The 56,760-nt window shown below is 67.2% G+C and carries 54 protein-coding genes, 1 tRNA gene and 2 pseudogenes (2 of these 57 running past the window's edge); 29 read left to right on the top strand and 28 right to left on the bottom strand.

Going from position 1 to position 56,760, the window contains the following annotated elements; all coding sequences use genetic code 11:
• Positions 1-960: the 3' end of a translocation/assembly module TamB domain-containing protein gene (locus tag WDM94_02820; GenBank protein MEJ0011557.1), read on the top strand. Its footprint begins 3,300 nt before the window's first position; only the last 960 of its 4,260 coding nucleotides appear in the window; its start codon lies beyond the left edge, outside the window; it ends in the stop codon at positions 958-960.
• A 90-nt stretch (positions 961-1,050) separates the two neighbouring features.
• Positions 1,051-1,881: a GGDEF domain-containing protein gene (locus WDM94_02815; protein MEJ0011556.1), complete on the top strand. Its 831-nt coding sequence runs from the start codon at positions 1,051-1,053 to the stop codon at positions 1,879-1,881.
• On the opposite strand, the gene WDM94_02810 is transcribed toward WDM94_02815, so the two are convergent.
• On the bottom strand, positions 1,878-2,309 hold the full coding sequence (locus WDM94_02810) for a DUF6855 family protein (GenBank protein ID MEJ0011555.1): 432 nt from the start codon (positions 2,307-2,309) through the stop codon (positions 1,878-1,880). The two genes, WDM94_02815 and WDM94_02810, sit on opposite strands and share 4 nt — an antisense overlap.
• Positions 2,310-2,628: 319 nt before the next feature.
• Between WDM94_02810 and WDM94_02805 the strand changes: the two genes are divergently transcribed.
• Positions 2,629-4,641: a ferritin-like domain-containing protein gene (locus tag WDM94_02805; protein ID MEJ0011554.1), complete on the top strand. Its 2,013-nt coding sequence runs from the start codon at positions 2,629-2,631 to the stop codon at positions 4,639-4,641.
• 1 nt (position 4,642) lies between these two features.
• Here WDM94_02805 and WDM94_02800 read toward each other — a convergent pair whose 3' ends face one another.
• The 3 genes from WDM94_02800 to epmA all read right to left on the bottom strand — a co-directional run bounded on the left by WDM94_02800 (position 4,643) and on the right by epmA (position 7,479).
• On the bottom strand, positions 4,643-5,152 hold the full coding sequence (locus WDM94_02800; GenBank protein ID MEJ0011553.1) for an arsenate reductase ArsC: 510 nt from the start codon (positions 5,150-5,152) through the stop codon (positions 4,643-4,645).
• Positions 5,153-5,266: 114 nt separating this feature from the next.
• A complete protein-coding gene (locus WDM94_02795) occupies positions 5,267-6,298 on the bottom strand; it encodes a lysine-2,3-aminomutase-like protein (GenBank protein ID MEJ0011552.1) in 1,032 nt (343 codons plus the stop codon).
• 164 nt (positions 6,299-6,462) lie between these two features.
• A complete protein-coding gene (gene epmA / locus WDM94_02790; GenBank protein MEJ0011551.1) occupies positions 6,463-7,479 on the bottom strand; it encodes an EF-P lysine aminoacylase EpmA in 1,017 nt (338 codons plus the stop codon).
• Between the two features lie 101 nt (positions 7,480-7,580).
• Between epmA and efp the strand changes: the two genes are divergently transcribed.
• Entirely contained in the window at positions 7,581-8,147 is a 567-nt protein-coding gene (gene efp, locus WDM94_02785) for an elongation factor P (protein MEJ0011550.1), read from the top strand.
• Positions 8,148-8,150: 3 nt separating this feature from the next.
• Here efp and WDM94_02780 read toward each other — a convergent pair whose 3' ends face one another.
• Both WDM94_02780 and WDM94_02775 read right to left on the bottom strand, forming a co-directional pair.
• Positions 8,151-9,230, bottom strand: a complete 1,080-nt coding sequence (locus tag WDM94_02780; GenBank protein MEJ0011549.1) for an acyltransferase family protein — start codon at positions 9,228-9,230, stop codon at positions 8,151-8,153.
• Between the two features lie 91 nt (positions 9,231-9,321).
• Positions 9,322-10,089, bottom strand: a complete 768-nt coding sequence (locus WDM94_02775; protein ID MEJ0011548.1) for an IclR family transcriptional regulator — start codon at positions 10,087-10,089, stop codon at positions 9,322-9,324.
• A 194-nt stretch (positions 10,090-10,283) separates the two neighbouring features.
• On the opposite strand from WDM94_02775, the gene WDM94_02770 reads away from it, so the two are divergent.
• From WDM94_02770 to WDM94_02760, 3 genes are all read left to right on the top strand, one after another.
• Positions 10,284-11,780, top strand: coding sequence for a sugar ABC transporter ATP-binding protein (locus WDM94_02770; GenBank protein MEJ0011547.1), 1,497 nt, complete (start codon positions 10,284-10,286; stop codon positions 11,778-11,780).
• A gap of 1 nt (position 11,781) precedes the next feature.
• Complete coding sequence (locus tag WDM94_02765) at positions 11,782-12,786, top strand: ABC transporter permease (GenBank protein MEJ0011546.1); 1,005 nt, start codon at positions 11,782-11,784, stop codon at positions 12,784-12,786.
• Positions 12,787-12,888: 102 nt separating this feature from the next.
• Entirely contained in the window at positions 12,889-13,833 is a 945-nt protein-coding gene (locus tag WDM94_02760; GenBank protein MEJ0011545.1) for an ABC transporter substrate-binding protein, read from the top strand.
• A gap of 101 nt (positions 13,834-13,934) precedes the next feature.
• Here the strand turns inward: WDM94_02760 and WDM94_02755 are convergent, their stop codons facing one another.
• Complete coding sequence (locus WDM94_02755; GenBank protein MEJ0011544.1) at positions 13,935-14,630, bottom strand: GntR family transcriptional regulator; 696 nt, start codon at positions 14,628-14,630, stop codon at positions 13,935-13,937.
• 682 nt (positions 14,631-15,312) lie between these two features.
• Positions 15,313-16,239, bottom strand: coding sequence for an aldo/keto reductase (locus WDM94_02750; GenBank protein ID MEJ0011543.1), 927 nt, complete (start codon positions 16,237-16,239; stop codon positions 15,313-15,315).
• A gap of 122 nt (positions 16,240-16,361) precedes the next feature.
• Here WDM94_02750 and WDM94_02745 point away from each other — a divergent pair, with 122 nt between their 5' ends.
• Both WDM94_02745 and WDM94_02740 read left to right on the top strand, forming a co-directional pair.
• Positions 16,362-16,787 (top strand): RbsD/FucU domain-containing protein, encoded by a 426-nt coding sequence (locus tag WDM94_02745; GenBank protein ID MEJ0011542.1) that lies wholly within the window; start codon positions 16,362-16,364, stop codon positions 16,785-16,787.
• A gap of 27 nt (positions 16,788-16,814) precedes the next feature.
• Positions 16,815-17,729 carry an SMP-30/gluconolactonase/LRE family protein gene (locus WDM94_02740; protein MEJ0011541.1) on the top strand — a complete coding sequence of 305 codons (915 nt, stop codon included), beginning with the start codon at positions 16,815-16,817 and terminating at the stop codon, positions 17,727-17,729.
• Here WDM94_02740 and WDM94_02735 read toward each other — a convergent pair.
• On the bottom strand, positions 17,726-18,676 hold the full coding sequence (locus WDM94_02735) for a heparan-alpha-glucosaminide N-acetyltransferase (GenBank protein ID MEJ0011540.1): 951 nt from the start codon (positions 18,674-18,676) through the stop codon (positions 17,726-17,728). The genes WDM94_02740 and WDM94_02735 overlap by 4 nt on opposite strands.
• A 228-nt stretch (positions 18,677-18,904) precedes the next feature.
• Here WDM94_02735 and WDM94_02730 point away from each other — a divergent pair, with 228 nt between their 5' ends.
• From WDM94_02730 to WDM94_02705, 6 genes are all read left to right on the top strand, one after another.
• Positions 18,905-19,189 (top strand): acyl carrier protein, encoded by a 285-nt coding sequence (locus WDM94_02730; protein MEJ0011539.1) that lies wholly within the window; start codon positions 18,905-18,907, stop codon positions 19,187-19,189.
• A 19-nt stretch (positions 19,190-19,208) separates the two neighbouring features.
• A complete protein-coding gene (locus WDM94_02725) occupies positions 19,209-19,676 on the top strand; it encodes a 3-hydroxyacyl-ACP dehydratase FabZ family protein (protein ID MEJ0011538.1) in 468 nt (155 codons plus the stop codon).
• A 12-nt stretch (positions 19,677-19,688) separates the two neighbouring features.
• Positions 19,689-20,894 carry a beta-ketoacyl-ACP synthase gene (locus WDM94_02720; GenBank protein ID MEJ0011537.1) on the top strand — a complete coding sequence of 402 codons (1,206 nt, stop codon included), beginning with the start codon at positions 19,689-19,691 and terminating at the stop codon, positions 20,892-20,894.
• A 10-nt stretch (positions 20,895-20,904) separates the two neighbouring features.
• A complete protein-coding gene (locus WDM94_02715) occupies positions 20,905-22,176 on the top strand; it encodes a beta-ketoacyl-ACP synthase (protein ID MEJ0011536.1) in 1,272 nt (423 codons plus the stop codon).
• Positions 22,177-22,334: 158 nt separating this feature from the next.
• The gene (locus WDM94_02710; GenBank protein MEJ0011535.1) at positions 22,335-23,357 is read left to right on the top strand and encodes a zinc-binding dehydrogenase; all 1,023 of its coding nucleotides are present in this window, start codon (positions 22,335-22,337) and stop codon (positions 23,355-23,357) included.
• Positions 23,354-24,325, top strand: coding sequence for a lipid A biosynthesis lauroyl acyltransferase (locus WDM94_02705; protein MEJ0011534.1), 972 nt, complete (start codon positions 23,354-23,356; stop codon positions 24,323-24,325). Before WDM94_02710 ends, WDM94_02705 begins: the two co-directional genes overlap by 4 nt.
• Before the next feature lie 3 nt (positions 24,326-24,328).
• Here the strand turns inward: WDM94_02705 and WDM94_02700 are convergent, their stop codons facing one another.
• The gene (locus tag WDM94_02700) at positions 24,329-24,952 is read right to left on the bottom strand and encodes a LysE family transporter (protein ID MEJ0011533.1); all 624 of its coding nucleotides are present in this window, start codon (positions 24,950-24,952) and stop codon (positions 24,329-24,331) included.
• A gap of 315 nt (positions 24,953-25,267) precedes the next feature.
• On the opposite strand from WDM94_02700, the gene WDM94_02695 reads away from it, so the two are divergent.
• A complete protein-coding gene (locus WDM94_02695; GenBank protein ID MEJ0011532.1) occupies positions 25,268-25,744 on the top strand; it encodes an MmcB family DNA repair protein in 477 nt (158 codons plus the stop codon).
• A 213-nt stretch (positions 25,745-25,957) separates the two neighbouring features.
• On the opposite strand, the pseudogene WDM94_02690 reads toward WDM94_02695, so the two are convergent.
• From WDM94_02690 to WDM94_02680, 3 genes and pseudogenes are all read right to left on the bottom strand, one after another.
• Positions 25,958-26,492, bottom strand: a pseudogene (locus WDM94_02690) (ActR/PrrA/RegA family redox response regulator transcription factor).
• Between the two features lie 72 nt (positions 26,493-26,564).
• Positions 26,565-27,950: an ActS/PrrB/RegB family redox-sensitive histidine kinase gene (locus WDM94_02685; protein MEJ0011531.1), complete on the bottom strand. Its 1,386-nt coding sequence runs from the start codon at positions 27,948-27,950 to the stop codon at positions 26,565-26,567.
• A gap of 176 nt (positions 27,951-28,126) precedes the next feature.
• A complete protein-coding gene (locus tag WDM94_02680) occupies positions 28,127-28,900 on the bottom strand; it encodes an alpha/beta fold hydrolase (protein ID MEJ0011530.1) in 774 nt (257 codons plus the stop codon).
• Positions 28,901-28,996: 96 nt separating this feature from the next.
• On the opposite strand from WDM94_02680, the gene infC reads away from it, so the two are divergent.
• From infC to WDM94_02625, 11 genes are all read left to right on the top strand, one after another.
• Positions 28,997-29,533: a translation initiation factor IF-3 gene (infC, locus tag WDM94_02675; GenBank protein MEJ0011529.1), complete on the top strand. Its 537-nt coding sequence runs from the start codon at positions 28,997-28,999 to the stop codon at positions 29,531-29,533.
• A 69-nt stretch (positions 29,534-29,602) separates the two neighbouring features.
• On the top strand, positions 29,603-30,508 hold the full coding sequence (locus WDM94_02670; protein MEJ0011528.1) for a diacylglycerol kinase family protein: 906 nt from the start codon (positions 29,603-29,605) through the stop codon (positions 30,506-30,508).
• On the top strand, positions 30,505-31,320 hold the full coding sequence (locus WDM94_02665) for a methyltransferase domain-containing protein (GenBank protein MEJ0011527.1): 816 nt from the start codon (positions 30,505-30,507) through the stop codon (positions 31,318-31,320). Before WDM94_02670 ends, WDM94_02665 begins: the two co-directional genes overlap by 4 nt.
• Positions 31,321-31,487: 167 nt before the next feature.
• A complete protein-coding gene (gene rpmI, locus WDM94_02660) occupies positions 31,488-31,688 on the top strand; it encodes a 50S ribosomal protein L35 (GenBank protein MEJ0011526.1) in 201 nt (66 codons plus the stop codon).
• Positions 31,689-31,731: 43 nt separating this feature from the next.
• Entirely contained in the window at positions 31,732-32,091 is a 360-nt protein-coding gene (rplT, locus tag WDM94_02655) for a 50S ribosomal protein L20 (GenBank protein MEJ0011525.1), read from the top strand.
• Positions 32,092-32,177: 86 nt separating this feature from the next.
• Positions 32,178-33,233 carry an aromatic ring-hydroxylating dioxygenase subunit alpha gene (locus tag WDM94_02650; GenBank protein MEJ0011524.1) on the top strand — a complete coding sequence of 352 codons (1,056 nt, stop codon included), beginning with the start codon at positions 32,178-32,180 and terminating at the stop codon, positions 33,231-33,233.
• Between the two features lie 3 nt (positions 33,234-33,236).
• Positions 33,237-34,334, top strand: coding sequence for a phenylalanine--tRNA ligase subunit alpha (gene pheS, locus WDM94_02645; GenBank protein ID MEJ0011523.1), 1,098 nt, complete (start codon positions 33,237-33,239; stop codon positions 34,332-34,334).
• Positions 34,331-36,754 carry a phenylalanine--tRNA ligase subunit beta gene (pheT, locus tag WDM94_02640; GenBank protein ID MEJ0011522.1) on the top strand — a complete coding sequence of 808 codons (2,424 nt, stop codon included), beginning with the start codon at positions 34,331-34,333 and terminating at the stop codon, positions 36,752-36,754. The genes pheS and pheT overlap by 4 nt, the downstream gene beginning before the upstream one ends.
• Positions 36,751-37,317: a hypothetical protein gene (locus tag WDM94_02635; GenBank protein ID MEJ0011521.1), complete on the top strand. Its 567-nt coding sequence runs from the start codon at positions 36,751-36,753 to the stop codon at positions 37,315-37,317. The genes pheT and WDM94_02635 overlap by 4 nt, the downstream gene beginning before the upstream one ends.
• A 31-nt stretch (positions 37,318-37,348) precedes the next feature.
• The gene (locus tag WDM94_02630; protein MEJ0011520.1) at positions 37,349-37,846 is read left to right on the top strand and encodes a cyclic nucleotide-binding domain-containing protein; all 498 of its coding nucleotides are present in this window, start codon (positions 37,349-37,351) and stop codon (positions 37,844-37,846) included.
• Between the two features lie 101 nt (positions 37,847-37,947).
• Positions 37,948-38,364 (top strand): DoxX family protein, encoded by a 417-nt coding sequence (locus WDM94_02625; GenBank protein ID MEJ0011519.1) that lies wholly within the window; start codon positions 37,948-37,950, stop codon positions 38,362-38,364.
• Between the two features lie 194 nt (positions 38,365-38,558).
• On the opposite strand, the gene polA is transcribed toward WDM94_02625, so the two are convergent.
• The 3 genes from polA to WDM94_02610 form a co-directional block, all read right to left on the bottom strand.
• Positions 38,559-41,504 (bottom strand): DNA polymerase I, encoded by a 2,946-nt coding sequence (gene polA, locus WDM94_02620; GenBank protein ID MEJ0011518.1) that lies wholly within the window; start codon positions 41,502-41,504, stop codon positions 38,559-38,561.
• Positions 41,505-41,625: 121 nt separating this feature from the next.
• Positions 41,626-41,702 (bottom strand) — tRNA-Ser (locus tag WDM94_02615).
• 108 nt (positions 41,703-41,810) lie between these two features.
• Entirely contained in the window at positions 41,811-42,557 is a 747-nt protein-coding gene (locus tag WDM94_02610) for a hypothetical protein (GenBank protein MEJ0011517.1), read from the bottom strand.
• Positions 42,558-42,771: 214 nt separating this feature from the next.
• On the opposite strand from WDM94_02610, the gene WDM94_02605 reads away from it, so the two are divergent.
• Entirely contained in the window at positions 42,772-44,865 is a 2,094-nt protein-coding gene (locus WDM94_02605; GenBank protein MEJ0011516.1) for a PBP1A family penicillin-binding protein, read from the top strand.
• On the opposite strand, the gene WDM94_02600 is transcribed toward WDM94_02605, so the two are convergent.
• The 10 genes from WDM94_02600 to WDM94_02555 form a co-directional block, all read right to left on the bottom strand.
• Positions 44,862-46,052, bottom strand: a complete 1,191-nt coding sequence (locus WDM94_02600) for a multidrug effflux MFS transporter (protein ID MEJ0011515.1) — start codon at positions 46,050-46,052, stop codon at positions 44,862-44,864. The two genes, WDM94_02605 and WDM94_02600, sit on opposite strands and share 4 nt — an antisense overlap.
• A gap of 107 nt (positions 46,053-46,159) precedes the next feature.
• On the bottom strand, positions 46,160-46,918 hold the full coding sequence (locus WDM94_02595) for a SprT family zinc-dependent metalloprotease (protein ID MEJ0011514.1): 759 nt from the start codon (positions 46,916-46,918) through the stop codon (positions 46,160-46,162).
• 113 nt (positions 46,919-47,031) lie between these two features.
• Positions 47,032-47,463, bottom strand: coding sequence for a DUF2852 domain-containing protein (locus WDM94_02590; GenBank protein MEJ0011513.1), 432 nt, complete (start codon positions 47,461-47,463; stop codon positions 47,032-47,034).
• 161 nt (positions 47,464-47,624) lie between these two features.
• On the bottom strand, positions 47,625-48,878 hold the full coding sequence (gene phaZ, locus WDM94_02585; protein ID MEJ0011512.1) for a polyhydroxyalkanoate depolymerase: 1,254 nt from the start codon (positions 48,876-48,878) through the stop codon (positions 47,625-47,627).
• A 110-nt stretch (positions 48,879-48,988) separates the two neighbouring features.
• Positions 48,989-49,846, bottom strand: a complete 858-nt coding sequence (locus WDM94_02580; GenBank protein ID MEJ0011511.1) for a DUF1989 domain-containing protein — start codon at positions 49,844-49,846, stop codon at positions 48,989-48,991.
• Entirely contained in the window at positions 49,843-50,658 is an 816-nt protein-coding gene (locus tag WDM94_02575) for an SDR family oxidoreductase (GenBank protein MEJ0011510.1), read from the bottom strand. Before WDM94_02575 ends, WDM94_02580 begins: the two co-directional genes overlap by 4 nt.
• Positions 50,655-51,239 carry a YdeI/OmpD-associated family protein gene (locus tag WDM94_02570; GenBank protein ID MEJ0011509.1) on the bottom strand — a complete coding sequence of 195 codons (585 nt, stop codon included), beginning with the start codon at positions 51,237-51,239 and terminating at the stop codon, positions 50,655-50,657. The genes WDM94_02575 and WDM94_02570 overlap by 4 nt, the downstream gene beginning before the upstream one ends.
• On the bottom strand, positions 51,236-51,475 hold the full coding sequence (locus WDM94_02565; protein MEJ0011508.1) for a hypothetical protein: 240 nt from the start codon (positions 51,473-51,475) through the stop codon (positions 51,236-51,238). The genes WDM94_02570 and WDM94_02565 overlap by 4 nt, the downstream gene beginning before the upstream one ends.
• Positions 51,465-52,487: a tRNA epoxyqueuosine(34) reductase QueG gene (queG, locus tag WDM94_02560; protein MEJ0011507.1), complete on the bottom strand. Its 1,023-nt coding sequence runs from the start codon at positions 52,485-52,487 to the stop codon at positions 51,465-51,467. Before queG ends, WDM94_02565 begins: the two co-directional genes overlap by 11 nt.
• A 170-nt stretch (positions 52,488-52,657) precedes the next feature.
• Positions 52,658-53,350 carry a glutathione S-transferase family protein gene (locus WDM94_02555; GenBank protein MEJ0011506.1) on the bottom strand — a complete coding sequence of 231 codons (693 nt, stop codon included), beginning with the start codon at positions 53,348-53,350 and terminating at the stop codon, positions 52,658-52,660.
• Positions 53,351-53,476: 126 nt separating this feature from the next.
• Between WDM94_02555 and WDM94_02550 the strand changes: the two are divergent.
• Positions 53,477-54,280 (top strand): annotated as a pseudogene (locus tag WDM94_02550) (undecaprenyl-diphosphate phosphatase).
• 27 nt (positions 54,281-54,307) lie between these two features.
• Here WDM94_02550 and WDM94_02545 read toward each other — a convergent pair.
• Together WDM94_02545 and WDM94_02540 are read right to left on the bottom strand one after the other, a co-directional pair.
• Positions 54,308-55,297: a complex I NDUFA9 subunit family protein gene (locus tag WDM94_02545; protein MEJ0011505.1), complete on the bottom strand. Its 990-nt coding sequence runs from the start codon at positions 55,295-55,297 to the stop codon at positions 54,308-54,310.
• A gap of 44 nt (positions 55,298-55,341) precedes the next feature.
• Positions 55,342-56,760: the 3' portion of a hypothetical protein gene (locus WDM94_02540; protein ID MEJ0011504.1), read on the bottom strand. 366 nt of this gene lie beyond the right edge of the window; 1,419 of the gene's 1,785 nt are visible here — the last part of the coding sequence; its start codon lies beyond the right edge, outside the window; the stop codon is at positions 55,342-55,344.

The following is a 56,760-nucleotide window of genomic DNA, read 5'->3' as shown; positions in this document are numbered from 1 at the left end:
GTCGCCAACGGCCGCTATGCCGACGGCAACCTGATCAACACGACCTTCAACGCCGACCTCGCCATCAACGGACCGGTCCTCGGCAACGGCACCGTGTCCGGGACGGTCGATCTCGGGCGGACGGAGATACAGTTGCCGGAGCGGCTGGCGGGCTCGGCCACCGCCATCGACGTCAAGCACGTCAACGCGCCGCGCGGCTTCGTGCCGCCGAAGGCGCGCGAGACGGCGAAAGCGCGCGGGCCGGCGGCGGGCAGCGGCGGCCTGCGCCTCGACATCAACCTCACCGGCAACTCCGGCGTCTTCGTGCGCGGCTTCGGCATCGACTCCGAGCTTGGCGGCTCGCTGCACCTCACCGGCACGACCGGCAACCCGCAGACGGCGGGCGGCTTCCAGATGCGGCGCGGGCGCATTGAGGCGCTCGGCCGGCGTTTCGATTTCCAGAGCGGCACGCTGACCTTTGCCGGCGATCTCGTACCGCTGCTCGACTTCGAGGCGCTGGCGACGACCACGGACGGCACCGTGACGCTGCATGTCACCGGGCCGGCGAACGATCCCCAGATCAGCTTCACCTCCTCGCCCGACATGCCGCAGGAGGAGATCCTCTCGCGCCTCCTGTTCGAGCGCAGCGTCGGGACGCTGTCGCCGCTGCAGGCCGCACAACTCATCGACGCGGTAGCGCAGCTCACCGGCGTGTCGTCGGGCGGCGGCATCTTCGCGCGCATCCGCGAGGCGACCGGGCTCGACGACCTCGACATCCGGCAGAGCGCCAATGGCGGCACGACGGTGGGCGTCGCCAAGCGCATCAACGACAACATCCGCGTCGGAGTCGAGGCGGGCACCGACAGCGCCGCCGGCCGGGTGACCATCGACCTCGACCTGACCAAGAATCTCAAGGCGCGGGGCGAGGCCGGGCAGGATGGCTCGGGCAAGGTCGGTCTGACCTACGAGCGGGAATATTAGCCGAACCTCGCGGATTTCGGCCTAATTCGGGGAAAATTGACTCTTTTCCCTAACCTCGCTTTTGCGATCAGGCTGGTAGTTCTACCGACCATGCAAAGCCAGCAACCGCGCCGCGGCTTCTTCCGCCGCTATCTCAGCACGCGCATCCGGAGCAATCCCGAACTGGTCGGATTCGTCGCGCGCATCACCTCGCTGTGCGTGGCGATCGCGGTCGGCACCGATGTCGTCAACCAGCTCATCTTCTTCGAGACGTGGGGGGTGGCGCTGCGCTCGTGGGCGATCACGGCGGCGCTGGCGCTCGCGATCGCGGCGCCGATCACGCGCACCATCGGCAAGGCGCACCTCGAGCTCTTCCGCGCCAAGCAGGTGGTCGACAAGCTGTCGCGCACCGATCCGCTGACGGGCCTCGCCAACCGCCGCGCGCTGATCGAGGCGGCGGAGGCGAAGGCGGCCGTGGCGCTGATCCTGGTGATCTTCGACATCGACTGGTTCAAGCGGATCAACGACGCGCACGGGCACATCGCCGGCGATACCGTCATCCAGGAGGTGGGCAACGCGATGGTCGATCATCTGGCGCATCTCGGCCTCGTCTGCCGGCTGGGCGGCGAGGAATTCGCGCTGCTTTCCGGCAACAAGGAAATGGAAGCGGTGCTCGATGCGCTGTGGGCGCTCCGCGATCATCTCGCCGCGGCGCCGATCATCGTCGGCGAGGCCGCGGTCAACGTGACGCTCTCGGCCGGCGTCGCGCTCCGCCAGCCCGGCGCCAGCTTCAACCAGCTCTACGCCGACGCCGACCGCGCCCTCTACATGGCGAAGACCGGCGGCCGCGATCGCATCGACTACGCCGCGCCGCTCACGCCCAGCGAGACCGACCGCCGCCGCTGGCGCTCGGCGCGCGACAACGACGCGGCGGTCGCCTAGAGCGCGCGCGTGCGGTTGTTGCGCGGGTTGTCCTCGACCTCAGCCAGGCCCAGCACCTTCATCACCGGCGGAACATAGACGGCGAAGCGCCCGCGCAGGCCCTTCTTCAGGCCGTACCAACCCTTCACCGGATTTTTCGGCGAGCGCGCCCAGGCCTCGACCGTTCCCTCGGTCACCGGCTTCTGCTCGTCGGCGCCGCCAAGCAGCATCCAGTCGCCGTGCGCCTTCAGCATCGCGTGCAGGTCTTCGATGGCGCGCAGGTGATAGCGGAGCTCCGTCTTGCCCGACTGGACGACCAGCGCCGGCGGGTCGAGGGCGGGATCGCGGAAGGCGGTAAACTCGGCCTTGCCGCCGGGCGTCTTCAGTTGCCACGGCTTCTCGCGGGTGCCTGCGGTGTCGGCCTTTGCCATCGACGTTTCCTTGTTCATTTCTTTTTCCCTGTCGCGCCTTCGGCGCTCCCCGCCTCTTGCCTTGTTTCTTCCCTGTCGCGCCTTTGGCGCTCCCCGCCTCTTGTTTTGTTTCTCCCTGTCGCGCCTTCAGCGCTCCCCGCCTCTTGTTTTGTTTCTTCCCTGTCGCGCCTTCGGCGCTCCCCGCCTCTTGTCTTGTTTCTTCCCTGTCGCGCCTTCGGCGCTCCGCGCCTCTTCAATTGTTGCTGGAGATGTTCATAACATCGCAGCATCGCGACCCTGCGGTATACCGTTACCCGAGAGTCGCGCGCCTAATTTGCTTGTGCCAAGATTGCCGGAAATGACCCAACAAGAAGAACCAAAAATCCGGATCGAGACGCGCGAGGAGCTGATCTACCTGCTGGCCGAGGCGGCGGCGATCGAGCACAATCTCATGTGCTGCTACCTCTACGCCGCGTGGAGCCTGAAGCGCGGCGAGCGCGACGGGCTGACCGCCCGGCAGGCGGAAGCCGTCAGCCGCTGGAAGCGCGGCATCATCTCGGTCGCAGTCGAGGAGATGACGCACCTCGCGCTGGTCGGCAACCTGACCTCGGCGATCGGCGGCTCACCGCACCTGTCGCGGCCGAATTTTCCGATCCCCGCCGGCTATCACCCGACCGGCGTCGTGGTCGAGCTGGCGCGCTTCTCGCCGGCGGTGCTCGATCATTTCATCTATCTCGAGCGGCCGGAGGGGAAGGAGCTCACCGACTCGACCGAGTTCGTGCATCCCGCCGACTACCACCGCACGCAGCCGAAGGGGCGGCTGATGCCGCACGGGCAGGACTACAACACCGTCGGCCATCTCTATCGCGGCATTCGCCACGGCTTCGACGTCATGGCGCATCACATCGGCGAGGCGTCGCTGTTCTGCGGCGACGTCGCCGCCCAGATCGGCCCGGACGACGTGCATCTGCCCGGCATCATGACGGTCAGCGACCTCAAGACAGCCGAGGGCGCGATCGAGACGATCATCGAGCAGGGTGAGGGCGCGCCCGACCACAGCGAGGACAGCCACTACAGCCGGTTCGTACGCGTGCGGCGGGAATTCGAAGAATTCGTCGCGAACGATCCGACCTTCGAGCCGGCGTTCCCGGTCGCCCACAATCCGGTGATGCATGCGCCGATGAATCCGGAAAACCGGGTGTACATCGACAACCCGATGGCAGCGAAAGTGCTCGACCTCGCCAACGCCGTCTACAGCCATGCGCTGCGTTGTCTCGTGCAAAGCTACGGCCGCACCGCCGACGACCAGGCGGCGAAGAAGATGTACCTCGACGCGGCCATCGACCTGATGTTCGTGCTGACCGAGATCGGGCCATATCTCGCCTCGCTGCCGGCGGGCAAGGCGCATCCCGGCGTCAACGCCGGCGTCACCTTCACGATGCTGCGCGATTTCGCCCGGCTGCCGCGCGGGCCGGGCGAGGCGCGCATGATCGCCGAGCGCTTCATCGAGATGGCGCACCATGCGCGCTCCGTCTGCCCGACCGGGCACGAACTGGCGCACATTGCCGAGGCGATCGAGAAGCTGGGCGCCAAGTTCGGCCTGCCTGAGATTGCCACCGTGACCAGCAAGGTCGCGGCGCCGGTCGCGCCGGTGCAGCCGATCCCGCTCGAGCCGAGCGCGCCGCCGGTGATACCGAAGCCGGACGACCTGCCGTCGGGCGCCGGCATCGACCGCGTCGAGGTCGTGGAGGGCACCGACATCGCCATCCACTACACCGGCAAGCGGTGCATCCACGCGCGCTTCTGCGTGCTCGGCGCGCCGAAAGTTTTCCGCGCCAATACGCCGGGGACGTGGATCTATCCCGACGCGATGCCCAAGGACGACGTGATCCGCATCGCGCACGAATGCCCTTCCGGCGCCATCCGCTACGCCCGCAAGGACGGCGGGCCGGAGGAAGCGGCGCCGGCGGTGAACGTCGTGAACCTGCGCGAGAACGGACCCTATGCCTTTCGCGCGGCGCTCAAGATCGGCGACGTGGACGTCGGCTTCCGCGCCACGCTCTGCCGCTGCGGCGCCTCGAAGCGCAAGCCGTTCTGCGACGGCTCGCACAACGCCGTCGGCTTTGCGGCGACCGGAGAACCGGGAACGCGGAAGTCCGATCCGCTCGCCATGCGCGACGGCACGCTGGTGGTCGATCCGCAGCGGAACGGTCCGCTGGAAATCAGCGGCAACCTGGAAATCTGCTCAGGCACGGGCCGGACGGTGGAACGCGTGACGCGCGCGCGCCTCTGCCGCTGCGGCAACTCGCGCTCGAAGCCGTTCTGCGACGGCTCGCACGCGCGCGTCGGCTTCGAGGCGGACGGGAGCTAGGTCAGGCGGAGACGCTTCGGCCGGCGCCGATGTCGGTGAGGTGCTTGTGGAGCGCGACGTGGTCGAGCTTCGCGAGCGGCAGGTTGATGAAGAGGCCGATACGGGTGGCGAGCATCCGGTAGGCGTCGTCGTAGGCAGCGGAGACTTCGGCGTGGGTGCCGGTGGCCTTGGCCGGATCGGGGACGCTCCAGTGGGCGCTCGCGGGATGGCCCGGCCAGACCGGGCAGGTTTCGCCGGCGGCCTCGTCGCAAACCGTGAAGATGAAATCCATCTCCGGCGCGCCCGGCCGCGCGAACTCGTCCCAGCCCTTCGAGCGGAACGACGCGGTGTCGTAGTTCAGCGTCTTCAGCAGCGTCAGCGCGTGCTCGGCGACGGTGCCGGACGGACGGCTGCCGGCCGAAAAGGCGCGGAAGCGGCCCTTGCCGTCGCGGTTGAGGATCGCCTCGGCCATGATCGAGCGGGCCGAGTTGGCCGAGCAGAGAAAGAGTACGTTATAAACCGGATCGGCCACTTTTTCGCGCTCCCGTCTAGCCAGCCGGCTATTTGGCGGAGGCAGATGACAGTCCTGTGACGGGGCGGCTTCAGGCCGTCAGGCGTGCATCGGGCGGCACCACGAGCGCGAGGATCACGCCTCTGGCGGATAGACGTGCGTCGCGCCCGCCGGATCCTTCACCTCGCGCTCGCCGACATATGTCGGGCCGATCGGCACCTTGCCATGGCCGCCGGGGATGTCGAGGACGTAGGTCGGCTGGGCAATGCCCGACAGCGTGCCGCGCAACGCCCGCATCAGCGCCTGCCCCTCGTCGATGGTCGTGCGGAAATGGGCGGTGCCCGGCGCGAGATCGGCGTGGTGCAGGTAGTACGGCTTCACGCGCGCCTCGACGAAGGCGCGCATCAGCGCGGCGAGCGTTGCCGCATCGTCGTTGACGCCGCGGAGCAGCACGGTCTGGCTGACCAGCGGGATGCCGGCATCGGCGAGGCGGGCCAGCGCGCCGCGCGCCTCCGCCGTCAACTCGCGCGGATGGTTGGCGTGGATCGCGACCCACGGCGTCAGTCCGTCGGCCTTCAGCGATGCGATCAGTTCGGGCGTCACGCGTTCGGGCGCCACGACCGGGATGCGCGTGTGGAAGCGCACGATCTTCACATGCGGGATCGCGGCGATGTTGGCGACGAGCGAGGCGAGGCGGCGCGGCGTGGCGATCAGCGGATCGCCGCCGGAGACGATGACCTCCCAGATTTCGGAGTGGGCGCGGATGTAGTCGAGCGCGGACGCAAGTTCGGCGCGCGACAGGCCATCGCCCTGCCCGACGCTCTCGCGGCGGAAGCAGAAGCGGCAGTAGACGGCGCAGGCGGACACGAACTTCAGCAGCACGCGGTCGGGGTAGCGGTGGATCAGCCCGGGCGTCACCTCGTGGGCGCCGTCGCCGATCGGGTCGGCGAGTTCGTCCGGCGTGGTGTGTAGTTCGCTGACATCGGGCACGAACTGGCGCGCGATCGGGTCGCCGGCGTCGGCAGGGTCGATCAGCACCGTCATCGCGGGCGTGATGGCGACGGCGTAGCGGGCGGCGACCTGCTCCAGTGCGGCGACGTCGGTTGGCGGGATGAGATCGGCGGCGGCGAGGTCGGCGGGACGGCGGAGGGTCGCACGGCCGGGCAAACCTCCCCCATGAGGGGAGGTCGAAATTGCGGAGCGATTTCGGGAGGGGGTATTTCGCTCAACCGGCCCGCCCCCCTCCCGAAGCTCGCCATCGCTGCGATCGGCGACCTTCGACCTCCCCTCAAGGGGGAGGTTGGGTGCCCGCGTTTGTTCATCCAGCATCGTCATTGCTCCAGCCCGGTGGCATCCACCGGGGTCCATTGCACCTGATCTATATCGGTCGCGCCGCTGCCCAGCATCACCAGCCGGTCGAGGCCCAGCGCGACGCCGCTGGCCGGCGGCATGTGCGCGAGGGCGGCGAGGAAGTCTTCATCGATCGGACAGCGCTCGCCGTAGATACGCGCCTTCTCGTCCATGTCGGCGGTGAAGCGGCGGCGCTGCTCGGCCGCGTCGGTGAGCTCGGCGAAGCCGTTGGCAAGTTCCACGCCGCAGGCGTAGAGCTCGAAGCGTTCCGCGACGGACGGATCGCCGGGCTTGGCGCGGGCGAGTGCGGCTTCGCTCACCGGATATTCCGTCAGCAGCGTGACGCGGCCGATGCCGAGATTGGGTTCGATCTTTTCGCTGAGCACGCGGCTGAAGATGTCCGACCACGTGTCGTCGGCGGCGATGCGTACGCCGGCGACCTTCGCGAAACGATCGCGATCGCCGCGCGTCGCGGCGAGGTCGATGCCGGCGTGGCGGGCGAAGGCTTCGGCGACGGTGAGGACTTCCGGCTCGGCATGCGGATCGGCCTCGCGGCCGCGCCAGCGCAGCGTGTCGGCCGCCACCGGCAACAGCGTCAGGCAATCTTGCATGATGGTCTCGTGGGGCGCGTTGGCGCGATACCATTCGACCATCGTGAATTCGGGCGCGTGGAGCGCCGTGCGCTCGCGATTGCGGAAAACGTGGGCGAAGGTGAAAATCTTCTCCTCGCCGGCGGCGAGCAGCTTCTTCATCGCGAACTCGGGCGAGGTGTGCAGGTAGCGCGGCACGCGGGCGCCGCCGGTGCCGATCATCTCGGTGGCGAAGGCGTGGAGGTGCGTCTCGTTGCCCGGCGACACCTGGAGCGCCGCGGTATCGACCTCGACGAAGCCTTCCGCCTCAAACACATTGCGAAGCGCCGCCACCGTGCGGTTGCGGAAAAGCAGGTACGGCCGGCGGTCGGCGTGGCGCTCCCTGTCCCAGAACCGTGGTCCGTCCATCCTGCCAATCCTTAACGTCCGGGCGCCCCGGCCCACTGGCGGAGTAGCCCAAAATCGCTATTGTGCCGCCAAATTTCCGGCCAGCCATAATCGAGGGTGCCTTGAAAGTCATCGCCAGCCAGGTCCGCAAGGGCAACGTCGTCGAGGTCGATAACCAGCTTTTCGTCGTGCTGACCGCCGAAAATTTCCATCCCGGCAAGGGCACGCCGACGACCCAGATCGACATGCGCCGCATCTCGGACGGGGTGAAGGTGTCGCAGCGCTACAAGACGACCGAGCAGCTCGAGCGGGCGTTCGTCGATGAGCACGACTACTCGTACCTCTACAAGGACGCCGACGGCTACACGTTCATGAACGGCGAGAATTTCGAGCAGGTGACGGTGCCGGAGAGCGTCGTCGGCGACTATGCGCCCTACCTGCAGGAAAACATGAGCGTGCATCTGTCGCTCTACAACGGCATCCCGATCGCGATCGAGCTGCCGCAGCGCGTGACGCTCGAAGTCGTCGAGACCGAGCCGACGATGAAGGGGCAGACCGCGTCGTCATCTTACAAGCCGGCGATCCTGTCGAACGGCGTGCGCACGCTGGTGCCAGGTCACATCGTCGCCGGCACGCGCATCATCGTGATGACGGAAGACGGCTCCTACGCCGAGCGCGCCAAGGACTGACCCTCAGACGACGCGGCGCACGGCCGGCAGTATCCTGAGGGACACGGACAGCGCGAAGCTCACCGCCAGCGCGAGGACCGTGACGATCGCGAATTTCGCGGTCGCTGAAGCTGCGAGATTCAGGATCGCGGCCTGGATCGCGAGCACCACGAACCAGTGGATCAGGTAGACGCCGTAGACGTTGCCGTCGAGGCGATCGAGCCATGGGCCGGGGCGATTGCAATACGTGCGGAACAGCACGGTCGACCCCAGAATCACGCCGACACAGACGAAGGCTTCGAAAAAGCCCCAGAGCGGCTGGAAGGCCAGCAGCGCCGGCGACCGCCCCTGAAGCGCGTTGACGGCGAGCGCCAGCGCGAATGCGGCAACGCCGACCGGGAACCACCACGCCATCCGCGCCGGGATCTTGTTGAACCAATCGCCGCGGCCGGCGACGATGCCGATCACGAACAGGCTCAGGTGTTGCGGCAGGTGGGCCGGCTCTACCGGCACAAGCCACAGGACATGGACCCAAACGTCTTGCGGGTAGGCGATCCGCACCAGCACGCCGACGATGCCAAGCGCGAGCACGTAGAACAGAACGGTCCAGTAGTTCGGCGGCGGCAATGCGCTCTCGGCCTGCGGGCGGAACGTGCGCCACAGCGCGTATAGCAGGCCGTAAACCAGAATCTGCTCCACGAACCAGAGGTGGCCGACGACGATGTTCCAGTGGCCGATGTAGTCCGTGACGTACAGCGAGACGAACCGCGTCACCTGGCCGGGCTGGTAGTAGATGAACAGCGGGAAGACGATGAACGCAAAGAAGAGAAGCGGGACGCCGAGGCGCACCAGCCGGTCGCGGACGTAGGCGGCACCCCCCTTGCGGTCATAGGAGCTGCCGGTGAAGTAGCCCGCGATGAGGAAGAAGAAGCCCATGAAGTAGGTGGCGTTCAGCGCGAAGAACGCTCCGAACCACTCTGCCTTCGCGGGGTCTTCGACCGGCCATTGATCGGCGGTCGGGCCATAGGCCTGGGCGGCGTGATGCGCGACGACTACCGCGATGAGGAAGACGCGAAGCCACCCGACAAAAGCCAGCCGTCGCATTGGCGCCCCGTTTGCTTCGCGCAATTGAAGGCGGTGCTAGAGGCGGGCCTGAGTCGCGTCAATCTGTCGGGCACGATCATCCGCGTGAGACTCAGTCCTTGGATAGCGAGCGCTGCGAAATCTCGTTGCCGGTGGCGATCAGCAGCTTGAGCGTGCCTGCCTGGTCGGGAGCATCGGCCTTATCGAGGCGCACCGTATAGGGGCAGGTGAGCGCGGCGACGATGCTGCCCAGGGGGCCGAGGATCGGGACGGACAAGTTGGTCACGCTCGCGACCTGCTGGCTTTCCATGATCTCGTAGCCGCGCTCGCGCACCTGGGCGAAACGCGTCAGGAGATTGGTGGGCAGCTTGCGCTGCTGGCGCTCGTTTTCCAGCATGAAGGCGCGCTCCTCGTCGCTGGCGAAGGCGAGGAAGACGTGGCCGGAGCCGGTGTTGACGAGGCCGATACGCGAGCCGACGCGGACCGAGACGTTCCAGTAGCCCGGGCTGTCGACCTGCGCGACCACGACCAGGATGTTGCGGTCATGGATGACAAGATGCACCGCCTGCTCGGCGTCGCGGGCGAAGCGGCGGAGCACCGGCGTCGCCTGGCTGACCAGGCGGCGGATGGGCGGCGAGGTGTGCGCCAGTTCGAACAGCTTTAGCGTCAGCTCGTAGCGGTCGGCGCTGGTGCGGCGGACGTAGTCGCGGCGCACCAGGCGGTCGAGCATCCGGTAGATCTCGGCCGGCGATCGCTCCAGGGATTTCGCAATCTCGGCCTGGCTGAGGCCCTCGTCGGTTCCGGCGAGCAGTTCGAGGATGTCGAGGCCCTTATCGAGCGCGGGGGCCCGATACTTTTCGAGGTCTTCCGCGATGTTCATGCGCCCTCCCAAGGCCCCCTGTGCCGCCATCGCTGCTGCCGGCACGAGCGAAATCGATATTGCCACAGGCTTTCATTTGTGAATAGATTGTTTGTCTATGATTGCAGCATATGGGCTGGGAGGGCCATACGCATGCGCTTCCCATCCCTGTGTCCAGCCATTCGAGCGAGGGTCTCGTGACCGCCCTCGTCGAAATGGTCAATGTCGATAAGTCCTTCCCGGGCGTGCGCGCGCTGTCGAAGGCGCGCTTCGAACTCATGCCCGGCGAAGTCCACGCCCTGATGGGCGAGAACGGCGCCGGCAAGTCGACGCTCATGAAGATTCTCGCCGGGGTTTACCGGCGCGACAGCGGCGAGATCCGGCTCGCCGGCGAGGCGGTCGAGATCGCGACCCCGCACCAGGCGCAGCGCCTCGGCATCGCGATGATCCATCAGGAACTGAGCCTGATGCGGCACCTGACCGCCGCGCAGAACATCTTCATCGGCCGCGAGCCGCGCACCTTCGGCGGTCTGCTGCTCGACGAGAAGAAGCTCAACGCGAACGTCGCGGCGATCTTCCACTCGATGCACCTTAAGCTCGACCCGCGCGCGCTGGTCGAGACGCTGACCATCGCCAAGCAGCAGATGGTAGAGATCGCCAAGGCGCTGAGCTTCAGCTCGCGCGTGCTCATCATGGACGAGCCGACCGCGGCGCTGAACGACGCCGAGATCAACGAGCTGTTCGCGATCATCGCGCGGCTCAAGGCCGACGGCGTCGGCATCGTCTACATCTCGCACAAGATGGACGAGATCAAACGCATCGCCGACCGCGTGACGGTGATGCGCGACAGCGAATACGTCGGCACCGTGCCGGCGGCGACGACGCCGATCGAGACGATCATCTCGATGATGGTCGGCCGCACGCTGACCAACGAGACGGCGAGCGCACGCGGCGGCGAGGACACGCCGATCGCGCTCGAAGTGCGCGGCATGCGGCGCGGCAAGGAAATTCGCGACGTCTCGTTCAGCGTCCGCAAGGGCGAGATTCTCGGCCTCGCCGGCCTGATGGGCGCCGGGCGGACGGAAGTGGCGCGGGCGATCTTCGGCGCCGATCCGGTCGAGGGCGGCGAGATTTACGTCGACGGCAAGAAGGTCTCGGTGCGCTCGCCAAAGGACGCGGTGCAGGCCGGCATCGGCTACCTCAGCGAGGACCGCAAGCACTTCGGCCTCGTCACCGGCCTCGACGTGCGCAACAACATCGCCATGGCCTCGATCGAGCGGTTCATGGGCCCGATCGGCTGGCTGCACGAAGACAGGATGCGCGACTCGGCGCGGCAATACATCCGCCAGCTCGCGATCAAGACGCCGTCCGATACGCAGGAGGCGCGGTTCCTTTCCGGCGGCAACCAGCAGAAGGTGGTCATCGCCAAGTGGCTGCTGCGCGACTGCCCGATCCTGATCTTCGACGAGCCGACGCGCGGCATCGACGTCGGGGCGAAATCCGAAATCTACAAGCTGCTCAACGCGCTCGCCGGCCAGGGCCGCGCGATCATCATGATATCCTCGGAGCTGCCGGAGATTCTCCGCCTCAGCCACCGCATCGCGGTGATGTGCGAGGGGCGTCTGACCGGCGTACTGCCGGGCGGCTCGTCACAGGAGGAGATCATGCGGCTGGCGACGCTACGGCAAAGCTCTGTGGAGGAGGCTGCCTGAGATGACTGAAGCGCGCACTGAGCCGCTGCCCGGCACGTCGGCGAATTTCCGCGGCTCGCCGGTCTATCACCGCCTGCTGGCGTTCTCGGGGCTGATCGTCCTGTTCATCGGCTTCAGCATCGCGTCGTCCAATTTTTATCAGACGGCAAACATCATCAACATCCTGCAGGCGACGTCGGTGAACGGCGTGCTCGCCGTGGCGGCGACGCTGGTCATCATATCGGGCGGCATCGATCTTTCGGTGGGCACGCTGATGACGTTCTGCTCCGTGATGGCCGGCGTGTTCATCACGAACTGGGGCCTGCCTATCTGGATCGGCGTGCCCGGCGCGCTGCTCGTCGGGCTTGCCAGCGGCGCGGTGTCCGGCGTCTTCATCGCCAAGCTCAAGATCCCGCCGTTCATCGCCACGCTCGGCATGATGCTGATCTACAAGGGGCTGTCGCTGGCGATCTGCGGCGCCAAACCGATCTATTTCACCGGCACGCCGGACTTCATAAAAATATCCACCGGCTCGGTCATCGGCGCGGTAATTCCAGGAGTGCCGATCCCGAACGGCGTGGTCATCCTCTTTGCCGTCGCCGGGCTCGCGGCGTTCATCCTGGCGCGCACCGCGCTCGGCCGCTTCACCTTCGCGATGGGCTCGAACGAGGAGGCGCTGCGCCTCTCCGGCGTCAACATCGACGGCTGGAAGATCGCGATCTACGCGCTCGCCGGCTGCGTCTGCGGCGTCGCCGGCATCCTGATCGCATCGCGCATCAATTCGGCGCAGCCGTCGATCGGCCAGGGCTACGAGCTCGACGCCATCGCCGCGGTGGTGATCGGCGGCACGTCGCTCAGCGGCGGGCGCGGCACGATGCTCGGCACCATGATCGGCGCGCTCATCATCAGCGTCGTCGCCAACGGCCTGCGCATCCTGTCGGTGCCGCAGGAATGGCAGATCGTCGTCACCGGCTCGATCATCATCGTCGCCGTCTACGCAGACATCCTGAGGCGCCGTCGCGCATGAGGATCAACCCGCGTCACCCGAAGGGGACGCCAAGAGCAAGAAGGGCGAACGCCCCACAAAAACGCAATCACAGAGAAACAAACAACCTTCCTCGGAGGAACCATGTTGAATAGACGTTTCGTGCTCGGCCTGCTCGGGGCCACGGCACTGGTTGTCTCGACCGGCATGTCGTCGGCGGCAGACAAGCCCTATATCGCGCTGATCTCGAAAGGCTTCCAGCACCAGTTCTGGCAGGCGGTGAAGCTTGGCTCGGAACAGGCCGCCAAGGACTTCAACGTCGACGTGACCTTCGAAGGTCCGGACGGCGAAGGCGCCGTCGACAGGCAGCTCGACATGATCTCGGCGGCGCTCGCCAAGCATCCGGCCGCCATCGGCATCGCGGCCATCGACAGCCAGGCGACGATCCCGCTGCTGCAGCAGTTCAAGGACGCCAAGATCCCGGTGATCGCGTTCGACTCCGGCGTCGCCAGCGACATTCCGGTGACGTCGTGCTCGACCGACAACCTTGCCTCGGCGGCGCTCGCCGCGGACAAGATGTCGGAGCTGATCGGCGGCGAAGGCAAGATTGCCATCGTGTCGTTCGACCAGACCAGCCAGACCGGCATCGAGCGCCGCGACGGCTTCGTCAACCAGATCAAGGCGAAGTACCCGAAGATCGAGATCGTCGACATCGAGTACGGCGGCGGCGACCACCTGAAGTCGGCTGAAATCACCAAGGCCATCCTGCAGGCCCACACCGACCTGAAGGGCATCTTCGCCACCAACGAAGGCGCGGCGATCGGCACCGGCATCGGCAAGAAGGAAGCCGGCAGCCAGGTGGTCGTGATCGGCTACGACTCGGGCAAGGAACAGCTCGACTTCGTCCGCGACGGCACGATCAACGGCGCCATCACGCAGAACCCGGTCGGCATCGGCTACGAGACGGTGAAGGCCGCCGTGGCCGCCGCCAAGGGCGAGGCGACGCCGAAGCACATCGACACCGGCTTCTACTGGTACGACAAGAACAACATCGACGATCCGAAGATCAAGCCGAACCTCTACGACTAGGCCGAGGTTCGAGAATCAAAGCCGGGCCGGAGAGGATGCTCTCCGGCCCGGTTTCTTTTTGCGATGTAGCTATTCGTCAGCCGCGCCGGAGCGGCAGGCGCTCACGCCGCCTCGAACAGATCGGGCTGGCGCGAGGCGAAGCGGTTGATCTCAGCCAGCGCGCGATCGAGATGCGCGCCCATCGCCGAGGCCGCGGTCTCGGGATTGCGCGCGGAGAAGGCGGCGCAGATGGCGCGATGCTCCTTCAGCGTCTCGGCCGAGCGACCCGGCGAGGGAACCAGCAGGCGGCGGGCACGCTCGAGCGGGGCGCGCGAGATTTCGACGGCGGCGGCGACGCGCGACATCGCGATGCGCTCGAACAGCATCGAATGGAAGCGGACGTCGAGGGCGTAGAACTCCTCCCAGTCCTTCGCGTCGATGGTCGCCGCCTGGTATGTCAGCAGACGGTCGAGGCGCTTCAGGGTCATCTCGTCCATGGCGCTCGCGATGGCGGCGGCGGTCGCAACCTCCAGCGCGCGGCGGACGAACGATGCCTCGGCGACGTCGGAGAGGCGGATGCGAGCGACGAACGTGCCCTTCTGCGGCTCGACATCGACCAGCCGCTCGCCGGCGAGACGCGACACCGCCTCGGACAGCGGCTGGCGCGAAATGCCGAGCCGGCCGCAGATCTCATGCTTGTCGAGGCGGGTGCCGGGCTTCAGCGCGAGATCGATGATCGAGGCGCGCAGATCCTCGTAAACCAGCACCGCCTTGGACACCCCCCGCCGCGGCGCCGCACCGACAAATCCCGAGGCCATTGGAGCCGCCTATCCATATGAAATGACGCTGGTTTTGTGGCTGACATGTTAGCATGAAAGCGAGGGGCGGCAAGGCGGGAATGGGCTTGGATGGGGATTTCGAGGCATCGGAAGAGCGGTGCGGAAAGGGGTGGACGATTCGGTCATGGCGGGTGGTTGCGATGATGGGCGGGCGTGGGTCACGCGTTGTGGCGACACACCGGCCCGCCTGCCTCCGCATCACGCTCGCACGGGCGGGCTCCCCACCGCTTTCCCATGGAGCTCGCGAGCAAATCTCCCCTCCGCTTTCCTCGCGAAAGCGGGGATCAGGTAGATAACCGGGCACACCCCGAAGGTTGGTGCTTCGCATCTGGCACCTGGTCCCCCGCCTGCGCGGGGCAAGCGGACGGGGTCAGGCTCCTGTCAGGGCAAATGCGAATGGCCGAGGTCGTTCGAGACCGGCGCGCGAGACCCTCGGACTGCCGCGCCTCGGCGCGCACCGAACCTCCCCTCCGCTTTCCCCGCGAAAGCGGGGACCCAGGTGCGGTAGCTTGGCTTGGTCCTCGTACGTCAGTGCCCGGTCGATTCACCTGGGTCCCCGCCTTCGCGGGCAAAGCGGAGAGTGAGTGGCGCTCCGCCTGCCCGTCCTATGCCCGTGACATTCACGCCTACCCGGCGACGCCGATATCTATGCGCCGCTTGCCTACGCCGTGATCCGGTCGATCTCCGCGATCTCCGCCGCGGTCAGCTTCCACTCCACGGCCTTCGCGTTCGACGCGACCTGCTCCGGCTTGGTGGCGCCGGCGATGATCGAGGCGACCAGCGGCTTCGACGCAAGCCAGCTCATCGCCAGTTCGACCATCGTGCGGCCATGCCTGTCGGCGAAGGCGTGCAGCGCCTCGATCACGTCCCAGTGCGGCGCGAGGAAGCGGCTCGTGGCTTCCTTGTGGCGCGTGCCGGCAGGCAGCGGCGCGCCTTTGCGGTACTTGCCGGTGAGCGCGCCGCCACCCAGCGGGAAGTAGGGCACGAGGCTGAGGCGATTCTTCTGCAGCGCCGGAAACAGCGACTTCTCGTGGTCGCGATGGGTCAGGCTGTATTCGTCCTGCGCGGCGACGAAGCCTTCGATGCCGAGTTTCTTCGCCTCTGCCGTGGCGTCGTCGATCTCGTCGGCGAGGAAATTCGAGCAGGCGATGTGGAGCACCTTGCCGGCCTTCTTCAATTCTTCCAGCGCGCGGAACGTCTCTTCGATCGGCGTCGCGGGATCGGGCTCGTGCATGACGAGCAGATCGATGCGGTCGGTCTTGAGGCGTGCGAGGCTCGCCTCGACCGCGCTCATGACGTAGCGCCGGCTGCCGCGACGGTCTTCGACGATGCCGGCCATCGGCTTGCCGAACTTGGTGACCAGCACGACCTCGCTCCGCCGTGCGCCCAGCACCTGGCCGATGATCGTCTCGGAGCCGCCGCTGTTGCCGTAGATGTCGGCGGTATCGAAATGCGTGACGCCGTGGTCGAGCGCGGCGTGGATCACCTTCCGCGATGCCTCGAGGTCGATGCGGCCGCCGAAGTTGTTGGTGCCGAGGCCGACGAGAGAGACGGAAAGGCTGCTTGAGCCGAGCTTGCGGTGTTCCACGGAATTCTCCTGGCGGCGCTGTATGGGGACATAGCGCGGCGGCTCCGCCCACGCCACCAATTGACGTTGCCGCAATTTTCCGCCGTTATCCGGCTCAAGAAGAATTCGGGGGAAGCTTCCAGATGCTCAAGGGAATTGACCCGATCCTCGGGCCGGATCTGCTGCATGCGCTGGCGGCCATGGGCCACGGCGACGAAATCTGCATCGCGGACGCGAATTTTCCGGCGACCTCCAATGCGCGGCGCCTGATCCGGCTGGACGGCATCGAGGCGACGCGGGTCGCCGACGCGATCCTGTCGGTGATGCCGCTCGACACGTTCGTCGACAACGCCGCGTTCGTCATGCAGGTGGTCGGCAAGCCGAAGGAGTCGCCGCCGGTCTACGGGCTCTTCCAGCAGGCGATCGACAAGCACGCCAAGGGCTTCAAGATCGGCCGCATCGAGCGGATGAAATTCTACGAGCGGGCGCGCACCTGCTACGCCATCGTGGCGACCGGCGACACGCGCGCCTATGCCAACCTGATCCTCACCAAGGGCGTCCTGCTCTAGCCCAACCTCATCCGGGAGACCCACGCCATGGCTCTGCTTGCGGAGATCGCGGAACGCATCGACCGGCGTTTTATCCATCTCGTCAACGGCTCGGTCGAGGTCGAGAAACTCTATGGTCAATGCCGGTGGGCCGAGGGGCCGGTGTGGATGCCGGACGCCAACCAGCTCGTGTGGAGCGACATCCCGAATTCGCGGATGCTGCGCTGGACGCCGGGCGGCGGCGTCAGCGTCTTCCGCACCGACTCCAACTATTCCAACGGCAACACGCGCGACCGCAACGGGCGGCTGATCACCTGCGAGCACGGCGCGCGGCGCGTGACGCGGACGGAAGCCGACGGCTCGATCACGGTGCTGGCCGAGATGTACAAGGGCAAGCGGCTCAACTCGCCCAACGATGCGGTGGTGAAGTCGGACGGCTCGATCTGGTTCACCGATCCGCACTACGGGATCATGAGCGACTACGAGGGCCACAAGGCCGAGCGCGAGCAGGAGACCAACAACGTCTATCGGATCGACCCGAAAAGCGGGAAGCTGACCGCCGTCGTCGACGATTTCGTCATGCCGAACGGGCTTGCCTTCTCGCCGGATGAATCGATTCTCTACGTCGCCGACTCCGCAATCAGCCACGATCCGGACGCGCCGTCGCACATCCGCACCTTCAAGGTTTCCAGGGACGGAACGCTGAAGGGCGGCAAGGTTTTCGCCACCACCGACGGCATCCCGGACGGCCTGCGTGTCGATACCAACGGCAACGTGTGGACCAGCGCCGGCTCCGGCATCAACGTCTACGCGCCGTCGGGCGACCTGCTCGGCCGCATCCGCTTTCCGCAGTCGGTGGCAAACCTCTGCTTCGGCGGGCCAAAGCGGAACCGGATTTTCGTCGCCTGCACGCACGAGCTTTACGCGTTCTACGTCACGGCGACGGGCGTTGCCGGCGGCTAGGGCTGCGGGGTGCGGCAGCGGTCGACGATTGCATCCCAGCGCGTCTGCTGCTCATCCGTCATGTCGGCGCCGGCCCTGAACAGGTCGGTGCCGTAGAGGCCGTCGAACAGGCAGCCGCAGAGCGCGGTGCAGGCGGGCGCGTCGCGGTCGCCGACGCAGGCGGTGGTGCACTGCCCGACCCAGCGCTCGCGGATGACGCCCACGCCCGGCGGGTGCAGCAGCGTGAAGACATACAGCGCGCCGACGATCAGCGGCTGGTGGATAAGATAGATGGCGAGGCTCCAGCGTCCTGCCAGCATCAGCAGATTTGAGACGGCATCGGTCGGCCGGAAGCGCGCCAGCGCATCGGCATGGCGGACGACGACGCGGCCGGCGGCGACGCCGGCGAGCACGATGCCGAACCATGGCAGCAACGGCACGTAGTCGACGGTCGGCGGCGGCTCAGGCGACAAGCCGACCCACCACAGCCACGGCTGATCGAAAATCGGGGCGGCGAGGAACCACGGCGCGGCGACGATCGCGGCCGCGACGATCGCCGTCAGCCAGACCGGCGCCCACAGGAACGGCAGCGCGAGGACACTCGCCACCGCGATCTCGTGCAGGATGCCGAAGAAGACGAAAGTGGAGCGGTCGAACCAGACCGTCGCGACGGTCACCAGCGCCGCGCCGGCGGCGATGAAGGCGAGGCGACGGAGGTAGCGGCGCCAGTCGATGCCGCCGCGGCTAGCCAGCACCAGAGCGATGCCGACCAGCACGAGGAACGTACCCGCCGTCAGCCGCGCATAAATCTTCCAAGGCAGATCGCTCTCGACGTCGGCCGCGATCAGCCCATCCGCCGAGAGGTCGAAGCAGGTGTGATAGACGACCATCGCGACGATGGCGATGCCGCGGGCGAGGTCGATGGCGGCGATGCGGGGAACGGCGCGCGGCGCGGCCGCGGCGGGCATGGCAGCCAAGGCAGGTCCCCTCGTCTCGATCGGCGCGCGGCGTCATCTTGCGGGCGCCGGCACGGCGGCGCAACAACAGCCCCCGCGTTGGCGGTGGACAGGCCGCGCTAAGGTCTATATTGGACCCTCTGGACCGGCCATCGGGGCTTCCGGGCGACGGCTAAGCGGCTGCAGCGCCAGTGAAAACCGTCCCGATTGGCGAGTGATTTCAAGGGGAACGCGCGCGCCATGTCTTCGACTTTCGATATCGTCGCCAAGGTCATCGCCGAGACCAGCGACGTGCCTCTGGAAAATATCAAACCCGAGGCGCACGCCATCGACGATCTCGGCATCGACAGCCTCGACTTCCTCGACATCGTGTTCGCGCTCGACAAGAAATTCGGCATCAAGATTCCGCTTGAGCAGTGGACGCAGGAAGTGAATCAGGGCAAGGCGAACGTCGAGGACTATTTCGTGCTGAAGAACCTCTGCGCGCGCATCGACGAACTGGTCGCCGCGAAGTCCGCCACCTAAAGGCGACGCACAGGAAGCCATGCGTCTCGAATATTTCGAACTGCTGGACAGGGTCGAGGAAATTGATCTCGAGGGCGGCTCGATCCGCATAAGCTCGACGTTGCCCGAGCGCAGCCCGGTGTTCGACGGCCACTTCCCGAGCTTCCCGATCCTACCCGGCGTCCTGATGCTCGAGATGATGAACCAGGCGGCGGGTTACCTGCTCTATCGCCGCTTCAAGCGCGAGCGGTTCGTCTTCCTCGGCGGCGTCAAGCGCGCCAAGTTCCGCCGCATGGTGAAGCCGGGCACCAGCCTGCAGATCACCGGACGCATCACGCACGACGGCTCCGGCTTCTTCATCGCCGAAACCAGCCTCAAGGCCGGCAGCGAGTCCGCGGCCGACGCGGAGATCATCCTGATCGTGCAGGATTTCCCGACGCCGGAAGCAAGGGCCGCCCTGGCGCGCAGCACCGATTTCCTCGAGGCCGCCTCGCCGGTCACGGCGTGAGCGGGCGCTAGCATGGCGCGCGAGGTCTGGGTCACCGGCATCGGGCTTGTCTCCAGCCTCGGCGAAGGTCTTGACGCGCATTGGCAGGCGCTTGCCGAAGCCGAGCGGCCGGCGCCGAAAGTCGACCTCGAGTTCACGCCGCCGTTCGGCATCCATCCGCTGGTGCCGCTCAATCTCGATTCGCAGATCCCGAAGAAAAGCGATCAGCGCCAGATGGAGGCGTGGCAGCGGCTCGGCACCTATGCCGCCGGGCTGGCGCTCAGCGATGCGGGCATCGCGGGCAATCTCGATATTCTCGGACACACGCATGTCGTGGTCGCGGCGGACGGCGGCGAGCGCGACGTGCCGACCGATACGGCGATCCTCGCAGGACTGCCGACGGCGGCCGATCCTTCCGGCTATCTCAACGAGCACCTGACCAACGATCTCCGCCCGACCCTGTTTCTGGCGCAGCTTCCCAATCTCGTCGCCGGCAACATCTCGATCGTGCACAAGGTCACCGGCTCGTCGCGTACGTTCATGGGCGAGGAGATCGCCGGCGCCTCGGCGATGGAGATCGCGTGGCGGCGCATCGGCGCCTCGCAGGGGGACATATTCCTCGTCGGTGGCGCCTGCCTCGCCGAACGGAAAGACTCGGTGCTGAACTGCGCGCTCGGCGGCACTCTGTGGGCCGGCGAGCACAAGCCGATCTGGGAGCGGCTGGAAGCCGGCGGCGGCGCCATGCTCGGCTCGGTCGGTGCCTTCCTGATCCTGGAGGCGCGTGAGCATGCCGAGGCGCGCGGCGCCAAGCGCTACGCCCGCCTGCTCGACGTTGAGACCGACCAGAGCCGCCGGCGGCCGGGCGACGTCGCGGCCAAGCTGACGCGCCAGCTCGACATCATCGCGCCGGCCGGCCAGGCGCCGGTCTCCGTGCTTTCCGCGGCCACCGGCGTTGCCCAGGCGACGCGCGAGGAGCGCGACCTGCTGGCACAATTGATCGCCGCGGGCCGGGTCGATACGGTACGGGCGACCGGATCCATGCTCGGCACGGCGACGAGCGCGACCTTCCCGGCGACCGCAGGTTTGGCGGCGCTGGCCCTGTCACGGGGCGGCTTCTACCGGAGCGTGGACACCACCGGCTTCGAGACGCCGAAGGCCGACAAACCGACACGGATCGCGGTCACCTCCGCCGGCATGTGGCGCGGCGAAGGCAGCGCGCTATTTGCTGCGATCGAGTGAGGGGAAGCATATGAAGGATCATCGCGGCCGTCCCGTCGTTGCCGTCACCGGCTACGGCATGGTTTCATCCCTCGGTCAGGGCGTCGCCGACTCGTGGGCCGGGCTCACCGCCGGGCGCTCGGGCATCAAGAAGATCACGCGCTTCCCGACCGAGCACATGCGCACGGTCATCGCCGGCGCCATCGATTATCTCTGGCAGGACGACGACACCGCCATGGACATCACCACGCGCGCCGCGATCCTTGCCGCCGAGGAAGCCATTGCCGGCGCGGGCATCGGCACGCCCGGCGATTTTCCCGGCCCGATGTACGCGGCGCTGCCGCCGGCGGAACTGGAGTGGCCCTATCGCCGCCAGCTTTTCGACGGCGCACAGCCGATCGACGGGGACGCCTATGACCGCATGATCGCGGCGGCGCGTCGGAAGAACGACGATTACGGCTTCAAGCATGCGCTGCTCGGCTTCATCGCCGAGGGCATCGCCGAGAAGATCGGTACGCGCGGTGCGCCGATCTCGCTGACCACCGCCTGCGCTTCCGGCGCGACCGCGATCCAGCTCGGTGTCGAGGCGATCCGCCGCGGCGACACCGACGCCGCCATCTCGATCGGCGCCGACTGCTCGGTGAATCCCGAGATGATGATCCGCTTCGGGTTGCTCTCCGCACTTTCCGGCACCAACGAGCCGCCGCAGGAAGTCTCGCGACCGTTCGCCAAGGACCGCGACGGCTTCGTCATCGCTGAAGGCGCGGCGGCGCTGGTGCTGGAAAATTACGATACGGCAGTGGCGCGCGGCGCGACGATCCACGCGATCGTGCGCGGCATCGCCGAGAAGGCGGACGACTTCCACCGCACGCGCTCGAAGCCGGACGGCTCTGCGATCATCGGCGCGATCCGCGCCACGGTCGAGGACGCCGGCCTGTCGCCCGACGCTATCGACTACGTCAACGCGCACGGCACCTCGACGCCGGAGAACGACAAGATGGAGGCGATGTCGCTGGAGGCGGTGTTCGGCGAGCGCATCCGCACGACGCCGGTGTCGTCCAACAAATCGATGATCGGGCACACGCTGACCGCGGCCGGTGCGATCGAGGCGATCTTCTCGATCAAGACGATGGAAGACGGCATCATCCCGCCGACGATCAACTACAATCATCCCGATCCGGCGATCCCGTTCGACGTGGTGCCGAACGTCGCGCGCAAGCAGCAAGCGTCGGCTGTGCTGTCGAATTCGTTCGGCTTCGGCGGGCAGAATGCGTGCCTGGTGCTGACTGCCGAGCCGGCGTGAGACTCGCATCATGAATCCGGCGCCCGATTTGATCCTCCCCCATTTACGGGGGAGGGGGCAGCGCGCAGCGCCGACGGAGGGGGCCGCCCCCTCCACCGCCTTCGGCGGTCCCCCTCCCCCGCTTTGCGGGGGAGGATCAGCACTGGCGAGCGATTGAAATGCGCGCGCTCCAGCTCACCGACAACCGCAACCTCGCGATCGTCGATTTCCCGGAGGCCCCTCTCCCCGGGCCGGGCGAGGTCACGGTCGCCATCGGCGCGGTGGCGCTCAACCATATCGACGTTTGGGGCTGGCGCGGCATGGCCTTCGCCAAGCGCAAGCTGCCCATCGTCATCGGCGCTGAAGCCGCGGGTACCATCGTTGCCGTTGGCTCCGGCGTTGCGCTGAAGGCTGGGCAGATCGTGGCGCTGTTCGGCGCGGAGACGTGCGGCAAGTGCCGCGCCTGCCTCGAGGGACGGGATAATTTCTGCGAAAACGTGGCCGGCATCCGCGGCTTCCACGTCGATGGCCTGGCGCGCGAGCGGATCACGCTGCCGGCGCGTCTCGTGGTCGCCGCGCCTCCCGGACTCGGCGTCGTCGATGCGGCCTGCGCGCCGATCACCTACGGCACGGTCGAGCACATGCTGTTCGACAACGCGCATCTGGAAGCCGGGCAGACGGTGCTGATCCAGGCCGGCGGCTCGGGCATTGGTACGGCGGCCATACAACTAGCAAAGGCAGTTGGGGCCACCGTCATCACCACGGTGTCGACCGAGGACAAGGCGGCGAAGGCGAAGGCGCTCGGCGCCGATTACGTCATCAACTACAAGGAAGACCGCTTCGAGGGTGTCGTGCGCAAGCTGACCAAGAAGCAAGGCGTCGACGTCGTGTTCGAGCACGTCGGGCCGGACACGTTCGCGCAGTCGATGTTCTGCATGAAGCGCGGCGGCATCCTGGTCACGTGCGGCTCGACCACCGGCGTGTCGACCGAGATCAACCTGTTCCAGCTCTACCAGCGGCAGCTTCGCCTGATCGGCTCGTTCGGCTGCAACCTGCGCAACCTCGCGACCGTGCTCGGCAAGATGGCAGAGGGCATCGCCAAGCCGGTGATCGACACGACCATCAAACTTGCCGATATAGACTCCGCCCTGTCGCGGCTGGAGTCGCGCAACGTGTTCGGCAAAATCATCGTAACCCTTTGACGGACGGACCGCAGAAACCGCAAACCACGCGCCGGCGCACGCGCGTCAACCGCGGCGGCACGCTGGGCGCGCGCATCGTGCGCAGCGAATTTTTCTACCGCCTCAGCGCGGGGACGCTGCGCGCCGGCATGAATCTCGTCCGCCGGCTCGGCCGCGAGCGGGCGCTGCGCATGGTCGGCGGGCTGCTCCGCACGATCGGGCCGTGGCTGCCGGAGCATCGCATGGCTCAAGCGAGCATCGCGGCGTCGTTCCCGGAGAGGAGCGAAGGCGAGCGCGCCGAGATACTCCGCGGTGCGTGGGAGAATTTCGCCGCGGTCGTGGTCGAGTTCGTGTTCCTCGAGGAACTCGCCGCCGAGTTCGATCCGGCGCATCCCACCGAGGGCGTGGTGACCATCTCCGGCATCGATCACTTTGCGGCGCTGCGCGACGACGGCAAGCCGGCGGTGATCATCGCGGCGCATCTCGCCAACTGGGAGATTCTGGGCGTCGTCGCGCAGACTTTTGGCCTGCGCACCGTGCTGCCCTTCCGCGCGCCCGGCAATTTTCACCTCGCCGAGGACGTGCTGGCCAAGCGCGAAGCGCTGATGGGGACGCTGGTGGAAAGCGGGCGCGGCGCCTCGTTCGAGATCGCGGCGGCCCTCGACCGCGGCGAGCACCTTGGCATGCTGGTCGACCAGCGCCTGACGCGCGGGCTGGATGTGCCCTTCTTCGGCCGGCCGGCGCTGACCAATCCGCTCGCCGCGAAATTCGCGCGGCAATACGACTGCCCGGTGCACGGCGCGCGTGCCATCCGCCTGCCCGGCGGGCGGCTGCACCTCGAGCTCACCGGCCCGATCACCCTGCCGCGCGACAGCGACGGGTTGATCGACGTCGAAGCGGCGACGCTCGAAATCAACCGGATCGTCGAAGGCTGGGTGCGCGAGCATCCCGGCCAGTGGTTCTGGCTGCACGACCGCTGGCGGCACTAACGCCTAGCGCGCCTCGAGGATCAACCGCAGCCCGAGCAGACCGATGACCGCGCCGGCGGTGCGGTCGATCCACGTCTTGGCGTGGAGATAGACCGCGCGCGGGCGGGACGCCGAGAAGGCGAGCGCGACCAGCGCGTACCACGCGCTTTCCTGGACGAAGACGAGTGGCGGGATGGCGAAGTCCACCCACAGCGGCGGATGCGCCGGCATCAGCGCCGCGAACACGGCGCCGTAAGCCGCGACGATCTTCGGGTTCGCCAGTTGCGTCGCCAGCCCCATGCCGAACGAGCGCCAGGCGTCGGAGCCCGCCGCACCGCTCTCGGTCACCGCGATCGGCTCGCTGGCGTGGCGCCAGATCATGATCGCCAGGTAGAGCAGGTAGACGCCGCCGGCGATCTTCAGCGCCCAGAACAGCCACGCCGCCTCCGTCATCAGCGCACGCAGCCCGACCAGCGCCAGCACCGCGTAAACGAGCGCGCCGACACCCATGCCGAGCGCGGCGGCGAGGCCATCGGCGCGCGAGCGGGCGACCGAAGTGCGCACGACGAAGACGAAGCTCGGACCGGGGCTGATGGCGCCGATGAGCAGCGTGCCGAGGAGTGCGAGAAGGGCGAGGAGGTCGGACATAGGCGGATCGTAGCGCCGGTGCTCGCATCGAGCCAACTCCATGCCGATGAGTCACCTCTCCCTGAGGGAGAGGGCTTCCGAACTTGGCGAACGAAGTAAGCCTAGGGAGGAAGGGAGGAAGGGAGGAAGGGAGGAAGGGAGGAGGGGTCAGGGGCCCATCGCTCAAAACGCCTGTCCCTAACCCCTCACCCTTTTCGCCTAATTCGCTTCGCTCATAAGGCTCAAAGCCCTCTCCCTCAGGGAGAGGTAAGCAACTGGCGCGCGCTTTTTCGCTTCCATCGAAGCGATTCGCGTGCCACTTTTGTTCTCATGCTGATGGATCATTCGGGCCTCGTGCCGCCGGTCGATGGACGGCAATCGCCGCACGCGGCTTCCGTGGCGCGGGGGGTCGGGCGGCTGCTACGGACGCAGGGCTTTGTCGTGGTGAGCGAGCTGCCGCTCGCCACCGGCCGCCGCGCCGACATCGTCGGGCTAGGGCCGTCGGGCGACCTGTGGATCGTCGAGATCAAATCGTCGATCGAGGATTTCCGCGCCGACGAGAAGTGGCCGGACTACCGCCTCTCGTGCGACCGGCTGTTCTTCGCCTCGCACACCGCGGTACCGGCCGAGATTTTCCCGGAGGACGCCGGCCTGATCATGGCCGACGCGTTCGGCGCCGAGGTGCTGCGCGAGGCGCCGGAACACCGGCTGCCCGGTGCGACGCGGAAGGCGATGCTGGTGCGGTTTGCCCAGGCCGCGGCGCTGAGGCTGCACGGGCTGATCGATCCGGGTGCTGGCGAGGTTTTCGGGTAGGGCTTCGCCCTCCCGCCTTCTCCACTCATGGGAGGAGAGACACCCCTCCCCAAAACCGCGATGCGGTTTTGGCCCTCCCACAAGGGGAGGGCTCAACAAGTGGAGTTTGTTGGAGCGTGGTGTTTCAACAAGGATGAACCCTCCCCTTGTGGGAGGGTCAAACGGCCAAAGGCCGTTTGGGGAGGGGTGTCCCTCCTCCTCACCTCGGGCGGCTTACCGCGGGGCGCGCTTCGCCAGTATCCGCTGCAACGTCCGGCGGTGCATGTTCAGCCGGCGCGCGGTCTCCGAGACATTGCGGTCGCAGAGTTCGTAGACGCGCTGGATGTGTTCCCAGCGGACGCGATCGGCCGACATCGGATTTTCCGGCGGCGGGGCGCGCTCGCCGGGCTCGCGGGGTGAGCGCGAAATGGATCTCGTCGGCGTCGGCGGGCTTGGCGAGATAATCGACGGCGCCAAGCTTAACCGCGGTCACGGCAGTCGCGATGTTGCCGTAGCCGGTGAGGACGACGACGCGCGAGTCGGGGCGGCGCTTGCGGACCAGCTCGATCACGTCGAGGCCGTTGCCGTCTTCCAGGCGCATATCGACGACCGCGAAGGCGGGCGGCATGGCCTCGGCCTTCTTGATGCCCTCGGCGACGGTGTCGGCGGTATCGACGACATAGCCGCGGGTTTCCATGGCGCGGGCCAGGCGCTGGAGAAAGGCCTTGTCGTCATCGACGATGAGCAGCGACATCTCGGTACCGGTCATGCTGGCCTCGGATCGGCCCGCGCGCCAATGCGGGCGTCCGGCAGGCCAGGCGGCTAGGTGGGTTGGTAGGGGTTATAGGGTCTCCACCGGCCGCCGCCAAGGCGTTCTATCATCGATGGTTTCCGAGGCGGAACCGGCCGTGGCCGGGCCTGCGTCCATGAGGGCGCGCGGCCAGGCTATGCGAATCACCGCGCCTTTGGCCGGGGCGACGCGGTTGGCGAGGTCGAGGACGGCGCCGGAACGCTCCAGCAGCGTCTTGGCGATGAACAGGCCGAGGCCCAGGCCGCCGGCCTCGTGGTCGGCCTCGCCCGAGGCGGCATCGCGCCGGGTGGTGATGTAGGGCTCGCCGAGGCGGTCGATGATCGCCGAGGAAAATCCCGGCCCGTCGTCGGCGATGGTGATCGCGACCTCGGTGTCGTTCCATTCGGTGCCGACGGTCACCCGCTCGGTGGCGAAGTCGACGGCGTTCTCGACGAGATTGACGAGGCCCTGCACGATCGCCGGATTGCGGATGCCGATCGGCTCCGGACCCTTGCCGTTCGGCGGCGTCACCTCGATCTTCGCGGCGAAGGCGCGATAGGCCTCGACCACCTCCTCGATCAGGTGCGAGAGCGGCAGGCGCGACAGGTGCCTGTCGACCTGGCCGGACATCGACGTGAGACGGGACAAGATTTCGCGGCAGCGCTGCGACTGCGACCTCAGCAGCGCGACGTCGTCGGCATGTGGGCTGCCCGGGGGGAAATCGCGTTCCATTTCCTTGGCGACCAGCGCGATGGTGGCGAGCGGCGTGCCGAGCTCATGCGCGGCGGCTGCCGCCAATCCGTCGAGGGCGTAGAGGTGCTGCTCGCGCGCCAGCACCATCTCGGTGGCGTTCAGCGCCTTCGCCAGTTGGCGCGCTTCCTCGGCGACGCGGAAGGCGTAGACGCCGGTGAAGACGCAGGCCGAGACCAGCGCCACCCAGACGCCGCCGACGTAGAGCAGCGGCAGGTTCTCCGAGCCGCCGACGTACCACGGCAGTTGCCAGTGATAGACGGCGAGCACGGACGCCACGGCGATGACCAGGAGGCCCAGCGCCGCGGTCGGGCGCGAGGCGAGCGCCGCGGCGGAGACGATGACCGGCGCCAGCAGCAGGATGGCGAACGGATTCTCCAGCCCGCCGGTGAGGAACAGCAGCGCTCCGAGTTGCACGACGTCGTAGGCGAGCAGCGCGAAGGCCGGCCACTGGCCGAGGCGGAGCGTCGCCGGATAGCGGGCGCGGAGCACGAGATTGATGCCGGCGGAGAGGCCGATGAGCAGGAGGCAGAGCGTCGTCGGCAGCGGGAAGACCAGCACAAAGCGAACGAACAGCACGGCCAGCGCCTGGCCACCGACCGCCAGCCAGCGCAGCCGCACCAGCGTATCGAGACGCAGGCTGCGCGGGGAGAAGGCGCGGGTCGGGGCAACGACGATGTCGCTCATCGCCGCGATCCTAGCAGATCAGGCGGTTGCGTCTCACGGTGTGCTTCTACCTCCACTCCGCTCTTCCCGGCGAAGGCGGGGACTAACGAGCGGCAACGCGAAAGGACCGCAAAGATCAGCGCAGGACGCTCCACCCGGGTCCCCGCTTTCGCAGGGATGAGCGGGGAGGAAAGCCATCACCCGGCGTCGGCGACGAGGCCGGCGAGCGCGGCGCGGATGCGCTCCAGATCCTCCGGCCGCGACAGGCGGTGGTCGCCGTCCTTGACCAGGGTCAGCACGACGTCGTCGGAGGCGAGTTTCTCGACCAGTGACGCCGCGTGGCGCCACGGTACCTCGCGGTCGGCAATACCCTGCAGGATGACGACCGGGCAGCCGACCTCGATCAGGCGGTCGCCAAATACGTAGGCCTCGCCGTCCTCGATCACGGCGCGGGTGATGACGTAGGGCTGATCGGAGTAGGCGCTGGGTTCGTTGACGTAGCCGTCGCGCTCCAGCGCCGCGCGCGCCTTCTTGGTCATGCGGTCGCGCATCAGCGTGCGCGTCATGTCGAAGGCCGGCGCGATCAGCAGCAGGCCGGCAACCCGGCCGGTGCCGCGCATCGCCTCGGCGAACAACAGCGCCAGCCACCCGCCCATCGACGAGCCGATCACGATCTGGGGGCCGGCGGTGGTATCGAACACCGCCCTCGCCTCCTGCAGCCAGCGCGTTATGGTGCCGTCGGTGAAGGCGCCGCCCGAGGCGCCGTGGCCGGAATAGTCGAACCGGGTGGCGGCGAGGCCCTTTTCGGCGGCGAAGGCGTCGACCGCGACGGCCTTGCTGCCCTCTATGTTCGACATGAAGCCGCCCAGCCAGAACAGCCCGGGCGAGCCGCCGGCGCGGCGGATCACTGCGATCTCGCGGGCAGCGGAACCTGTATCCACCGTCAGGCGTTCCGCCGTTGTGTCAGCCATGCGGGGACCCCATTTATGCAGCCCGGCAGCGGTTGACTTCCCGCGCCGCTTGCCCGAATCCTCTCGCTCCCATTGTCCACCGAGGAGAAGACCACCATTCGCCGTCCGTTTAGAGCACCGCCCACCACCAAGGAAGGCCCAGCGATCAACGAGGACATCCGCTCATCTGCGGTCCAGTTGATCGACGACAAGGGCGAGAATCACGGCAATACGCCGATTCAACGCGCCCTCGAAATGGCCCGCGAAGCGGGCATGGATCTCGTAGTCATCTCGCCGAACCAGGACCCGCCGGTCGCGAAGATTCTCGACTACGGCCGCTTCAAATATGCGGCGCAGAAGAAGGCAACCGAGGCGCGCAAGCGCCAGAAGGTCATCGAGATCAAGGAGATCAAGATGCGCCCGAACATCGACGTTCACGACTACGAAGTGAAGATGCGGGCGATCAAGCGGTTCTTCGAGGACGGCGACAAGGTCAAGCTGACGCTGCGCTTCCGCGGCCGCGAGATGGCGCACATCGAGCTCGGCGCCAAGCTGCTCGACAAGGTCAAGGAAGACACGGCGCCGATCGCCAAGGTCGAGGCCGAGCCGAAGATGGAAGGCCGGCAGATGATGATGGTGCTGGCGCCGCGGTAGTCCGCGCTCCGTACCGTTCGCTAGTTGGAAGCCGGCGCCCTCGCCGGCTTTCGCATTTCTGGGAACACGATGAAGATTTCGCTCATCCTCAATCGCGAAGCCGGAACGCTGCGCACGCTCGATGCGGAGAAGGTCGGCGAGCAGATCGCGGCGATTTTCCGCGAGGCCGGACACGACGTGACGGTGCATGTCGCGGCGGGCGGCGACGCGATTGCCGCGATCAAGAAGGCGGCGAAGCAAAGCGAGGCCATCGTGGTGGGCGGCGGCGACGGCACGATCTCCGCTGCCGCGGCGATCGCCGCCGAGGCCGGTGTTGCTCTTGGCGTATTGCCGCTCGGCACGATGAATTTTTTCGCGCACTCGCTCGCCATCCCGCCGGACATGAAGGCGGCCGCCGCGGCGCTGGCCGGCGGCGAGGTACGCACCGTCGACATCGCCAGCGTCAACGGCCGTTTGTTCGTCCACGCCCTCGCCCTCGGTCTCCATCCGGCGATGGTGGCGGAGCGCGAGAAGCTCGCGTACGGCTCGCGCATCGGCAAGATGATCGGCAGCGCGCGCGCCTTCCTGCGCGTCGTGCGCCATTCGCACCGCTTCGACGTGTCGATCGAGAATGCCGACCGGAAAATCGAGCGCCGCACGGCCGGCGTCGTGATCAGCAACAACCCGTTCGGCAAGGGTCACATGCCGTATGCCGACCGCCTCGACGGCGGCGTGCTCGGCGTCTACGTCACGACCGCGCGCGGCTGGGTGCAGCTTGCGCGCGTCACCGCCGCTGCGGCGCTGGGGGCGGCGGAGGAGCATCCGCTGGTCGCGTACCTGGAGACTCCGGCAGCCACCATACGTTTCCACCGGCGGGTCACGGTGCCGACGACGCTCGACGGGGAGCTCGTGCGGCTGCAGGGGCCGCTGGAGGTGAAGATCGTCGCGGGAGGGCTTAAGGTGCTGGCGCCCAAGGCGAGCGAGGCCGCAGCATGAGCAACGATAACAGCACGTCTTTCTCCGGCAACATTCCCGAGTACTACGACAACGCGCTCGTCCCGATCATCTTCGTCGACTTTGCGGCCGAGATGGCACGGCGGCTCGCCGCGCTGAAGCCGACGCATGTGCTGGAGACTGCGGCGGGCACGGGCGTCGTCACGCGCGCCATGCGCGATGCGCTGCCGGCCAGCATCCCCATGACGGTCACCGACCTTGCGGCGGCCATGCTCGACATCGCGCGCAAGCGGTTCCGGCCCGGCGAGGCTCTGACCTTCCAGCCGGCGGACGGCACCGCGCTGCCCTTTAGCGACAACAGCTTCGATGCGGTGGTCTGCCAGTTCGGCGTGATGTTCTATCCCGACAAGGACAAGGGCTACCGCGAGGTGCTTCGCGTGCTGCAGCCCGGCGGCACGTATCTGTTCAGCGTCTGGGACAGCCACGCCCACAACTCGTATGGACGGATCGCCTACGAGACCGTCGCCGCCTTCTTCCCAAAGGATCCGCCGCAGTTTCAGAAGATTCCGTTCTCGTATCCGTTCGAGGCGATCAAGGATTCGCTGACGGCGGCGGGCTTCGCCGACATCAACGCCTCGGTCATCCGGCTGCAGAAGGCCGTGCCCGACTTCCGGCACTTTGCGCGCGGTTTCATCTACGGCACCCCGGTCATCGACCAGGTCAAGGCGCGGGGCGGCGTCGATCCGGAGGCGCTCGTAGCCAAGCTCACCGAGGCGTATCACCGCGAATTCGGCCCCGACGGCCGGTCGATCCCGCTGCAGACGCTGTTCTTCTCGGCCCAGAAACCCGCCTGAGCCGCTCGCCAGGCCCGAAAACGCACGATTCCAGGCGGGCAGCCGCGCCTCCGCCGCCCTTGTGCGCCGCACCCCTCGCCGCTATAAACCCCGCGGTTTCGCGCCGCCCGGCCATGGAAGGGCATGCCGTGGCGACGCTGTTTCAGCTCCAACCTTAGGGAAGCAAAATGCCCAAGCTCAAGACCAAGAGCGGCGCCAAGAAGCGATTCAAGGTGACCGCCACCGGTAAGGTGAAGCATGCCCAGCGCGGCAAGCGTCACATGATGATCCGGCGCACTGCCAAGCAAATCCGCAATCTCCGCGGCACCAAGGTGCTGTTCAAGACCGACGGCGACAACGTCCGGAAGTACTTCCTTCCGAACGCGTAGCTCCCGTCCGTCAACCGCACCCAACATCCGAGGAAATTGAGAAATGGCACGAGTTAAACGTGGCGTCACATCGCACGCCAAGCACAAGAAGGTCCTGAAGCGCGCCAAGGGCTTCTACGGCCGCCGCAAGAACACCATCCGCACCGCGAAGGCCGCCGTCGACAAGGCGGCGCAATATGCCTTCCGCGACCGCAAGAACCGGAAGCGCTCCTTCCGCGCCCTGTGGATCCAGCGCATCAACGCCGCCGTGCGCGAGCATGGCCTTACCTACGGTCGATTTATCAGCGGCCTCGGCAAGGCCGGGGTCGAGGTTGACCGCAAGGTCCTGGCCGAGCTCGCCGTCAGCGAGCCGGCCTCGTTCAAGGCGCTGGTCGAGAAGGCATCGGGCGCGCTCGCTGCCTGACCCTCTGACCAGCGTTTCGCGGCGGAAGCGCTTCGGGATAGAAGTCCCGAAACTTTTGTCCGGGCGTGGGTGAGGGTTAACACGAAGTGCAGGGCCTGAAAGCCGAACTACTGCGTGGCTTCTGGTACGTCGCGATGCCCGCCGGCGAACTCGCCCCGGGCACGACCGCCGTGCGCGTCATGCTGGGCGACCAGATCCTGCTGGCGCGGCGCAAGAACGGCTCGGTCTTCGCCATCAACGACATCTGCCCGCACCGCGGCATGCCGCTGCACCATGGCCGCTTCGACGGCGAGCGCATCGCCTGCACCTATCACGGCTGGCAGTACGGCTCCGACGGCACGTGCGCGTTCATCCCCTCGGCGATGGACGACCAGAAGATCGACCTCGCCAAGATCCGCACCGCCGCCTACCCGTGCGTCGAGCAGCAGGGCCTGGTCTGGGTCTACTTTGCGCGCGACGGCGAGGCACCGGCCGGCGAGATGGCGAAGCCGCCGATGATGCCGCTGTTCGCCGCCGACGCGCAGCCGAAGGTGCACGTCGAGCAGACGTTCCCGTGCTCGGTCGATCACGCCGCCTTCGGGCTGATGGACCCGGGGCACATCGCCTTCGTGCATACCTCCAAGTGGTACCGCGCCAAGGTCGGCGTGGTGAAGCCGAAGGAAAAAAGCTTCGCGCCCTCCGATCTCGGATTCCGAATGCTGCGCCACAAGGTGACGGCGCAGAACCTGCTCTACCGTCTCCTCGGCCGCGAGGTGACCACCGAGATCAGCTACCGCCTGCCGGGGCTGCGCATCGAGGACATCAACGGCGAGCGCAATGCCGTCGTCACCGTCTCGGCGCTGACGCCGATCAGCGACGAGGAGACCGCGTTCCACCAGATCATCTGGGCGACGCCGGCGTGGGCCAATCTGGTCAAGCCGATCGTGCGCTATGTCGCCAACGTCTTCGTCGGGCAGGACCGCGCCATCGCCGAGAAGCAGCGCGAGGGGCTGGTGCGCGCGCCCAAGATGATGCTGATCAACGACGTCAACACCCAGGCCCGCTGGTGGATGCGCCTCAAGGACGAGTGGGTCGCGGCCGGCAACGAGGGCCGCGATTTCGTCAACCCGATCAAGGCAGCGACGCTGCGCTGGAAGAGCTGAGACATGGCTGTGGATCCGACCGAACACCTCGCGACGCTGGAGAAGGAGATCGTCCAGCGCGTCAACGCGGCCGGCGACGAGGCCGGGCTGGAAGCGGAGCGCGTCGCCGCGCTCGGCAAGAAGGGCGTCGTCTCCGAATTGATGAAGACGCTGGGCACCATGCCGATCGAGACGCGCATTCTCATGGGGCCTGCGATGAACGGCCTCAAGGATCGCGTCGGCGCGGCCATCAGCGCGCGCCGCGAGGTGCTGAAGGAAGAAGCGCTGGCGCGCGCCATCGTCGCCGACGCCGTCGACGTCACCCTGCCGGTGCGGCCCTCGCCGCTCGAAACCGGCCGCATCCATCCGGTCAGCCAGGTGATCGACGAGATCACGGCGATCTTCTCCGACCTCGGCTTCGCCATCGCCGAGGGGCCGGACATCGAGACCGACTACTATAATTTCACCGCGCTCAACTTTCCGGTCGGACACCCGGCGCGCGAGATGCACGACACGTTCTTCTTCAACACCAAGCCGGACGGCGAGCGCCTGCTTCTGCGCACGCACACTTCGCCCGTGCAGATACGCACGATGGAGAAGCAGAAGCCGCCGATCCGCGTGGTCATCCCGGGCCGCACCTACCGCATGGACTCGGACCAGACGCACACGCCGATGTTCCACCAGGTCGAGGGACTGGTGATCGACGAGAAGAGCCACATCGGCCACCTCAAGTGGGTGCTGGAAGAATTCTGCCGCGCCTTCTTCGAGGTCGACAAGGTGCAGATGCGCTTCCGCCCGAGCTACTTCCCGTTCACCGAGCCGTCGATGGAAGTCGATATCCGCTGCAAGCGCGTCGGCAACGAAATCCGCTTCGGCGAGGGCGACGACTGGCTGGAGATTCTGGGCTGCGGCATGGTCAACCCGAACGTCATCCGCGCCGGCGGCCACGACCCCGACAAGTACCAGGGCTTCGCCTGGGGCATGGGCGTCGACCGTATCGCGATGCTGAAATACGGCATGCCGGACCTGCGCCCATTCTTCGAGGCGGACGTCCGCTGGCTCAACCACTACGGCTTCCGCCCGCTCGATCTGCCTACGCTGGCCGGGGGGCTGTCGTCGTGAAGTTCACCCTGCCGTGGCTGAAGGAGCACCTCGAGACCGAGGCGCCGCTCGCGATCATCGTCGACAAGCTGACGCAGGTCGGGCTCGAGGTCGAAAGCGTCGAGGACCGCGCCAGGGAATTTGCACCGTTCAAGATCGCGCGAGTCGTCACTGCCGAGAAGCATCCGAATGCCGACCGGCTGAAGGTGTGTCGCATCGACGCCGGCGACGGCAACCTGATTCAGGTCGTGTGCGGCGCGCCCAACGCGCGCGCCGGGATGATCGGCGTGTTCGCGCCGCCGGGCTCGCATATTCCGGGCACCGGCGCCACGCTGGAGAAGGGTGTCATCCGCGGCGTCGAGTCGAACGGCATGCTGCTGTCGGAGCGCGAGCTCGGCATCTCGGATGCGCACGACGGCATCGTCGACCTGCCGGCGAACGCACCGATCGGCCAGCCCTATGCGGCCTTCGCGAATCTCGGCGAGGCGGTGATCGACATCGCGGTGACGCCGAACCGGCCGGACGCGCTGGGCGTCGCCGGCATCGCGCGCGACCTCGCCGCGGCCGGCGTCGGCCGCCTGATCGACCGGACGGTGCAGCCGGTGAAGGGTGTCGGCGCCTGCCCGGTTAAGGTCGTGCTCGACTTCGGTTCGATGCCGTCGCTCTGCCCGGCCTTCGGCCTCCGCCTGGTGCGCGGCGTCAAGAACGGGCCGTCGCCGGACTGGCTGCAGAAGCGGCTGCGCGCCATCGGCCTTCGCCCGATCAACGCGCTGGTCGACATCACCAACATCATCACCTACGACCGCGGCCGGCCGCTGCACGTCTTCGATGCCAACAAGATTTCGGGCAGCCTCGTCGTGCGGCGGAGCAGGTTCACCGAGTCGATAAAGGCGCTCGACGGCAAGACCTACACGCTCGACCCGGACATCTGCGTCATCGCCGACAACAAGGGCGTGCAGTCGATCGCCGGCGTCATGGGCGGCGAGGCTTCCGGCTGCAGCGAGACGACGACCGACGTGCTGATCGAGTCGGCGCTCTGGGAGCCGCTCAACATCGCGCACACCGGCCGCAAGCTCGGCATCAACTCCGACGCGCGTCATCGCTTCGAGCGCGGCGTCGATCCGGCGTTCATGATCCCCGGACTGGAACTCGCAACCCGGCTGGTGATGGATCTCTGCGGCGGGCGGGCGACCGACATACTGGTCGCCGGTGAGGTTCCGACCGCGCGGACGACGATCGATTTCCCGCTCGGCGAGGTGAAGCGGCTGGCCGGCATCGAGGTGGCGGCGCCCGAGGCGACGCGCATCCTCGATGCGCTGGGCTTTACCTCGAAGCCCGGGCGCGGGCCCGGCCACATGATCGTGACCGTGCCGACGTGGCGCCCGGATGCCGCCAGCAAGGCCGACATCGTCGAGGAAATCGTGCGCATTTCCGGCCTCGACAAGGTACCCTCGACGCCGCTCGACCGCTTGCCCGGCGTGGTGAAGCCCGTGCTCACCCCGATACAGCAGCGTACGCGCCGGGCCAAGCGTGCGCTCGCCGCGCGCGGCTTCGTCGAGGCGGTGACGTGGTCGTTCGTGGCGCACGCGCGCGCCGTCGCCTTCGGCGGCGGCGACAAGGCGCTGGTGCTCGCCAATCCGATCGCGGCCGACATGTCGGACATGCGGCCGAGCCTCTACCCCGGCCTGATCGCGGCGGCGCGGCGCAACGCCGACCGCGGCTTCGCCGACATCACGCTGTTCGAGGTCGGCCAGATCTATCGCGGCGACAGGCCGGAGGATCAATTCACCGCGGCGAGCGGCATCCGCACCGGGACCGCAACCGTCAACGGCGGCGGCCGCCACTGGACCGGCGCGGCACCGGCGGTGTCGGTGTTCGACGCCAAGGCCGACGCGCTGGCGCTGCTCGATGCGCTGGGCATCGCGGCGGAGAAGGTGCAGGTCAGCGCAGATGCGCCGGCGTGGTATCACCCCGGCCGCTCGGGCGTGATCCGCCAGGGGCCGAAGACGATCATCGGCACGTTCGGCGAGTTCCACCCGAAGATTCTGGAGGCGCTGGACGCCGAGGGGCCGCTCGCCGGGTTCGAGCTGATCCTCGAATCGATCCCGCTGCCTAAGGCGAAGGCGACCAAGGCAAAGGGCGCGCTGATGCTCTCCGACCTACAGCCGGTGAAGCGCGATTTCGCCTTCCTGGTCGACCGCTCGATGGAGGCGGCGAAGATCGTGCGCGCCGCCGAGAGCGCCGACCGCAAGCTGATCGTCGGCGCGGCGGTGTTCGATGCCTTCGAAAGCGAGGCGCTCGGCCGCGACAAGAAATCGGTGGCGATCGAGGTTACGCTGCAGCCGACGGAGCACACGATGACCGAGCAGGAGATCGAGGCGGTTGCCGCGCGCGTGGTTGCCGCCGTCGAGGAGGCCACGGGAGGAACGCTGCGCACGTGACCGTCCTCCCCGGCTACCGCATCGAAGGACACGCCATCGTCTCGGCCGACGGATGCATTGCCGGCGCCGACGGCAACACGCCGGCTTCGCTCAACAACGAGGCCGACTGGCTGCGCTTCCAGGCGGCGCTCGACATGGCCGCCGTGGTCGTCGTCGGCCGCTACAGCCACGAGGTGAACCCCAACACGATGCGGCGCAACCGATTGGTGATTTCGTCTTCGGCGCACGGCGTCGAGCGGCGCGCCGATGCGTGGTGGTGGAACCCCAGCCAGGCATCGCTTTCGGCGGCGCTGCACAGCGCGGCGCCGCGCGGCGGCATCGTCGCGGTACCCGGCGGGCGCGAGGTCTTCGACCTGTTCCTCGCCTCGGGCTACGACGCCTTCCACCTCGCCCGCGTCGCCGGCGTCACGCTGCCCGGCGGCGTGCCGCTGTTCACCGCGCTCGGCAACGGGCAGACGCCGGAGACATTGCTCGCCGCCGCCGGCCTCGAATCCGGACCGGCCGAGACCCTCGACGCCGCGGCCGGTGTGACGCTGGTCACCTGGCGCCGCGCTGCGGCTTGACCCTCACCTCCTGCCACAAGAGATTGCCGCCATGGAACCGCTGGACATCCTGAAAACCGTGCCGTTCTTCGCCGACGTGCTCGACAGCGCGGAGATCGAGGAACTGGCGACCAAGGCCTACTTCATCCGCTTCCAGCAGGGCGCGAAGCCCATCGAGGAAGACGCGCCCGGGCACGCGATGTACATCGTGGTCTCCGGCGAGGCGGACGTCACGGTGCACGGCGTCGATGGGCCGGTGGCGAAACTCAGCGGCGGCGACATCGTCGGCGAGATGTCGCTGCTCACCGGCGCGCGGCGGAGCGCCACGGTCACGGCAGCGACGCCGCTCGAGGTGATCGAGGTCAACAAGGTGGCACTGGCGCATGTGCTCAAGCAGTCGCCCGACCTGGTCGAGCGCTTCGCCGTGCTGATCGAAAAGCGGCAGCATGCGCTCGACCGGCTGGCCGGCGGCAGCGCATGGGGCATGATGCGCGTCGGCAAGGCGGAGATGGCGGCGACCATCCGCTCGTTCTTCGCCAATACAATCTGACGCAGACGTTCACCGCGATGTGACCTTCGCGGCCCTTCCGGGCGGCGCATCGATCTGGCATGTCCGGGCGGCGGCGACCTCGCACTCGGCAGGTGTATTTCTTGGAACAGTTCTTCGATCGGCTGACCCTCTGGCGTCCGCAGTTCCTCTCCCTCCTCCGCATCGTGACCGCGCTGCTCTACCTCGAGCACGCGACGCAGAAGCTGTTCCACTTTCCGGCTTTCCCGGCGCGCGCCGGCATGCCGCCGCCGGCCGGCGGCTTCTCGTGGTTCATGCTGATCGGGATACTGGAGCTCGTCGGCAGCCTGGCGCTGATCGGCGGCTACTACACACGGCTGGCGGCGTTCGTGCTCTCCGGCGAGATGGCGATCGCGTACTGGAGCGCGCACGCGCCGATGAGTTTTTTCCCGCTCATCAATTTCGGCGAGCCGGCGATCCTGTTCTGCTTCGTGTTCCTGTACATCGCGGCCGCGGGGCCGGGGCCGTGGAGCATCGACGCACAGCAGCGGCGGCGGTAGGTGCTCCGGAGCGTAGGAGAGACACCCCTCCCCAAACCGCCTTCGGCGGTTTGACCCTCGCGCAAGGGGAGGGTTCGGCCTGTTGAAATATCACGTTCCAACAAACTCCGCTTGAGCCCTCCCCTTGCGGGAGGGCCAAAACCGCGCAGCGGTTTTGGGGAGGGGTGTCTATCCTCCGCGAGGACACCCGGCGGCTAGTGCGCGGCGTCCCAGTTATCGCCGGCCTTGGCATCGACCTGCAGTGGCACCGACAACTGGATCGCCGGGTGGGCCGCCTGCTCCATGATGTCGCGGACGACATCCATCGTCTTCTTCACCTCGGACTCGGGCGCCTCGAAGACCAGCTCGTCGTGCACCTGCAGCAGCATCTTGGCGTTCAGCCGCGCGCCGGCCAGCGCGTCTTCCATGCGGATCATGGCGCGGCGAATGATGTCGGCCGCCGTGCCCTGGATCGGCGCGTTGATCGAGGCGCGCTCGACGAAGGCGCGCTCCGACGGGTTGGACGATTTCGCCTGCGGGAAATGAATCTTGCGGCCGAAGAGCGTCGAGACGTAGCCCTTCTCCTTCACCTCGGCGCGCATGCGGTCCATGTAGCCGCGGATGCCAGGGAAGCGCTCGAAATAGCGCTTGATGTAGGCGCCGGCCTCCTCGCGCGGGATGCCGAGCTGGTTGGCGAGGCCGAAGGCCGAGATGCCGTAGATGATGCCGAAGTTGATCGCCTTGGCGCGGCGACGGACCTCGACCGGCATGTCCTTGACCGGCACGTTGAACATCTCGCTCGCCGTCATGGCGTGAATGTCGAGGCCGTCGGCGAAGGCCAGCTTCAATTCCGGCACGTCGGCGACGTGCGCGACGATGCGCAGCTCGATCTGCGAGTAGTCGGCCGAGATCAGCTTCATGCCCTTCTCGGCGATGAAGGCGGTGCGGATGCGGCGGCCGTCGTCGGTGCGGACGGGAATGTTCTGCAGGTTCGGATCGGACGACGACAGGCGGCCGGTGGTCGTCGAGGCTAGCGCGTAGGACGTATGCACGCGGCCGGTCTCGGGATGGATGTATTCGGGCAGCAGGTCGGTGTAGGTCGACTTGAGCTTCGACAATTGCCGCCAGGCGAGGATGCCTTCGGCGAGCGCGTTGCCCTCGGCCGCCAGTTCCTCCAGCACGTCGGCGCCGGTCGACCAGGCGCCCGTCTTGGTCTTCTTGCCGCCGGGCAGATTGAACTTGCCGAAGAGAATGTCGCCCAATTGCTTCGGCGAGCCGATGTTGAAATTCTCGCCGGCGAGATTGTAGATCTCGTGCTCAAGACCGCCGAGCTTCTGCGCGAACTCACCCGACATGCGCGACAGGATCTGGCGATCGACCTTGATGCCGCGCGCTTCCATGCGCGCCAGCACCGGGATCAGCGGCCGCTCCAGCGTTTCGTACACCGTCATCATGCGCTCCGCCGTCAGCCGCGGCTTCAGCGCCGACCACAGGCGGATTGCGACGTCGGCGTCCTCGGCGGAATATTCGGTGGCCCTGTCGAGCGCGACCTGGTCGAACGTCACCTGCTTCTGGCCGGCGCCGGCGACGTCCTTGAAGCTGATCGGCGTGTGGCCAAGGACGTCGCTCGCCAAGGCGTCCATGCCGGAGCCGCCCTTGCCGCCGTCCAACGCGTACGAAATCAGCATCGTGTCGTCGTAGGGCGCGACGTGGATGCCGTGGCGTGAGAAGACGACGTAGTCGTACTTGAGATTCTGCGCGACCTTGATGACCGACGGGTCCTCGAGCAGCGCCTTCAGTTTCGCCAGCGCCGTCTTTGCCGGTATCTGGCCCTCGACCAGACCGCCGCCGAGAAGATCGTTGGCGCCGCTCCTGTGGCCGATCGGGACGTAGGCCGCCCTGCCCGGCTCCAGCGCCAGCGACACGCCGGCGATCTCGGCGCGCATCGGGTCTAGCGAATTGGTCTCGGCGTCGATGGCGACGCGCCCGATCGACCGCGCCGCGTCGATCCAGCGGTCGAGCGCGGCGACGTCGGTCACCGTCTCGTAAGCCTTGTGGTCGAACGGTTTTGACGTTGCCAGCGCGGCGCCGACCGCTACGCCCTCGATCGGGCCGGAGGCGCCATCGACGCCCGGCGCACGCTTGTCGCCGGCGTTGAAATACGGGCGGTAGACAGGACGCGCCGGCACCGCCTCCTCGGTGACGTCGGCCTTGTCCTTCTTCGCCGGCAGCGCCTGCGGCGTCTCGTCGGGGAAGCCCGGCGCGACTGCGTCGATGTCGGTCTTGGTCGCCTCGGCGACGCGGCGGCCGAGCGCCATGAACTCCATGATCTTGCAAAAGGCGACCAGACGCGGTCCGTCGCGCTCCTGCACCGCCAGCCCTTCGATCGGCACGTCGAGGGCGACGTTGGTGTCGAGCGTCACCAGCCGCTTCGACAGGCGCGCGTTCTCGGCATGAGTCTCCAGCGCCTCGCGCCGCTTCGGCTGCTTGATCTCGGCGGTGCGCGACAGCACGCCCTCGAGGTCGCCATTCTCGCCGATCAACTGCGCCGCGGTCTTCACGCCGATGCCCGGCACGCCCGGCACGTTGTCAACCGAGTCGCCGATCAGGGCCTGCACCTCGATCACCTTCTCAGGCGGCACGCCGAATTTCTCGACGACCTCGGGAATGCCGATACGCTTGTCCTTCATCGTGTCGAACATCGTCACGGTCGGCGTGACCAACTGCATCAGGTCCTTGTCGGACGAGACGATGGTGACGTCCGCGCCCGCCGCCGCGCCCAGCCGCGCATAGGTCGCGATCAGATCGTCGGCCTCGAAGCCGGACTGCTCGATCGATGCGACGTTGAATGCTTTCACCGCCTTCCGGATCAGCCCGAACTGCGGCTTGAGGTCATCCGGCGCCTCGGGCCGGTGCGCCTTGTACTGGTCGTACATCTCATTGCGGAACGTGTGCTCCGACTTGTCGAAGACGACGGCGAGATGCGTCGGCTTCACGCCGGCAGAGGCATCCTGCAGCAGCTTCCACAGCATGTTGCAGAAGCCGGCGACCGCGCCGACCGGCAGGCCGTCGGACTTCCGCGTCAGCGGCGGCAGCGCATGGTAGGCGCGATAAACGTAGCCGGACCCGTCGACCAGGAAGACATGGTCGCCGGGCTTCACGGCGCGGGCGAAATCGGGGGGATTGGGCATGGGTCAGATTTCCAAAAACAATCACGGCGCGGAAACCCTTGATTCCCAAGGGTTTCCGCTTGAAATGACCGCTAGCTTACGCTATTTGAATTGGCGGCCCAGGTGGGACTCGAACCCACGACACAGGGATTAGTAATCCCCAGTTCTATCCAACTGAACTACTGGGCCGAGGGTAGCGACCGAACCGGACTGTGGCGGGGAGTAGTGACCCCCAACCACAGCCCAGCCCGGCTTCCTAGCTGCTGCGGACGATGTGCTGCATCGTGCTGTCTCCTTCTATGTTTGCGAGGCTTCGGGTCCCGGCGTGTCAGCGCCGGGGCTCCCCGCGTTTTCCGCGAGGAACCACGTGCGGCCATGTCGACGAACCAATCCGTCCTTGGCCAATCTGTATAGCGTCATGCCCACCGTCTTTTCGTGGATGTTGCCGCCGTAAACACGTTCAATGAACTTGCGGATGGGCGTGGCCCTGTCGCCTTTCGTCCCGGCGGCTTTGAGACGATCCAACACAATGTCGCGGATAGGCGGACGAACTGGCGGAACCAGTTTGGTGGGCGAAGGCGCCTCTAGCTGCGCCGTCACATCCGCCGACTTTGCGATGGCTATCTCCGGGACAGCCAGCGGTCTTTCGCCACCGGACGCTGACAGGGCTGTTGGTTCCGCACTGCCATAGGCAACGCGAACACGCCCCGTGATTTCGCCTCCACTATTTCGAACAACGCGCCACAATCCCGATCCTCCCTCAACTCTCTCGGGGGACGGGACTGCCAAATTAACCCCAAAAACGCGCACCGCAGCACGCAAATCCGCCAAATCGCGATCAAGCGATCGGTCTTCTTCAGCTAACGCAGCACGTCGCTTGGCAATGTCTGCCTTACGCGAGAGGACATCGTCCAGCTTCGCCTTCAGAGCTTCGTCAACGGAAAGAGTAGGATCGTTTCCCATATTGGACGATATATGATCGCAGGAATCCAAAGTCAAACATGGTGTTAGCTTTTTTAAGGCTGACTGAATGTCATCTATCATGTAATTGATTTTATTAGTCTTTTTTGACGATCGGGATGCGGTTGCTAGGCGAAATGTGAACGGAACAGGATCGCGCTGCGATTGACATACGCGAAATCGGAATCACCTCGATTCCGTTCGATTGGAGCGCCGCACCCTTAACCGCGCCTTAAATCGCCGTATTTAGCGTCGTTTTCGTCATCCCATGACGAACGACGAGGACGCCGGGCGGGCCGTGGCTTCACGTGACGGGCAAAAGGCCCGTGGCCGCAAATCCAGCGGCAAGAAAAAGAAGAAGAAAAACAAGAGCCGGCGCGGCCTGGTCAGCCGGCTGGTGCGCGCGTTCCTCGTTCTGTTCGTCGTCGGTGCCGGGGCGCTGGCGGCGGTCGCCGGCTACTACGCCTCGACGCTGCCGCCGATGGCCGACTGGACGGTGCCGCAGCGCGCCGCGAACGTCCGCATCCTCGCCGCCGACGGATCGCTGATCACCAACCGCGGCGATTCTTCCGGACAGAGCCTGACGCTCGACGAGATGCCACCGTACCTGCCTCAAGCCGTGATCGCGATTGAGGACCGGCGCTTCTACTGGCACTTCGGCATCGACCCGATCGGGCTGGCGCGCGCGATGTTCGTCAACCTGACGTCGGGCGGCGTCGTGCAGGGCGGCTCGACGCTGACGCAGCAGCTCGCCAAGAATCTGTTCCTGAAGCCGGATCGCACCTTCGAGCGCAAGGTGCAGGAGGCGATCCTCGCCGTGTGGCTCGAGGCGCGGCTGACCAAGAAGCAGATACTCGAGCTCTACCTCAACCGCGTCTATCTCGGCGCCGGCGCCTATGGCGTCGATGCCGCGGCGCATCGCTACTTCGGCAAGTCGGCGCGCAACGTCAACCTGGCGGAGGCGGCGACGCTCGCCGCGCTGCTCAAGGCGCCGTCGAACTATTCGCCGATCCTTCATCCGCAGGCGTCGGAGGCGCGGGCGCAGCAGGTGCTGACCGCGATGCATGACGCCGGCTTCATCGGCGACCGCGAAACGTCGCTGGCGCTATCGACCGAGGTGAAGCCGGTGCGCGACGTTGCGGGGGGAAGCGGTCGCTACGTTGCCGATTGGGTGATGGACCAGTTGCCCAACTACATCGGCAGCGTCGATCAGGACATCATCGTCGACACCTCGATCGACCTCCGCCTGCAGGCGTCGGCGCAGCGCGCGGTCGCCGATACGCTGAACGAGGACGGCGCGAAATTCGGCGCCAGCCAGGCGGCGCTGGTGGCGATCGATCCCGACGGCGCGGTCAAGGCGCTGGTCGGCGGGCGCGACTACGGCACCTCGCCGTTCAACCGCGCGGTCGATGGGCTGCGCCAGCCGGGCTCGGCGTTCAAGCCGTTCGTCTATCTCACGGCGCTGGAAAACGGGCTCGTGCCGGAGACCGTGCGCGTCGATCAGCCGATTTCGATCAACGGCTGGAAGCCGCAGAATTCGTCGAAGAATTACAAGGGGCCGGTGACGCTGCTCACCGCCCTCTCCCAGTCGCTCAACACCGTCTCGGCCGAGCTCACCGCCGAAGTGGGCCCGCAGGCCGTGGTCGCCACGGCGCGGCGGCTCGGCATCACCTCGCCGCTGATGGCGACGCCGTCGATCGCGCTCGGCACGTCCGAGGTGACGCCGCTGGAGATGACGGCGGCGTTCGTGCCGTTCTCCAACGGCGGGCGCGGGATCATTCCGCACGTCATCGACCGGATCATGACGGCCAACGGCGACACGCTCTACGAGCGCAGCGGCTCCGGCCCCGGTCAGGTGATCGACCCGATGTACGTCGGCATGATGAACGCGATGCTGCGCGAGACGATCAACTCGGGCACCGGGCGCAAGGCGGCGCTCGCCGACTGGGACGCCGCCGGCAAGACCGGCACCAGCCAGGATTTCCGCGACGCGTGGTTCGTCGGCTACACGCGCGTGCTGACCGCCGGCGTGTGGTTCGGCAACGACAACGACAAGCCGACGAAGAAGGCGAGCGGATCGAACCTGCCGGCGATCGCGTGGAACCGGTTCATGACCGACGCGCTTGCCGGCGTGCAGACGGCGGAGCTGCCCGGCAACTACCGCTACGGTGGCGGCAGCGGCGCGGTCGCTGCCTTGCCGACGCCGCCGGTGTCGCTCGGCGAGGACGGGCGGCCGCTGGTGCTGACGCACGACGATCCGATCGGCGATGCGCTGGCGCAGGCCGAAGACGACGGCTGGACCAGCGACGGCACGACGCCGCCTGCGGACGTCGGCGGCAACGCGCCGCCGGCGAAACGGCGCGGCTTCTTCGAGCGGCTGTTCGGCGGTTAGGCCAGCCTCGCTTTTCTTGTTGCGACGTAGATCAGGGCCGCGCCGATGCCGCTGACGCCGAGCAGGCAGGCGTTGGCCAGCGGATCGGCGCCGAACACCGTGCCGGCCAGCATCAGCACGATCGCCGCCGTGCCCATGTGCAGGAAGCCGATCAGCGATGACGCGGCGCCGGCGCGCTCGGGAAACGGCGTCAGCGCCGCGGCCAGCGCCTGTGGAATGATGATGCCGATGCCGGTCATGAAGATCGCGACCGGCACGATGAATTCGGCGATGTTGCCCGGACCGAGGCCGACGCCCAGCGGCAGCAGCGCGCCGCCGACGGCCAGGAACGTCGCGCCGGCGCCGACGGCGCGATGCAGCGTGCTGCGGCGGGAGACGACGCGGCCGAGGTAGGTGCCGAGGACGAAGGCCGCGGCACCCAACGCGAAGATCAGGCCGTAGCCGACCGGCGACAGGCCGTAGCGCCCCTGCACGATGAACGACGAGACGCCGACGTAGAGGATAAGGCCGGCGTAGGCGCAGCAGACGAACGCGGCGTAGGCGCGGAAGACGGAGCTCCGCGCGACGATCGCGTACGAGCCGAGGATGCTCGACAGCGACAGGCGCTCGGCGCGGCGCTCGCGGATCGTCTCCGGCAAGGCAAAAGCGACGACGGCGGTGCCGGCGACGCCGATCGCGGTCATCACCCAGAAGCTCGACTGCCAGCCGAAATGCGTCTCGAGGAAGCCGCCGATCGCCGGCGCGAGGATCGGGACGACGCCCATGATCGACGCCATCACCGCCAGGAGATGGCCGGCGCGGACGCCGGAGTGGATGTCGCGCACGATGGTGCGGCCGAGGATGACCGGCGCGGCGGCCGCGACCGACTGCAGAAAGCGTGCGGCGATGAGCGCATCGATGCTGGGCGCGACGACGCAGATGAAACTGGCGACGGTGTAGGCGCCGAGGCCGCCGAGCAGCACCGGGCGGCGGCCGATGCTATCGGAGATCGGGCCGTAGAGCAGTTGCGCCAGCGCGAAGCCGATGAAGTAGCTGGTGAGAGTCGCCTGTATCCCGGCCGGCGTGGTGTTGAAGATCAGCGCCATCGACGGCATCGACGGCAGGAAGATGTCCGTCGACAGCGGCCCGATCATCGTCAGGAACGCGAGCAGCAGAACGAACGCGGGCGTGTCGGGCTTGAGGCGCATGAAGGGAAAAGGTCGCGGGCGGGAACTCTGGTTCAGCCTTACGCCCTTGCGACCGTGCCGCCTAATCCAAATAGCCGCAATACGGCTCAGCGGAATACGGCGCGCGGCTATTCCGCGCCGATGGCGTGCAGCGCCGGGCCGTTCTGCTGCAGCCACGTGCGGGCGGCGTCGGACTGCGGCGCCAGCGCCTTGCAGATGTGCCAGAAGCGATAGGAATGGTTGAGCTCGCGAAGGTGGGCAACCTCGTGGGCGGAGAGGTAGTCGAGCACCGCCGGCGGGGCCATCACCAGCCGCCACGAGAACGACAGGTGCCCGTCGGCCGAGCATGAGCCCCAGCGGCTGGTCTGGTCGCGCAGCCGCACGGCCTTGGCGCGGACACCGGCGGCGAGCGTATGGCGAATGACTGCCCATTCGAGGTCGCGCTTGGCCTCGCGCTTCAGGAACTCGACGACGCGCCGGCGGACCTGCCCGGCATCCCCCATGCCGGGCGTCGGAACGATGATGGCCGGGCCGGTCGGGTCGGTGCCGATCGACACCGTGCCGCGCGTGCCGGGCTGGTGGCGGATGACGTGCATGGCGCCGCGGAGCGGGATCGAGGCGCCGTCGGCAATCACGGTCGGCGCCGGCAGCTTCTCCATCTGGCGCTGCAGCCAGTCGACGTGCCGGTCGAGGAAGCGGCGCGCCTCATGCAGCGTGCCGCGCTTCGGCATGGTGAGCACCGGCGCCCTGGCCGGGCCCGCGACGCGCAGGGTGTAGTTGCGAGCGCGCGGATGGCGGCGGAGATCGACAGACACGACGCCTGCGCCGGTGGCGATCTCGAAGCTGTCGGGGATGGGCTCCGCCGCGCGGCGGGCAAAGAAGGCCATGGAAAGATTCGCGAATCAGTTCGGGGTGCCCAGGATCATGGCACAGCGGGACAGAACGGAAACGAAAAACGGCGGGGCTTGTGGGCCCCGCCGCTCCTTACTCGTACGCAACGCTAGAGGTCGATAGTCTCGGCGCCCTTCCGCTTCTTGCGGTCGGCCATGTAGCGATCGAACTCGTCCTTGTCGCGGGCGCGGCGCAGGTCGCGCACGTAGGTCTCGAAATTCGCCCGCTCTTCCTCAAGCTTGCGGCGTTCCTCGTCGAGACGCTTCAGTTCGGCGTCGCGGTAGTCGTCGAAGGCGGCGTTGCCGCTCCGCGACCCATAAGACGAACGCTCGGAGCGGAAGCCGTTGCGCGGACCGCACCAGGCGTCGTTCCAGTCCCGTTTCATGCCGTCGAAGTGACTGCGAACACCGGGAAAATTGCTGCCCCAGAGGATGTAGGCGAGCACCAGCAACCCGAGCGGCCAAGCGACAGCGAACCCGAGGACCATCAGGATTACGGTCAACGGCGTCCAGGCCGGCCGTAAGGCATGCGCGTAGGTCATTTCAGTACCCTTCCCCTCCTATATCGTACGTCAATCGTACGTAACGAATTGGACGTGGGAAACGGGGAGGGTCGATTCAAGCAAAATGCGACAAGGAGGGAGGAAAATCGGCATTCGGCAGTCGGCAATGGGCAGTCGGACGCGCTCCGATTGCCGCCTGCCTATTTGCCGGATGCCTTGCGCCCGTGTGTCGCGATGAAATCGGCGATGCGCGGGGCGATTTCGGCGCGGAAACGGGAGCCGTTGAAGACGCCGTAGTGGCCGACCTTCGGCTGCATGTAGTGCGTCTTCATCTCCGCCGGGATGCCGGGCGTGATGGTCTGCGCCGCCTTGGTCTGGCCGAGGCCGGAGATGTCGTCGTTCTCGCCCTCGACGGTGAGCAGCGCGACCTTGGTGATCGCGGCCGTGTCGACCTTCTCGTTGCGGTGGGTCATCTCGCCCTTCGGGAGGGCGTGCCGCAGGAAGACCGTGTCGACGGTCTGCAGGTAGAACTCGGCGGTGAGATCCATCACCGCCAGGTACTCGTCGTAGAAGTCGCGATGCTTGGCGGCATCCTCGCCGTCGCCATCGACGAGGTGCTGGAAGAATTCGCGGTGCGCCTCGACATGGCGCTCCATGTTCATCGACAGGAAGCCGGAGATCTGGAGGAAGCCCGGATAGACCTCGCGCATGAAGCCCGGATGCGGGAACGGCACCTTCATGATGACGTTCTTCTGGAACCACTCGAGGTCGTGCGTATTGGCGACGGTGTTGACCGCCGTCGGGTTGATGCGCGTGTCGATCGGGCCGCCCATCAGCGTCATCGTCGCCGGCAAATTGGGATCGCCGCGCGTCGACATCAGCGCGACGGCGGCGAGCACCGGCACCGAGGGTTGGCACACCGCCATCAGGTGCGCGCCCGGGCCGAGGAAATGCAAAATCGAAACGACGTAATCGATGTAGTCGTCGAGATCGAAGTTGCCCTCGGACAGCGGCACCATGCGCGCGTCGATCCAGTCGGTGATGTAGACGTCGTGGTCGGGCAGCATGGTGGCGACCGTGCCGCGCAGCAGCGTCGCATAGTGGCCCGACATCGGCGCGACGATCAGCAGCTTCGGCTGGCCGGCGGCGCTGACGTTCTTGGCGGCGCCCTTCTCGAAATGGATGACGCGGCCGAAGGGACGCTCCCACACGATGCGCTCGACGATCGGCACGCGGACGCCGTGGAGCAACGTGTCGGCGAGGCCCCATTCCGGCTTGCCGTAGCGGCGCGTCGTGCGCTCGAACATTTCGGCGGCGGCGGCCATCGAACGGCCGAACGGGGTCTGCGACAGCGGGTTCAGCGGGTTCTGGAAATAGAGCTTCGCCGCATCCGCTGCGGCGCGGAACGGTCCCATTGCCGCATGATTGAGTTCGTAGAGCTGGTAGTAGGACAACCCGCAGAAACCCTTCGGTTACGGGCGCTTAGCCAGCCCCCCGGCCGGGTTTTGCGCTGCAACAGGATATGTCCCGCCGAGCCGGCAAAGCAAGGGCAGACGCGACGGGTTCAGGTCGCGCCATGGTTGCGCGAATAGGCGCTCGGCTGCGGCGGCCGCCAGCCGGCGAGTGCCTCGGCGCGCGGCCGCCAGATCTCGACCTTCAGCGGATAGCAGGCGGCGACGTCGTCCGAGTGGCTGGCGCCGCAATCGCCACCCGGGCACGCCGACAGCGCCGCGATCAGGTCGATCTCGGCGAACATCTCGAGATGATCGCCGGGGCGCACCGGACTCGCCTTCATGAAATATTGGTGCGTGTCGTGCGTGAAGCCCGTGCACATGAAGACGTTGAGCACGTCATGCACGTGCATTTCGGCTTCGGCGATCGGCATGCCGGTCTCGGCGGCGAGCGCGCGTGTCAGGTTAGAATGGCAGCAGTGATGATACTCGTCGCCCTTGAGCAGCAGGTTGGTGTACGGGTCGCAGCGCGTGCCGATCACGTCGTGGATGCCGGCGCCGTCGGCGTCGAAGCCGTACCAGCCGAGCGTGTCGTTCGTGATGGTGGCGAGCGGGCGGAGATACGGCAACGTGCTCCACAGGCGCGCGCCGGTGGAGACATGCGTCGCGTGGAGGGCGCGCGTCTTGCCCGAGAAGAATCGCTCCGACAGGTCGTGCGCGTTCCATAGATTGAGGTCACCGACCTGCGGGCCATCGACACTGACGATGCGGAAGAAATGCCCGGCGGGGATGCTGATGGCGCGGCCGTCGCGTGGCGGGACGATGACCTCGGAGACCTTCTCGGCGCCGTCGCGCGCCTTCGCATAGAACTTGGCGTCGAACGGCGGCAGGCCGTCGACCGAGTAGGCGATCACCGGCGGCACGGCCCGGCGGGCGGCGGCATCGGCGGGTGGCTGGATCCTGTTGGTCATGTCTCGCCCCGCCAGTTGCCGTTGCGCCAGAGCGCGGCGAGGCCGTCGCGGTAAGTCGGATAGCGGAGCGCGATGCCCAGTTCCTCCTTCATCCGGCGGTTCGAGACGCGCTTGTTGTCGGCGTAGAAACTGCGCGCCATCGGCGACAGGTCGGCCCCGGCGAACGGCGCCTCGGGCGGCGGGATGACGCCCATCATCTCGGCCGCGTACGCCACCACGTCCTGCGGCGGCGCCGGCTCGTCGTCGGCGAGATTGAAGATGCCGGCGGCGTTGCGGTCCACGGCCTCGACCAGAGCTGCGGCGATGTCGCCGACGTGGATGCGGTTGAACACCTGGCCCGGCTTCACGATGCGGTGCGCCTTGCCTTCGGCGAGATTGACGAAGGCGTTGCGCCCCGGGCCGTAGATGCCGGCGATGCGGAACGTCGCCAGCGGGATGCTGCGATCGAGGGCAAATTTCGCCCACGCTTTCTCGGCGGCGAGGCGCTCGGTGGAACGCGCCTGTTTCGGGTGCGGCGTCGTGCGTTCGGTGACCCATGCGCCGCCGTAGTTGCCGTAGACGGCGACCGAGGACAGGTAGCCGATCCATTGCAGCGCCGGCGCGGCGAGCAGCGCGTCGCGGTAGCGGGCGAGCACCGGATCGGCCTCGCCGGGCGGGATCGAGACGACGATGTGCGTGGCGTCGGCGAAATTCGCGGCCTCGAAATCGGCGCGCATCGTGCCGGCGAACGACGCGGCGCGGCCGTCCATCGCGCGCGCGAAGGCACGCGCCGTGTAGCCCATGCCGAAGACGAAAATGCGCGGCGCGCTCATGCTGATTTTCCCGGGCGGCGGAGATGCTTCAGGCGGACGCCGGCGGCGGAGTCGGCGATCAGCGTTGCGAGGCGGCGCTCGCGCGTCGCCTCCTGCTTGGCGCTCACCACCCACCATATCGCGGGGTGTCGGTACGACGGCGGCATCCTTTCGAAATTCGCCCACGCCTGCTTGTCGGCACGGAAACGCTTGGCATCCGCCGGTGAGAGTTTGGCGTCGGGATTCTCGAAGGAATATTTCTTCTGCAGCTTCGGATCGCGCGCCTCGAAAGCGGCGAGTCCCGCGGTGTGCATCCTGCCTTCAGCTTTCAGCTTGGCGATGCGCTTGATGTTGACCGCGCTCCAGATGCTGCGCGCCTTACGCCGCGTGAAGCGGATCGTCCAGGTCTTGTCGCCGCCGGCGCGCACGGCATCGATCCAGCCGAAGGCCAGCGCCTCGTCTAGCGCCTCCTTGTAGGTGATGCCCTTCTCGTCGGAGCTCGCCTTATGGAAGCCGAGCAGAAGCTCGGTCGCCGTGGCGTGGTTCTTTGTCAGCCACGCGCGCCACTCTTTCTGCGACTTGAAGAAACGCGGCTCGGTCATGCGTCGCGGCGCGGGCCGCTGGAGGGAGCGCGTGGCAAGCGTTCGATCCGCCCAACCTGAAGCGTGCCGATGCGCATGCGGCGGATTTTGCCACGGTCGACGGCGACCCTGCCGATGGCAAGCGCGCCTATGGCCACCGCACCGACGGCGAACGCGCCAAGTGCAAGCGCGCCGAGCGCGACGGCGCCCAGCCGCTTGGTATCGGTGCTTTGTGCCGTTCGGCGGCTACGCGACATTGGTTTCACTCATGAGTTCAGCCAGCGCCCATTCGGCTGCTTCGCGCACCAGCGGCGAAGCATCGTTGGCGCGGGCCTGCGCGGTGGCGAGGAGGCTGGCGTCGCCCGAGTTGCCGACCGCGATCATGACGTTGCGGACGAAGCGGTCGCGGCCGATGCGCTTGATCGGCGAGGCGGAGAACGTCCGGCGGAAGCCTTCCTCGTCCAGCGCGGCGAGATCGGCGAGGCGCGGCGAGATGCGGTCCTCGCGCGCCTTAAGCTTCATCTCCTTCGTCGCCTGCGCGAACTTGTTCCACGGGCAAACGGCGAGGCAATCATCGCAGCCGTAGATGCGGTTGCCGATCGCCTTGCGGAATTCGTGCGGGATCGGGCCTTCGTGCTCGATCGTCAGATACGAGATGCAGCGGCGGGCATCGAGCTGGTAGGGCGCGGGGAACGCGCTGGTCGGGCAGACGTCGAGGCAGGCGCGGCAGGTGCCGCAGGCATCAACCTCGGCGGCGTCGGGCGGCAGGGGCATCTCGACGACGATGGCGCCGAGGAACAGCCACGAGCCGAACTCGCGGCTGACGAGATTGGTGTGCTTGCCCTGCCAGCCGAGGCCGGCGGCCTCAGCCAGCGGCTTCTCCATCAGCGGCGCGGTGTCGACGAAGACTTTCACCTCGCTCGCGGTCCGCGCCTTGAAGCGGCCGGCGAGCACCTTGAGCTTGCCCTTGATGAGATCGTGGTAGTCGCGGTTGCCCGCGTAGACCGAGATCGCGGCGCGATCCTTCCGCGCCAGTGCTGTGCGCGGATCGTGGTCCGGACCATAGTTCATCCCGACCATGACGACGGCGCCGGCCTGTGGCCACAGCGCCTTCACCTCGGCGCGGCGGTCGGCTTCCGTCTCAAGCCACGCCATCGTGCCGTGGCGGCCTTGGTTCAGGAATTCGCGGAGGCGCGGCGCGGCCTCGGGGATCGCGTCCGGCGCGGCGATGCCGACGACGTCGAAGCCTTCGCGCTTGCAGTCGGCGATGAAGGCGGCCTTGAACTCGGCGGGGATGCCTTCGCCTTTGCGAGGGTAGAGAATGGGTGCGGAAGTGCCCTCACCCCGTTCGCCTAGCTCGCTTCGCTCGGCAAGGCTCGCGGCCCTCTCGCCTTCGGGGAGAGGGGACGCCTCACTTTGCTCGGCGGAACTCGTATCGATCAGAAATCCAGGTCGGCGTAGTGGGTGGCGGCGGGCATGCCGCGGACCTGGTCCGTCAGCAGGGCGCGGAAGGACGGCCGCGATTTCACTCGCGCGTACCAGGCCTTCGCCATCGCGTCCTCGTCCCATGGCACCTCGCCAAGATAATCCAGCGTCGACACCTCCGCGGCTGCGGCGAGGTCGGCGAAGGTCAGTTCGCGGCCGGCGAGGCAATTACGCCGGGCCGCGAGGTAGCCGATATAGCGCAGATGATACTTGATGTTCAGCCGCCCGGCGCGAATCGCCGCGGAATCGGGCTCGGCGCCGCCATTCGTGACGGTCATGCGGCGCTTGTAGACCTTCTCGGTCAGCAGGTAGCCGGTTACCTCGGCATCCATCTTGGACAGGAACCAGGCCATCAGGCGGCGCGTCTCGGCACGCTCGGCCGGCGTCTTGGGCATCAGCGTCGCCTCGCCGACGCGGGCGCCGCGGGTCTCGGCGAGATATTCCGCGATCACGGTGGCGCCGGAAACGATCGTGCCATCGTCGTCGACGAAGATGGGCAGCTCGCCCGACGGATTGAGCTTCAGCAGCGCCTCGTCGCGCTCCCACGGCGCCTCCTCGGCGAGCACGACCTCCTCACCATACTCGGCGAGAATCAGACGGACGAAGCGGGAGCCGGGGTGCAAAGGATAGTGATGCAGTGTCGGCATGAGGCTCTGACGATTTCCCGGAATTTTGCCGCAAGGCGGGCGAAAGGAATTTCGGTATAGAACCCGCATCGGGCGGGAACAAGGCGCGATTCGCTGCTGCGATTTGGGCGCGCGACGGGGACAAAGATGGATCCAAAATCGATCTTCGATGCGATCGTTCTCGGCATCGTCGAGGGCGTCACCGAATTCATCCCGGTGTCATCGACGGCGCACCTGCTGCTCTCGGCGCGCCTGCTCGGCTTCACCAGCGCCGGACCGGCGTTCGAGGTGCTGATCCAGCTCGGCGCGATCCTGGCGCTGCTCGGCGTCTACGCAGCGCGGCTCTGGCAGTTGCTGCGCGACCTGCCGCGCGATCCGACGACGCAGCGATTTGCGCTGGGCGTCATCATCGCGTTCCTGCCCTCGGCTATCCTCGGCGTCATCTTCCACCGCCTGATCACCGAGGTGTTCTTCAACTCGGTCACGCTGATCTCGATCGCCCTGATCCTCGGCGGCGTCGTGCTGATCACGCTCGATCGGATGAAGCTGCCGCAGCGCCATCTGGATATCATGCAGTATCCATTGGGCCTGGCGCTGGGCATCGGCCTGTTCCAGTGCCTGTCGCTGATACCCGGCGTGTCGCGTTCGGGCGCGACCATCGCCGGGGCGCTGATTCTGGGCACCGACAAGCGCTCGGCCGCGGAATATTCGTTCTTCCTCGCGATGCCGACGATGCTTGGCGCCTTCGCCTACGAATTCTACAAAAGCATGGACACCATGAGCGGCACCTCCGCCGGGCTGATCGCCATCGGGTTCGTCGTGGCGTTCCTGTCGGCGCTGGTGGTGGTGCGGACGTTCCTGACCTTCGTCGGTCGCTACGGCTTCGCGCCTTTCGGCTACTGGCGGATCGCGGTCGGCGTCCTCGGCCTTATCGCCGTGGTCTTCTTCGGCGCCGACCGGCAACCGGTGGCGACGGCCTCAGCCCTGCCCCTGCACGGGCTTCGGACGGTCGAACTCGCCGTGCTGGCGGAAGCGGTAGAGATACGACTCCAGGATCGCCTCCAGGCTGGTCGCATCGACGCCCAGGCCGCGTAGCGTGCGGCCTTCGCGGGTCGCGGCTTCCGACACGACGTTGTCGAGCATCAACTGACGCACCTGATCGGGCGTGACCAGCGCGCCCGGCAGATATTGCGCAACGGCCGCGATCGCGCGCGCGGCGAACCACGGCACGGGCACGAGCAGGCGGCGGCGCTCGATGGTGCGCAGCATCAGCTCGAGCAGCTCGCGGAAGGTCTTGGTTTCCTTGCCGCCGAGCTCGAACACCTTGCCGCCTGGCACGCGGCCCTCGACCGCATCGGCGATCGCGGTCGAGACATCGCCGGCGAACACCGGCTGGAATTTCGTCTCGCCGCCGCCGAACAGCGGCAGCGCCGGCAACACGCGCGCCATCGCGGCGAAGCGGTTGAAGAAATGATCCTCCGGCCCGAACATCAGCGACGGCCGATACACCACGGCGCCGGGCACGGTTTCGAACACCGCCGCCTCGCCTTCCGCCTTCGAGCGGTAGTAGTCGGAGGCTGAATCCTTGGCGGCACCGAGCACGGAGACGTGCACCAGCCTGTCGATGCCGGCGCCGCGCGCGGCCTCGGCCACGGCGCGCGCGCCGAAGACGTGGACGGCATCGAAACGCTGGCGGCCGCGCTCGGAGGGAATCGCGACAAGATTCACGACCGCGTCGGCATCCATCACGGCGCGGTCGACCGACCAGCGGTAGCGAAGATTGGCCTGCACCGGCTGCACCCAACCGACCATGCCGAGCGGCTGGAGGTGACCGGCGAGATCGGGCCGGCGAACGGCGGCGCGGACGCGCCAGCCGCGCTTCAACAGCGCGCGGACGACATGGCGGCCGAGGAACCCCGTGCCGCCGAAGACGGTGACCAGACCCTTGTCGCTGGTGGCAATTGGCATCGTCCACTCCGGAATGCCGCGGAAAATGCGGTCTTGCAGCGTCTTTAGCGGGCGGGCGGCATGGCGTCCAGACCGCGGAAAGGAGCGCCCCGCGACCGATTGCGCACCATCAGAATCGGCACGGCCAGAACGAAGCCGACAAGGGCAAGGAGATTGAGCCAGTTGGCGGCGACCTGCAGCGGCGGCAGGCCGAACGGGAACTGTTCGTAGTGGACGAACGAGTCGGCCGCGCCCGCCTGCTCGACGCTGAACGCGTCGCCCGGCCGGCAACTGTTGGCGCCCGGAAACAGGTAGCAGGACGGATTTTTCAGGTTGAGGGCGCCGTCGGAGGACAGGTCGGAAATCGGGCCGGCGTGCAGATCGCCGATCGGCAGCGCCTCGAGCTGGTAGCCGAAAACCGGGGCGTAGCAATAAAGTTGCGACTGGCCGGCGGCGATGGCGTTGTTGCCGCCGAGGCGGACGCGGCGCTCGGGCGTCGACTGCGGATCGACGACGATGTCGGTAACCGGGATCGCCTGCCCGCCATGCCAGGCGGCGACGATCGGCGTCGCGTCGTAGCGCTGCGCGCGGTAGGTGCCCTTCTCGACCAGCGCGTTGGGCGCGACGATCGCGAGCACCGCCAGCGCCATCGCCGGCGCACGCAGCGCCCGCGGAAACAGCGTGTCGAACGCCAGCGCGGCGGCGAACACCGCGACCGGAACGTAGAGCATGAACCAGCGCACCAGCGTCGTGCTCGAGCCGAGCAGCGGCACGTGCTTGAGCAGCGCATTCCACGCCGGCACATACCAGTTGAGCAGCAGCGGCAGCGCCAGGATCGCCGCGATCGCGACAACCGCGGGAGCGTGGCGCCGCACGCGGCCACGACGCGCGACGAGCACCGCCGCGCCGGCGACGATGAGCAGCGCGGCGATCGGGCCGACGGCGTATTCCCACTCGGGACGATCCAGAAATATGTCGGTGTTGGCGAGCGACTGCCACGCCTCGGCGACCGGCGTCAGGTCGATGAGGCTGAGGAAGGCGACGCGGAGCGCCGCGAAAAGATTGGGGAAGCCGGGCAGCGCGTATTCATTGCGCGGGAAATTTTTGGCGAGCGCCAGCGCCGCGGCGAGACGCGTCGCGGACAGCGCAACCGCGACCACCGCCGCGCCGGCGAACGCGATCCACGGCCGCGCCGATTGCCCGGAACGGATGCCGTGGATGAGAATCACGATGGCGACGGCGAAGGCGACCGGCCCGATGCCGTGGATCATGCCGGCCTGGAAGGCGTACGCGAACAGCGCGCCGGCGAGCAGCGCGCCGAGCGTCGTGCCGCGGATCAGGCACAGCGCGATCCAGGGCGCCAGCATCAGCGGGTGGAACGTCAGGTGCCCGATCGCCATGCGATAGGCGAACGTGCCGTTGAACAGGAACAGCACCGCCGCAACCGCCGAGGCCGCCGGCGACAACGCGAAGGCGCGCCGCGC

The sequence above is a fragment of the Bauldia sp. genome (assembly GCA_037200845.1).
Lineage (GTDB): Bacteria > Pseudomonadota > Alphaproteobacteria > Rhizobiales > Kaistiaceae > DASZQY01.
Note: the sequence above shows the minus strand (reverse complement) of the source record. Positions and strands in the feature narration are given on the sequence as shown.

What these genes read in the sequence shown, in the direction of transcription:
- WDM94_02815 (MEJ0011556.1), top strand. Translation starts at nt 1,051, where the DNA reads ATGCAAAGCCAGCAACCGCGCCGCGGCTTCTTCCGCCGCTATCTCAGC.
- WDM94_02810 (MEJ0011555.1), bottom strand. Translation starts at nt 2,309, where the DNA reads ATGAACAAGGAAACGTCGATGGCAAAGGCCGACACCGCAGGCACCCGC.
- WDM94_02805 (MEJ0011554.1), top strand. Translation starts at nt 2,629, where the DNA reads ATGACCCAACAAGAAGAACCAAAAATCCGGATCGAGACGCGCGAGGAG.
- epmA (MEJ0011551.1), bottom strand. Translation starts at nt 7,479, where the DNA reads ATGGACGGACCACGGTTCTGGGACAGGGAGCGCCACGCCGACCGCCGG.
- WDM94_02780 (MEJ0011549.1), bottom strand. Translation starts at nt 9,230, where the DNA reads ATGCGACGGCTGGCTTTTGTCGGGTGGCTTCGCGTCTTCCTCATCGCG.
- WDM94_02775 (MEJ0011548.1), bottom strand. Translation starts at nt 10,089, where the DNA reads ATGAACATCGCGGAAGACCTCGAAAAGTATCGGGCCCCCGCGCTCGAT.
- WDM94_02770 (MEJ0011547.1), top strand. Translation starts at nt 10,284, where the DNA reads ATGGTCAATGTCGATAAGTCCTTCCCGGGCGTGCGCGCGCTGTCGAAG.
- WDM94_02765 (MEJ0011546.1), top strand. Translation starts at nt 11,782, where the DNA reads ATGACTGAAGCGCGCACTGAGCCGCTGCCCGGCACGTCGGCGAATTTC.
- WDM94_02760 (MEJ0011545.1), top strand. Translation starts at nt 12,889, where the DNA reads ATGTTGAATAGACGTTTCGTGCTCGGCCTGCTCGGGGCCACGGCACTG.
- WDM94_02755 (MEJ0011544.1), bottom strand. Translation starts at nt 14,630, where the DNA reads ATGGCCTCGGGATTTGTCGGTGCGGCGCCGCGGCGGGGGGTGTCCAAG.
- WDM94_02745 (MEJ0011542.1), top strand. Translation starts at nt 16,362, where the DNA reads ATGCTCAAGGGAATTGACCCGATCCTCGGGCCGGATCTGCTGCATGCG.
- WDM94_02740 (MEJ0011541.1), top strand. Translation starts at nt 16,815, where the DNA reads ATGGCTCTGCTTGCGGAGATCGCGGAACGCATCGACCGGCGTTTTATC.
- WDM94_02735 (MEJ0011540.1), bottom strand. Translation starts at nt 18,676, where the DNA reads ATGCCCGCCGCGGCCGCGCCGCGCGCCGTTCCCCGCATCGCCGCCATC.
- WDM94_02730 (MEJ0011539.1), top strand. Translation starts at nt 18,905, where the DNA reads ATGTCTTCGACTTTCGATATCGTCGCCAAGGTCATCGCCGAGACCAGC.
- WDM94_02725 (MEJ0011538.1), top strand. Translation starts at nt 19,209, where the DNA reads ATGCGTCTCGAATATTTCGAACTGCTGGACAGGGTCGAGGAAATTGAT.
- WDM94_02720 (MEJ0011537.1), top strand. Translation starts at nt 19,689, where the DNA reads ATGGCGCGCGAGGTCTGGGTCACCGGCATCGGGCTTGTCTCCAGCCTC.
- WDM94_02715 (MEJ0011536.1), top strand. Translation starts at nt 20,905, where the DNA reads ATGAAGGATCATCGCGGCCGTCCCGTCGTTGCCGTCACCGGCTACGGC.
- WDM94_02710 (MEJ0011535.1), top strand. Translation starts at nt 22,335, where the DNA reads ATGCGCGCGCTCCAGCTCACCGACAACCGCAACCTCGCGATCGTCGAT.
- WDM94_02700 (MEJ0011533.1), bottom strand. Translation starts at nt 24,952, where the DNA reads ATGTCCGACCTCCTCGCCCTTCTCGCACTCCTCGGCACGCTGCTCATC.
- WDM94_02695 (MEJ0011532.1), top strand. Translation starts at nt 25,268, where the DNA reads ATGGATCATTCGGGCCTCGTGCCGCCGGTCGATGGACGGCAATCGCCG.
- WDM94_02685 (MEJ0011531.1), bottom strand. Translation starts at nt 27,950, where the DNA reads ATGAGCGACATCGTCGTTGCCCCGACCCGCGCCTTCTCCCCGCGCAGC.
- WDM94_02680 (MEJ0011530.1), bottom strand. Translation starts at nt 28,900, where the DNA reads ATGGCTGACACAACGGCGGAACGCCTGACGGTGGATACAGGTTCCGCT.
- WDM94_02670 (MEJ0011528.1), top strand. Translation starts at nt 29,603, where the DNA reads ATGAAGATTTCGCTCATCCTCAATCGCGAAGCCGGAACGCTGCGCACG.
- WDM94_02665 (MEJ0011527.1), top strand. Translation starts at nt 30,505, where the DNA reads ATGAGCAACGATAACAGCACGTCTTTCTCCGGCAACATTCCCGAGTAC.
- rpmI (MEJ0011526.1), top strand. Translation starts at nt 31,488, where the DNA reads ATGCCCAAGCTCAAGACCAAGAGCGGCGCCAAGAAGCGATTCAAGGTG.
- rplT (MEJ0011525.1), top strand. Translation starts at nt 31,732, where the DNA reads ATGGCACGAGTTAAACGTGGCGTCACATCGCACGCCAAGCACAAGAAG.
- pheS (MEJ0011523.1), top strand. Translation starts at nt 33,237, where the DNA reads ATGGCTGTGGATCCGACCGAACACCTCGCGACGCTGGAGAAGGAGATC.
- WDM94_02630 (MEJ0011520.1), top strand. Translation starts at nt 37,349, where the DNA reads ATGGAACCGCTGGACATCCTGAAAACCGTGCCGTTCTTCGCCGACGTG.
- WDM94_02610 (MEJ0011517.1), bottom strand. Translation starts at nt 42,557, where the DNA reads ATGATAGATGACATTCAGTCAGCCTTAAAAAAGCTAACACCATGTTTG.
- WDM94_02600 (MEJ0011515.1), bottom strand. Translation starts at nt 46,052, where the DNA reads ATGCGCCTCAAGCCCGACACGCCCGCGTTCGTTCTGCTGCTCGCGTTC.
- WDM94_02595 (MEJ0011514.1), bottom strand. Translation starts at nt 46,918, where the DNA reads ATGGCCTTCTTTGCCCGCCGCGCGGCGGAGCCCATCCCCGACAGCTTC.
- WDM94_02590 (MEJ0011513.1), bottom strand. Translation starts at nt 47,463, where the DNA reads ATGACCTACGCGCATGCCTTACGGCCGGCCTGGACGCCGTTGACCGTA.
- WDM94_02580 (MEJ0011511.1), bottom strand. Translation starts at nt 49,846, where the DNA reads ATGACCAACAGGATCCAGCCACCCGCCGATGCCGCCGCCCGCCGGGCC.
- WDM94_02575 (MEJ0011510.1), bottom strand. Translation starts at nt 50,658, where the DNA reads ATGAGCGCGCCGCGCATTTTCGTCTTCGGCATGGGCTACACGGCGCGT.
- WDM94_02570 (MEJ0011509.1), bottom strand. Translation starts at nt 51,239, where the DNA reads ATGACCGAGCCGCGTTTCTTCAAGTCGCAGAAAGAGTGGCGCGCGTGG.
- WDM94_02565 (MEJ0011508.1), bottom strand. Translation starts at nt 51,475, where the DNA reads ATGTCGCGTAGCCGCCGAACGGCACAAAGCACCGATACCAAGCGGCTG.
- WDM94_02555 (MEJ0011506.1), bottom strand. Translation starts at nt 53,350, where the DNA reads ATGCCGACACTGCATCACTATCCTTTGCACCCCGGCTCCCGCTTCGTC.
- WDM94_02545 (MEJ0011505.1), bottom strand. Translation starts at nt 55,297, where the DNA reads ATGCCAATTGCCACCAGCGACAAGGGTCTGGTCACCGTCTTCGGCGGC.